This is a genomic window from Peribacillus frigoritolerans (assembly GCF_030676415.1).
Lineage (GTDB): Bacteria > Bacillota > Bacilli > Bacillales > DSM-1321 > Peribacillus > Peribacillus frigoritolerans_A.
The window spans coordinates 288,358-346,028 of the sequence record NZ_JAUUTW010000002.1 but is presented as its reverse complement, the minus strand read 5'-3'; the positions used below and the strand labels follow the sequence as shown (position 1 = coordinate 346,028).

The following is a 57,671-nucleotide window of genomic DNA, read 5'->3' as shown; positions in this document are numbered from 1 at the left end:
CGCTGAATGAAGAGCCGCTGTTTCCAGGAATTTATCAAAGGAAATATTGGACTCCTTACCTGCGATATCCGAAAGGGAACGAATGATGACAAACGGTGTTTTGAATTGGAAAGCTACCTGAGCAATGGCAGCAGCTTCCATTTCCACCGCGTATAAATCAGAGAACTTCCCTCTGACGAATTCAACCCTGTCAGGATCATTCATGAAAGAATCCCCCGTCACGATCAACCCTTTCGCCACTTGTATATCCTCGATTTCTTTTGCTGCTTCTTCTGCGATTGCGAAAAGCTTTTCATCCGGGATGAAAGCTGCTGGCAGCTGAGGGACTTGACCGTACTCATATCCAAAAATCGTCACATCGACATCATGGTGCCGTACTTCCGTGGATATGACCACATCCCCTACATTTAGTGCTGGATGATAACCGCCGGCTGAGCCAGTATTGATGACAGCATCCGGTTTGAATTTTTCTAACAGGATCGCAGTGGACATTGCCGCATTCACTTTACCGATTCCCGATTTAAGCAAAATGACCTCGACACCATTCAGTGTGCCTGTATTGAACTCGGAACCGGCAATGACCACCTGCTCCAAACCTTCCAATTTATCACGTAAAATCGTAACTTCTTCTTCCATTGCTCCGATTATGGCTACCTTCATTAGTAAAAACCTCTTCCTATAATTTTTCCGCCTCCATAACCCAGACAAATTGATTGCAGCGCTCGAAGTTCACTTTATATCCATTTGCTTCAAGCACTTTTTCCAAAAAAGGAATCGTAGTATAATATTCCGTTTGCAAATCGTTCGCCAAATTATGAAAGCCTGCCTGCCTTGCATCTTGAATCGCTCGTTCATGCGCTTCCCTTGATTGATACATCGTATCCGCAAACACTATTTTACCACCAGTATTCAGTAACTTTCCATAGTTGACTATCGCTTTTTCTTTTTCTTCATCGGTTAAATGATGGAATGCGTACGTACTCACGATCGAATCAACTTGTTCCGGCTTCGGAAAATCGATAAAATCGCCATCTGCAATCTCTGTTTTTCCGCGCAGCTTGCTTATCGCTATTTCCCTCATCGCAGGTGAAGGTTCTATTCCCGATACCTTTAGGCCTTTCTTCAAAAGCCTTTCCGTCAAATTCCCGGTACCTACTCCGAACTCCAGTACATGACCATGAGCCCGATCCGTGACGCTGTCCAATATGCTATCATAATGTTTAAAAACCTCTTGATACTCAATATCGTGTCCACCAACCGTATCATCATACGATTTCGACCATTCTTCAAATAAATCTATAAATTCTCTGCCCATTTTATATACCACCCTGATAAATTATTTTCTAAAGTATCGTTCACTGGAATCCGGGAGTATCACAACGATACTCGCGCCCACTGGAAACCTTGGCTGCCTCCTTCATGGCCGCTGCAAATGCCGCGCCGGAAGAATTGCTGGCAAACAGGCCTTCTTTAATCGTCAATTCCTTAACCATATGGAAAAGCATCACGATCGCTTATCGTATGGATCTTATCAAAATACGTTTCATCCATATAGACAGCTGGAAATCCCATCCATATCCTCTAGGTTTCCTCCCGGATTAAAGTATTCCAGTTAGACAAAGATACGGACTTCATTCATTCGGTAACCGGAAATGGATGATTTCAAATCATCGTCGTCTCCCTAATCATCTCATGGATGTTGGGAAAGACTGTCATATCAGGACACCTTTCCTAAGTTATCCTACCAGTTTAATAAGATTTATGCAATATAGAATAATCGTCGGAAAGGCTTCCGCTGTTCAATAAGATTCCTTGTACCTACGTCGACCTTTTAGCACGTGACCATAAGCGCAATTGGTGAGCTTTCCAATATCCTACATAATGTTTAATAACGTCTTCTCATTCATTCTTCAAATAAATCTATAAATTCTCTGCCCATTTTTAATCACCTATTATGATAAGATAATAAAACCTATAAGCATAATATGAAATAAACTCAGAAACAGTTCTTGTTTTTTAGGCAAATCCTTTTTCGGTTCAGATTCGGCCAAAATGGTGTTAAACTAACAGTATCTGAATGTTGGAGGGGAACAGTCATGAGTTTTCAACTCGACTTAAACTTATTCGAAGATAAAATAGAATTTTTCGAGGCAGAAAGCATTAAGAATCTTGAAGAAAAAATCCAATCACAAATTGAAATCAATAAAGCGATCATGCTTCAGGTGGAATCCGTGTCACACCAAATGTATGTAAGTGAGGAAGGCAGACGTTTTTATAGTGCAGTCGTCCACTTTAAAGCAAAAAAGTGATTACCATGAAAAAGCCCCGAAAGGTGGAATTCCTTTCGGGGCTTTTTCGTTTATACTTTGACTATTACCTTTTATCGTTTATCGTTTGTCTTCAGCTCTTCGACTTTTACAGGTTTCCAACCTGATCCGTCCACCCATTCAATATAAACGCGGAAGGTTTTAGGATTATCTCCTTCAGAAACGGTACCGATTGCCGTGTTGGACGAACCGCCGTTTTGCAGCCACCATAGCTTCATGCTGCCTTCATCGATTCCAGCTCCACTTGCAATGGCTTTACTCATTTCATTCCAATCGACCGAGCCCTTTTCGAAGCTTGTAGTGTGCTCCCCGGATTGCTCAGTTCCCACTGGTTTCCAGTCCTCACTCGTATATGCAGCCGCAACATTTCCATCGCCGCTACTTTCCACTTCCTCAAGTTCGGCATCTCCTGCTTTTTCTGGATCTGCACCATCTTCAGCCTTCTCTTCTGCATCTTCCTCTGTCGCTTTACTATCTTCTTCTTCTGTTGCTTTACTATCTTCTTCTGCTTCTTCTTCTGTTGCTTCACTATCTCCTACTGCGTCTTCCTTCTCTGAATCGGTTTCTTCCTCTTTCCCAGCAGGTTTGTCCACTACTTTCTCCTGATCTGTATCGGCGATTTGCTTTGGTTCAGTCGTGGCTTTTTTTGTTTCGGTGCCATCATCACTTAAGAAAATCGTGACTGCGACAATGACGATTAAAATGGAAACGATGGAGATTGCAATATTATATATTTTATTTACTTTTCTTTTTTGATCTCTCTGATTGAAACGTGAGCCCAAGGTCCATTCCTCCTTACCATTTCTTACTGACTCATTTTAACATGATTTAGCCAGAGATAGAAGGGAAGGGTTTCCTACACTTTTCGTCAATTCTCGCTATTGTCCTGGTCCTTGGAGTACAGGACTTTTACAATATCTGAAAAAAGAGGCGTCATACTGGAACTATTTTCCTCCGTTTCAAAACTTACGGTAACAAGAGCATATTGGGGATCTTTATATGGAAAGTAGCCTGCAAACCATTTATTGAGCTTCCCTTTTTCGATATTGGTCTGGGCTGTTCCAGACTTGCCAGCGACCTCAACAGGCAAATCTCTCAAGGACGCGCCCGTCCCTTTCTCTTCCGTCACGACCTTCCTAAGAAGATGCTGCATCTTCATCGTTGTATAAGGAGACAGTGTCTCGCCTCCAATACTTTGATTGGGAAAGTCGACTACGGTCGTACTATTGTTAAATTCGACCTTGGAAACGGCTTTGACCTGTTCCTTCTTGCCGCCGCGGGCAATCGTTGCCATCATATTCGCTATCGCGAGCGGTGTCGTTTGGACATCCTGCTGGCCAATTGCTGTTTTAGCAATCATTTTGGGATCTTTTTTTAAATCGTCATCATGCCAGACCTTCCCGGCTTGTTCATGATATAACTGAGTGACTTCGGTGTGATAGACGTCCCCTTGCCAGCCCGTTTCACCAACCAACCCTAACATTTTTGCATATTTGTCCAAAAAGTTCGGATCCTTCTCAGCTATTTCCTGTGACAATTCGGCAAATGTCCTGTTACAGCTTTGGGCAAAGCTATTTTCAAAATTAAGGATGCCCAGTTCCCGCTGTTTATCCGTTTTCCCGTCTATTGTCAAATTACAATTGAATGTCCGGGTGGGACTAGCCGCTTCATAATCGATGGCAGCTGCTGCCGTGACCGTTTTAAAGACGGAACCAGGCGTTTTTTGAGTCAGCATCAAATTGACGGCCCCTTCACCATTCGGATCTTTTACATTAAGCGCCGGCCGTGATACCATCGCAACGATTTCACTTTTTTCGATATCGATCAGTACGAGACCGCCTTTTTTTATCCCGCGTTCATCGACGAGCTTCTCCGCTTTCTCCTGAATTTCTTTATCGATCGTCGTCACGACCTTCACCGGGTAAAGCGGATTGGCAGGTTCCACATATTTAACATCGACACCGAACATCGGGCCCCCACTGGCGTCCACGTGAAAAACGAGCTTCGATTCCCCAGCGGAAAGCAAGAACTCATCGAAGGTCCTTTGCAATCCCGTATTGCCTATTTTCGTTTCAGGAGATAAATTCATGTCCGGATAACGTTTTTTCTTTTCCGCATCAGATATATTCGTCGTTCCGATCAATTGCGCTGCAGGGGTTTGATCATGATATAATTTCTCGTTCACGGCAAAGACCCCGGGAATCTTCAATTCATTGATTGCCTTCGATTGGCTGGACGTCAACTCTATCGGTTCATCCCCGCCAAAGACGAATGGTTCATCCGCTTGTTCTATCGCCCGTTTTAACTCCGCTTCCGATTTGCCTATTATCGAGGCCACTTCATCTATAGGCCATGTCATTTTCTTCAAAAATGGAAATAGGACGAGCGTTGGGATTTCTTCATGGGCAAGCGGTTCCCCCTTTCTGTCATAAAACTTTCCGCGTCCATCATCAATCTTTACTATCTGTGAACGCTGATTCACGCTTGCTTCTAACAGGTTCACATCATGCTTTGAAAAAGATTCTGTCGATACAAGTTGGATGTAGGCAAGCCTGCCTATGAGCATCAGCATGAAAGTGGTCAAAAAAAGTGCCAGCAACCTCATTCGTTTCTTTTTCATAAAATACACCTCGTAACCATTGTTGACGGGGTGCGAATTTTTAAACAATTATGAAAAAATTTAACGCGGGCATTTTTTCGATAAAAAAGAGGATGCCCTGATGGACACCCTCATTTGCATTTAATTAGTCGATGGATACAATCTTGACGCTCATTTCGCCGCCAGGTGTCATGATCGATACCTTGTCGCCGACCCTTTTCCCTATCAGGCTTTTCGCGATCGGGGAATCATTGGAGATTTTCCCATCGAATGGGTCCGCCTCAACGCTTCCTACGATGGAATATGTTTCTTCGTCACCATTTGGAAGTTCCACGAATGTTACCGACTTTCCAAGTGAAACTGTATCTGTATTCGTATCATTGCCTTCAATGATTTTTGCATTACGGATCATGTTTTCGATTGTTGTAATACGACCTTCAACGAAAGCCTGCTCTTCTTTTGCGGAATCGTACTCTGAGTTCTCGGAAAGGTCCCCAAAACTGCGGGCGATTTTGATTCTTTCCACCACTTCTTTACGTTTAACCGTTTTTAACTGTTCCAGTTCCTGTTCAAGCTTTAACTTACCTTCTTTAGTCATTGGATATTCTTTTTCAATTGCCAAAACCCTTCACTCCTTCAAATTCTTTACAGCAAGCATTCGCTGTGACAAGTTTATGTACGATATAGTGCTTAACCCTGAAATCGAGTCAAAATATATAATTGCGCGACTTAAAAAGTACGCGCTTCGATACTAAGAAACAATCCGTTCCTTAGTATATAAACCGACTGCGGTGAGCAGCCGGTTCGTTCTGTATCAAGAATAGAGTATTGCGTTTTCCAACATTTGTCCAGTCTTTCCCAACAAATAAATGGGATTATTTAAATAAACGGAGGAAAATGGCACCTATCATTATTTATGCTATGTTATTACAAAAAAGACTTTTGTTCAAGGATTGTTTGAATTTTTGTCACCATAAGGTCAATCGCCACATGGTTCTGACCGCCTTCTGGAATGATGATGTCGGCATAACGCTTCGTCGGTTCTATGAACTGGTTATGCATCGGACGGACTACACTGATGTATTGTTCGATGACGGAATCTATGGAACGGCCGCGTTCTTTAATATCACGGGTCATCCGACGAAGGATCCGCAAGTCTGCGTCCGTATCAACATATAGCTTCATATCCATCAGGTCTCGGAGGCGCTCATCCTCCAGCACAAGAATCCCTTCAAGGATGATGACATCCTGGGGCTCAACTGTGATGACTTCTTCTGAACGCGTATGGATTGAATAATCATAAACGGGTTTTTCTATCGTTTCATAGCGCAGCAATGCGTTAATGTGATCGATTAGCAAATCATTATCAAATGCAAGCGGATGATCATAGTTCGTTTTCAAGCGCTCTTCAAAAGGCAGATGACTTTGATCTTTATAGTAATAATCTTGTTCGATCATCAAGATGGAATGTCCTTGAAAGAATTCAAAAATGGAACGGGTAACACTTGTTTTACCTGATCCCGAACCTCCGGTAACTCCGATGACCACTGGTTTCTTTCTTGTCATGTCAATTCTCCTTCCGCATCATATTGTTCACATAAACTCTATTATCTACTTGAATGCGGACAATTTGAAGCGGATGGCGGGCTGCCTCCAGCTCCTTACCTGACTCATCCCAGATCGTACCGATTTTTTGAGTGAAGTTTTCGATTTCCGGTCCAAAAAACTCCACTTCATCTCCAGGCTTGAAGAAGTTGCGTTGCTGCATGGTAACGATTTTAGTTTCCTCGTCGTAATCAAGCACCAACCCAGCGAAGTCGAAGCGAGTCTTTACGGTATGATTCCCGAACATTTGCTGTTTATACCCAGGAATTTCCCCTTCCATGAACGATGATGCCGTCTCACGGTTCGCACACTTATCAAGCTCTTCCAGCCATTCTTGTTTAATCTTGAAATTGTCCGGATCGGCACAATACGCATCAATCACTTTACGATAGACGCTGACAACTGTAGCGATATAGTGAATGGACTTCATTCTTCCTTCGACTTTCAAGCTGTCTATGCCAATTTCAATCATGCCCGGCAGTGATTCAATCAGCTTCAAGTCCTTTGGACTCATTGCGAATGGAGCATCTTCTTTATCGAATAAAGCCTTTTCCCCGTCTTGATCCAGCTCATATAAATCATAATCCCAACGGCAAGACTGGCAGCAGCCGCCGCGGTTCGAATCACGCGCCGTCATATGGTTCGAAAGGGTGCAGCGTCCAGAATAGGCAATGCACATGGCCCCGTGAACGAAAGCCTCGATTTCGATGTCGACCTTCTCTTTCATTTCACGGATTTCATCAGCACTCGTCTCACGTGCCAAAACAACACGCTCCAAGCCTTCCTCTTTCCAATACTGAACAGCCTTCCAGTTCGATAGCGATTGCTGCGTGCTTAAATGGATCTCAACGTTCGGAGCGACCCTTTTACAGGTTTCGATGATTAATGGATCGGCGACGATGATACCATGAACCCCAGCCTCCTGAAGACCTTCCAGGTATTCATCCAGACCATCGATATTTTCATTATGTGCGAAGATATTCGTGGTTACATATACTTTAGCACCATACTTTTTAGCGAATTCGACGCCTTCCTTCATTTCCTCAAACGTGAAGTTGCCGGCATTGGAACGAAGACCATATTCCTGACCGCCAATGAACACGGCATCCGCGCCGTAATGAACGGCAATTTTTAATTTTTCCAGATTGCCGGCCGGAGCCAGCAATTCCGGTTTTTTTACAATGACTCTCTTTCCATCAACGATCTTGGAAATTTTATCAGCAATAGCATTCAAGGCTATTCCTCCTCTTTCTCTTACCCTTTTCTTTAATAAACCGATTCTTTAAAGAAGAACCCGGTATCCAACTCACGGTTATCCGGCTGAACCGCTTTGACTTTTTCAAAAAGTTCCGATTTCATATCATCATAGCGGTCAGGGTCTTCAGCACATACGTCAATCGCTTCCCGATATAACTTTGTCATTTCCATGATATATTCCGGTGTTTGTAATAATCCTTCGATTTTCAGTGAATCAATTTCCGCTTCAATCAATTCCTGAAGTTCATCAATCATGCACATATCATTCGGACTCATGATATGTGTACCATTTTCATCTTCATAAATCGGGTATTTATTTTCACGTTCCTTATCATGCAAGAACATATTTCTATGTTCCTTACGATTTTCCACTTCCAATGCCTTGCCTTGGTATTCAAAGTAATTACCTAGGAGAGTACGCTTCGATTGGAACATGCATGTCATGCCGTGCACTTGCACTTCAATCTCCACTTCGGCATTTTCCTTCATTTCCACTATCTCGTCCAGACTTATCTCACGGGCAGCTACGGCACGGACAGCACCGCGTTTCCCCCAATAATTACATGTGTACCAGTTCGTTACCGTCATCTCTGTATTCCAGTGCAGGGGCATATCAGGTGCCACGTCACGGACAGCCATTAAGACTGCGGGATCACCGAATATGATCCGGTCGGCACCAGCCTGCTTAAGGAAAGTGACATACCCTTCAAGCTCGTCCACTTTTTCATTATGAAAAATGGCGTTCATGGATACGTACACTTTCTTTCCGGCGGCATGTGCAAGCTCAATCGCCTTCTCTACATCTTCACGTTTGAACTCCCCTGCCAGCCTAAGCGCATAACGTTGTTCGCCAATGACGAAGGCGTCAGCGCCAGCATCGATGAGTTCTGTTATATGATCGACACTTGTCGGAGTCACGAGTAATTCAGGCTTTTTCATTTTTGTCACCTCTATGTTTACTAATGGCCACACCATCACCAATCGGCAAAATTACCGTATCGAAATTGGGATGGTCATGTAACCAGATGTTAAAGTCTCTGATTTTTTTGATGAGAGCTCGCTTTCTTCTCGTCATTTCCATTTCTTCAATGTTTTCGGCAACCAGGCCTTTGAATAAAACATTATCCGTAATGATGATGCCAGCACCAGCAAGGAATGGTTCGAACAGTTCAAAGAATCGCTTGTACTGCCCTTTAGCTGCATCAACGAAGATAATATCAAACGGACCATGTTCCATCACTTTCGGCCCCGCTTCAAGGGCATCCCCTTCAATGAGGGTGATCCTTTCCGACAGTCCCGCCTTCTTGAAGTTAGCCCTTGCCTGCTCAATACGGGCTTCATTCCGTTCAAGTGTGACGATTCGAGCTTCCGGAAGGGTCTCAGCCATCCTTATCGCCGAATAGCCAATCGCCGAACCCACTTCCAATATCGCCTTTGGCTGATGAAGCCTTAAAATCTGAAGCAGCACCTCAATGCCTTCGGGCTCCATGATCGGCACATTATTTTCCATCGCAAAATCTTCCAACTCCTTAAGCAAACCCGTACGCTCCGGAATTAAGGAATGAAGATATTGTTCTATTTTTCCGTTCAAAACGTTTCCTCCAATAATAAGGAAAACAAAAGCGCTTGGTCAGTAACATGAAAAAATTGATTGGACAATCTCTTCACAAGGAGCTGAAACAAGTATGCTTGACGATCTACATTTCCTTATCTTTCAAAATAAAACCCGGCATTCGCCGAGTTACGTCACCGATAAGAATCGGATCAAAAATTCACTTGTACTATTCTATCATAAAAACAAGGGGAAAGTAATATCTCTCCCCTCTCAGTCTCATTGCATTTATTTATTTATTTATTTATTGGAAATATGCTCTGCCTTTTTGTTATTGTGGTCATCCAAGGTCTTGGAGTAAAGGACTTCCCCTTCAGGTGTTGCCAAAAAGTACAGATAATCCGTTTTCTCAGGTTTCAGTACCGCATCGATCGATGTCGTTCCGGCATTGGCAATCGGCCCTGGCGGCAGCCCCTTGTTCTTATACGTATTATAAGGGGATTTCACCTCAAGGTCTTTATAATACACCCTGCTCTTATGTGAACCCTTCGCATACAAAACGGTCGGATCCGTTTGAAGCGGCATTTCTTCCTCAATACGATTGTAAAAGACGGAAGCTATCTTTCCGCGATCGACTTGTGCCGTCGCCTCTTCCTCGACAAGCGAAGCGAAGGTCAGCATCTGGTGTACGGAATAATCGTTCTTGTCCATCTGGCTCTCGTAAGCCTGCAATGTCTCTTCCGTTTTCTTCAGCATCTCGATGACGATCGATTCCAGGGTCGGCTTTTCCTCATAAAAGTCATAAGTAGCTGGGAAAAGGTACCCTTCAAGCGGATATAAAACCTTTTCGTTTTCAATTTCCGAGGTCAAGAGCTGCGGAAATTGCTCTTGCATGGAATTTACGAACTTCTTATCATTCAATTTCTTAAAGACCTTTTTCGGATCTTCACCCGTCTTCACTGCGATGATATCGGCAATTTGGATAAGCTGCTTTCCTTCAGGAATCGTTATCTTCATGGCAGCTTCCTTCATGAGTTTTCCAGTTTTGATGCTTGTGACGATATCTTCAATTGGCATGGAAGGTGATAATTTATACTCCCCTGCCTGAAAACCGGATTCATTGCGGAATTTAATATAATATTTGAATACGCGTGCGTCCTTGATTATTCCCTGCTCTTCAAGCAGTGTTGAAATTCCGTTAACGGAAGAGCCGATTGGGATTTTCACTTTCTTGATGGTGTCATCATCCGGATCGACTGGTTTCATGGCTGAGTTGATATATAAAAAGCCCACAAGACCAACTATCCCAATTAGTAAAATAAGCGAAGCTATCGTAATCATGATGATTTTACGAACCAGCTTGGCTTCTCCTTGCTGTTCTAACAATTTCATTCGGATATGTTCCTTTTTAGATAAATTTTTATCTTTTTCATCCATTTTCATTCCCCCTGCAAACTCACACCAACCACAGTTTGGTTTCTAGATGATGCTTTCTCTAATTAATCTTTGCTTCGAACATTATACTAAAATCAACAAATAATTACATGTTTTTTGCAAAACTACATTCATCAATACTCTATTTATGGCAAAAACGCACTACTTTTGTCAATATAAATAGGAAAATAGTGATACTTATCTCTTCAGCTTAAAAAATGCACCAAAATTTATTTCCTGCATGTGTTAGGCATTTGAGGAAATGACAGGAATATTCATGTAGGAATGGTATTATTAATTTAGGATGAAGAAAGGTGTGAAGGAGTTGGATCATTCTTATTTTGTAGGTTGGGGGACATTGGCACTCATAAACGCCGGACTTGCTCAAGGTAAAAATAGAACGGCGTTGAATTGGTTCTTGCTATCATTATTTTTGGGTCCGCTCGCTACTTTTATGCTTTTATTCGCGGAGAAAAGATAAGGGGTTACTGGTACATAAATGAAAAAACCGACCTTTATGTCTACAGTTTTTAAGGGTTTGTACAATTAGAACGTTGATTTCCACTCCAGGCACTCGCTTTCCGCGGGCGGTCTCGGGAGCCTCCTCGGCTTCCGCCTGCGGGGTCTCCTTTGACACGCTTTTCCCGCAGGAGTCTCGAACACCCGCTCCCATTCAACTTAGTTTTAAAATTTTAGTTTGAGCCTCTTTTCAAAAAAAAAAAACCGACCTTTAAGGGCCGGTTTTTTTCCAATCTTATTCTTCTTCTGCTTCTTCTTGGTCAAGGAATGTATTTAACATTTCTTCGACAAGATCCCATTCTTCTTCTGTTTCGATCGGTGTAAGTTCACCATCTTTATTATCTTCGCTTGGTACGAATGATGAAGCGTGGATTTCAATTTCTTCCTCATCATCTTCTGCAGACATCGGATAGTAAAGTACATAAGATTTGTTGAATTTATCTGAGTCGAATGTGAAAAGGATTTCGCAAAGCTGCTCGTTTCCGTTTTCATCTACTACTGTAATGTTGTTTTCGCCGTGTTCCATTTGTATTCACCTCATATTGAATTTGTTTGTCTGTCCAAGAATCCTTGCAGAATCATGACAGCTGCCATTTTATCAATGACTTTCTTGCGTTTGCTTCGGCTCACGTCCGCCTCAAGAAGGACACGTTCAGCCGCCATAGTTGTCAACCGTTCATCCCAGAGAAACACCGGCAGCTTGAATTTGTTTTCTAATCGTTTAGCGAAATCTTGGCTGATCTCGCCTCGCGGTCCAACAGTCCCATTCATGTTTTTAGGTAAACCGAGGACAATTTTAGAAACATCATGCTCTTTTATGATTTCATTGAGGCGTTTAAAGCCGAAGTCATTTCCAGCTTCGTTAATTTTGATCGTTTCCAATCCTTGTGCAGTCCAACCCATCGCGTCACTCAGGGCAACGCCGATGGTTTTTGAACCTAAATCAAGTCCCATTGTGCGCATTAGTATTCCTCTCGATGGTTCTTAAGATACGACTTAACCAATTCTTCGATGATTTCATCGCGTTCAAGCTTACGAATAATGTTTCGAGCATCCATATGGCGCGGGATGTAGGCCGGGTCACCAGATAATAGATAACCGACAATCTGGTTTATGGGGTTATAACCTTTTTCCTGAAGTGCAACATACACTTGAGACAATACTTCTTGTACATCTCTTTCGAATGGTTCTTCGGGAAAATTAAATTTCATCGTTTTATCAAAGGAACTCATTAACATGCACCTCTCCTCAGCGTCCAGAATCCACTATTACCTACATTGTACAACACTTTCCATTGATTATGAAATCGATAAGACCCATTCTTCAACAAAATTAAGTGCTGCATCCAATTTTTCAGGGTCTTTTCCGCCGGCTTGGGCCATATCTGGACGTCCGCCACCGCCACCACCGCAACGGGAAGCCACTTCTTTGACCAATTTACCGGCATGGAAACCGCGGTCGATGTAATCCTTAGTCACCCCGGCAATCAAATTGACTTTATCACCTTGGGCCGAGCCTAATACGATAATGACAGAATCGAGCTTCTGTTTCAAATCATCCGCCATGGCACGCAGATTATTCATGTCGGTAGCTTGAACCTTTGCCACCAATACTTGAACACCATTTACGTCTTTTACGTTAGAAACAAGGCTGCTTGCTTCAATATTACTTAATTTTGCAGTCAGGCTTTCATTCTCACGATGAAGATCCTTCACTTCAGCTAAAACCGTTTCAATTCTTGAAGGTACGTCTTTCAAGTTCGTTTTCAATTTAGCAGCCGCGTCTTTCAAGACACCGATTTGATCAGTCATCAATTTGTATGCCCCGGCACCCGTTACCGCTTCTATACGGCGAGTCCCTGCACCGATGCCGCTTTCGGAAACGATTTTGAACAAGCCGATTACTGCTGTATTCGGGACGTGGACACCGCCGCAAAGTTCAAGACTGTAATCGCCTATTTGAACGACACGGACAATCTTGCCGTATTTTTCGCCGAACAAGGCCATTGCGCCCATAGCTTTGGCTTCTTCGATGTTTTTATAGTCCGTATTCACTTGTAAGCTTTGCCAAATCTTTTCATTTACAATCGTTTCGATCTGCTCAATTTCTTCCGCCGTTATCTGGCCAAAATGAGAGAAATCGAAACGAAGGCGCTCAGCCTGTACGAGTGAACCAGCTTGGTTGACATGTGTACCAAGCACATCTTTCAACGCCTGATGCAGAAGATGCGTCGCTGTATGGTTTTTCGTGATATGGATCCGATTTTCTTGATTTACTGCAGCAACGATATTGGACTCTGATGTTAAAGTGCCGGCAGTAATGGTTACACGGTGCAGATTTTGACCATTGGGAGCTTTTTGGACATCATGGACATCAACCTTCACGGATTCACTGGCCATCGTTCCTATATCGGCTATTTGTCCGCCGCTTTCCGCGTAGAAAGGAGTCTTGTTCAGAATCACTTGAACTTCTTCACCTTCTTGTGCCTCCGTTACAAGCTCGCCATTTTTTATGATGGCTGCAACCTTGGCTTCGACAGCCACTTGATCATAGCCGACAAATTCACTTTCCACTTTAATATCGCCCAATACCCCGCCTTGGATTTGCATGGAATCAACATCTTGACGCGCTGAACGGGCACGTTCACGCTGTGCATCCATCTCTTTTTCAAATCCAGCTTGATCGACCGTCATGCCTTCTTCTTCTGCATATTCTTCCGTTAACTCAATCGGGAAACCATATGTGTCATATAAACGGAATGCATCACTGCCCGGAATGGTCGTACCGCCTTTTTCCTTTTCCTTTTTAATGACTTCAGAAAGGATGGACAGCCCATCATTTAGAGTTTCATGGAAGCGTTCCTCTTCATTTTTGATTACTTTTGCAATGAACTCTTTATTCTTGAGGACTTCAGGGTAGAAGTCTTTCATGATTTCACCGACGACCGTCACAAGCTCGAACATGAATGGTCGATTGATGTTGATTTGCTTAGCATACCGAACCGCCCTGCGGAGTAAACGGCGCAATACATAACCGCGGCCTTCGTTGGATGGAAGAGCCCCGTCACCTACTGCAAAGGCTACCGTACGAATATGGTCGGCAATGACCTTGAATGCAACATCTTTTTCTGAATCAACACCATACTTCACATCGGAAATCTCTTCGACTGCCCGGATGATTGGCATGAATAGATCTGTATCATAGTTCGTCGCCACATCTTGAACGACGGAAGCCATACGTTCAAGGCCCATGCCTGTATCGATATTTTTCTTTGGAAGCGGTGTGTAAGAACCGTCAGGATTATGGTTGAATTGAGAAAACACAAGATTCCAGACTTCCAGATGACGTTCATTTTCCCCGCCGGGATATAGTTCCGGATCATTCGGATCATCGCCATATGCTGGTCCGCGGTCATAGAAAATCTCTGTATTCGGACCGCTTGGACCCTCACCGATATCCCAGAAGTTTTCTTCCAGGCGAATGATCCTTTCAGCAGGAACACCGATTTTCTTATTCCAGAGTTCGAATGCTTCATCATCTTCAGGATGGATCGTCACAGCCAATTTCTCTTTATCGAATCCAATCCATTTTTCATCCGTCAAAAATTCCCATGCCCATGTAATGGCTTCTTCTTTGAAATATTCACCAATGGAGAAGTTTCCGAGCATTTCGAAAAACGTATGATGACGTGCCGTTTTCCCCACGTTTTCAATATCGTTTGTACGGATGGCCTTTTGAGCATTTGTAATCCTTGGATTTTCAGGAATCACACGTCCATCAAAATATTTCTTTAAAGTCGCCACCCCGGAATTGATCCAAAGCAATGATGGATCTTCATGAGGAACCAATGACGCACTTGGTTCGATGTTATGGCCTTTTTCACTAAAAAAGTCTAAATACATTTGGCGGATTTGAGCACCAGTTAAATACTTCATATATATATCCTCCTTTTAAAAATTATGTAATTTTGAGCACACAAAAAAACCCCCATCCCAAAAACAGGGACGAGAGTTGACTCGCGGTACCACCCTGATTACGGACGCAGGAATTCATCCCAGGTCCATCACCTTCATAAAAGCCTTAACGCGGCATGACGGCAGGTATTAGCTGCTCTCAGGACTAGCTTTCTGCTGCTCTTCACCTGGCAGTCCCTTTCAGCCTGGGGGACCCCTCTCTTTTAGATGGACTTCAGCATACTTCATCCTTCAACGAATTATCTTATGTAATGGATTATATTCACAAGACTTTTATTTGTCAATAAGGGGCGGCTTCTTTCTAAAGTGAACGCGGGCATGAAGTACAAAAACTTTCAACACAGCCAAGATGGGAATCGAAAGGACCATGCCCACGATACCGCCTATTTCACCACCGGCCAATAATGCGAGCATGATGAACAGCGGATGCATATGGAGGCTTTTGCCGACTATTAGCGGCGACAGGATATTCCCCTCAAGAAATTGAAGTACAAGCACGATGCCCGCGATGATCAACACCATTTTAACTGACATTGTCGCGGCGATGACCACGGCAGGAATGGCCCCAATAACCGGTCCGAAATACGGAATGACATTCGTTATTCCGATTATCGCCCCCAATAGAAGCGGATATTTCATTCCGACTATCCAGAAGAGCAGTGAGGAAATCAAACCGATCACGACACAGACGATGATTTGACCGCGGATATAGCCGCCAAGCGACGCATCCACATCACGAACGAATGCCCGTCCCTGCTTGCGCCATTTTTTCGGGGTCATATACCATGCCATTTTTTTTAAAACAGTGAAATCTTTCAGGATATAAAAAGCAATGAATGGAATCAGCGCAATCAGGACGATGAAATCAATCATCTTCATTGCATACTCCATCGCCTTTTCAGGTATACGCTTCAGCCACCCTTCGAAAAGGGTGACACCCTCTTCGAACCTTTCATGAATTCCGAATGGCCATGCCGCCGTTTGATGATTGAGTTTATCAATCCGGCCCCGGTACTGTTCAACCAGTTCCGGCACGCTTTCCGACAGCTCGCGAACCTGGCTGACGATCATTGGGATACCTTTATAAACAGCAAAGCCGATTCCTCCGAAAAATAACAAATAGATGATCGTAATCGAAAGCCAGCGACGCATCCCCTTCTCATTTAAATATTCCACTACAGGGTGCAGCAAGTAACTGATGAACGCGCCAATCAAAAAAGGCAACAGTACCGTCACACATACAGTAACGGCAGGTCCCCACATGGGCTTAAGTTTCATAAAAATATAGATAACGAAAAATAAGAGCAACAAAAAACCCAGGCGATAAAACCACTTTAGACGAATACTCACAATAAACACCTCCCGCTCATTTATTCTTCGAAAGGCGGAAGGTTTTCATACATAAAAAAGAGTGCCCTCATTATCAGGACACCCATTCCTGCTATAATAATGACTTTAATCTTTTGCGTATTTTCTTCATGTTCCGTTTAAACATCTTCGAGTTCATCAAGTCCGAACCCATATTCATTAGAGTATTGCGTGAACGTCTAGCCATTGCAAACACCTCTTCCATTAATTACATACTGAAGCGGCGGTCATTTTCCTCAAACAAATCGTCCAATGAGCTTAAACTTCCATCTTCCTCGACCTGGTGCGTATTAATGAGCCCTTCGGATAGAGTCATTTCAATAAAGCAATTCCAACAATAATATTGATTTACGCCAATCTTCCCAACATCTTTACTGCGGCAATTCGGACATTTAATTTCCAAAATGGACACCTCACTGTTCATAAACTGAAACAATGATGGTATCCTTCCCTAATGCAGGCGGCTGTTTTGATTCTATCACTGTCGACTCCGAGAAAAACCCATCCGTTGTTTCATACGCTATAATCGTGCCCATTTTCTCCTTGAAATATACATCCTGCAGTAAACCAAGCTCTTCGCCCATTTCTGAAAAAAGCATGCGTCCCAATAATTCGTCCTTCGAAAGGCAAATGGAATCCGCAGGCACTTTCCTTAAGGTTGAATCCTGTTGCATGATGACGATCCCATCTGGACCGAATGAAGAAATATCGTCAAGTTTCAAATGAAAAGCTCTTTTGAACAATGCTTGTTGATGAACGACCAACCCTGTTACCTGACCCATTTCAGAAATTGATAAATCGTGGACCGTGCCGATTCTTTCTCCTTTGATTGTAAAAACCGGCATCCCTTTCAATAATGAAAACGTCCGCAAGGTCATCCCGCCTTTCCGAACATTTTTATTATCTCTTTCTGTTGAAAATAGATGTGCTGAAAGGTTTTCCATTGTTGCTCGATCTTCTGGAAATACAGGGACCAGGCATAAAAAAAAGACCGGTTTCCCGGTCAGATTCACCTGCTTTACCATCCCCTGCTGGCTCCTCCGCCACCGGAACTTCCTCCGCCGCCGCCTCGTGGACCGCCGCTGCCGCCTCCACGGCCACCGCCGCCTCCGCGACTGATGAATAGTAAAAGGATATTGATTAGCGTTTGAAGGAAAAATCCTTTAAAGAACTTGGCATCGAGGATGAATACGATGATGACTGTGATGATAATGAGGAAAATCTGTAAACCTGATGGCTGAAAGTTTTCTGCCTCGGGCTGAACGGAGAGATCTTGATAAAACTCGTCACCTAGGTTGTATTCTTTCGTGACATCGTTATATACGGCCTTATAGGTTTCCGTCAGGGCAACATCATATTTACCCTCTTTCAGCGCGGGGATAGCCACATTGTCCAAAATCTGTCCAGATTTTATATCGGTAATGGCCCCTTCCAAACCGTACCCCACTTCAATACGGATTTTCTGTTCTTCCATGGCCAGCACAATGAGGACTCCATTGTTCAGCTCGGCATCCCCAAGCTTGAATGATCTCAATGCCTCGACCGAGTACTCTTCGATCTCGGAACCTTCCATCGAATCGACCGTCAAAACGGAAATTTGTGCTTTTGTGGCATCATCCAATCGTTTCCCAAGTTCGATGAGTTCGGATTTTTCCTGATCATCCAGGACTCCCGCGAAGTCCTGAACATATATATCCCCAACTGGTTCAGGAATGTTAGGTTGTGCTGCGGCCACGTTTGCTAAACTGAACGTGAGAATGAAGAATAGCGCAAACACAGCGAGTTTTTTCATTATTTATCGCTCCCGAAATCAACCTTTGGCGTTTCTTTTTCTTGATCGGTCACTTCAAAATATGGTTTGGCATCGAACCCGAACGCTCCTGCCATCATATTCTTCGGAAAGCGTTTAATCATTTTATTATAGTTGGTAACTTCATCATTATAGTCTTTTCGTGCTACCGTCAGCCGATTTTCCGTTCCTTCCAAACTATCCATGAGACCCTTGAAGTTCTCATTGGCCTTTAAATCCGGATAGTTCTCGACAACCACCAAAAGACGGCTCAAGGCCCCACTCAATTCTTGATCGGCGTCAATCGCATCTTCAGTCGAATTGGCACCAGCCAGCTTCGAGCGTGCATCACTTACCGCTTTAATGGCTTCCGTTTCATGCGAAGCATAACCCTTCACCGTTTCGACAAGATTCGGAATCAAATCCGCTCTTCGTTTTAATTGGTTATCCACCTGTGACCATTTATTGTCGACGTCTTCATTGGCACTTACAAGGCCATTGTACGAAGATGCCCCATAAATGACCAGTAAAACGACAACGACTATTCCTATTATCCAACCTTTTTTCATCAAATCCCCCCTACTCTTTCACATATAAGTTATATTCTATATTAGTTCCACCAAAACTATGAATTCTAAACAAAATTCATCAGAAAGAACAGCTACATAAAATCATAAGGAGTGACATTCTCCATCCCGATCATCGGGTCAGCTTGCATGAGAATATCAAGATAACTTGATTGTTGAGATACCTCTTCCTTTTCCACCGGCATTTCTTCTTCACTCAAAATCTCCCGCAGCTTTTCACGCAAAGTCGTTTTGCGGCGCATCTCATCATTACGCTCAATCCCTAAACGGAATGCATCTTCTTCACCACAAAGGATCAAGAAATTTTTACTGCGGGTAATCGCCGTATACAATAAATTACGGCGGAGCATCCGATAATAACTTTTCACTACAGGTAAAATGACAATGGGGAATTCGCTTCCCTGCGACTTATGGATAGAGCAGCAATATGCATGTGTAATCTGGTTCAAGTCCTGTTTCGTGTAAGTGACTTCAATGCCTTCGAATGATATGATCACTTTATCGACATGATCGGTATTTTCTTTAGCGAACAATATGGACACGATTTCACCCATATCGCCATTAAAGACACCCTCCTCTGGCTGGTTCACCAGCTGAAGCACCTTATCTCCCGTTCTGTATATCACGTCTCCGAATTTTATTTCCCGCCGCTTTTCATTCGCATTGCTATTGAACACTTCCTGAAGCATTTTATTCAGTGCATCAATCCCGGCAGGCCCTCTATACATGGGAGCCAGCACCTGTATATCCTTGGCCGTGAAGCCTTTCGTCCTGGCATTGGCAACCACTTTCTCGATTACTTGGGCGATTTGGCCGGTTTGGCAGCGAATGAACGATCGATCTTCCTGCTGTTTCGTGACATCATCCGGAAGTCTGCCTTTTTTGATTTCATGGGCCAATTCAATGATCGATGAGCCATCAGCTTGACGATAAATATGTTCCAGACTGACAGTCGGTACACAATTCGATGCAAGCAAATCCTTTAAAACCTGCCCAGGGCCAACAGATGGCAGCTGATCTTCATCACCAACCAATATCACTTGGACATTTTCCGGCAGAGCTTTAAACAATTGATGTGCCAGCCACGTATCCACCATCGAAACCTCATCGATGATTACGATACGGCCATCCAGCTGATTATCCTCATCATGGGAAAAGCCTTCACTCCCGTTCCACCCCAGCAAACGGTGGATCGTGACAGCTGGGAGCCCAGTCGATTCGGCCATGCGTTTCGCTGCACGGCCAGTAGGAGCCGCAAGTACGAATGGAAACGGATCGCTTCCTTCTTTTTTATAATCGTTCATGTCCATGGATACACCATGCAGCTCTGCATATAGCTCAACGATGCCTTTGATGACTGTCGTCTTACCGGTACCCGGTCCGCCCGTCAAAATTAACATCGGTGATTGCAGGGCTGTCTGGATCGCTTCCTTTTGGGCCGGGGCATAGGAAACATCCAGCCGCTCTTCCAGCTCCCCAAGTGCCAGCAAGAACTCCGATTCCGGGAACTGGTCCTCATACTCGGTTTGAGCAAGCAGCCGCTTGATGTTCATGACGATTCCCTTTTCCGAATAGAATAGCGAAGGCGGATAAATTCGTCGATCCTCGACAACTATTTTCCTCTCTTGCGTCAATTCGATTATTTCCGAGGAAATGTTCGTGAACTCAATGCGGTCCCGTTTATTTTCCTCCAGCAGCCGCTTGACCGCTTCCAATAACTGCTCAGCTTCTATGTAGATATTCCCGTCCTGGAGGCATTGTGATTCAAGCGTATACAAGCACGCAGCCTTGATTCGGTCGGGATGGCTGCCGGAAATGCCCAGCTGATGCCCAAGCTCATCCGCCCGTCCAAAACCAATCCCTTCAATATCCTCTACGAGCTTATACGGATTTCCCTGAACCATCGTGATCGTATCCTGTTTATACATTTGATAGATCTTCATCGACAGCTGCGGACCGAAGCCATATTGATTCAGGGCGATCATCACCTGCTCCAGACCTTGATGCTCGACTAATGTATCATAGAGGCCCTTTGCCTTTTCCCCGGATAGCTTCGGAATATCATCAAGTAGCGAAGGCTGAGCCAGAATTTTTGAAATGGCCTTTTCACCCAGTGTCTCCACAATGCTTTCGGCTGTTTTTTTCCCAATGCCCTTGAAAAGGTCACCTGATAAATAACTGACGATGCCTTCCTTGGATTGAGGCAGGTCCTTGCGAAAATGCTCTACATGAAATTGAAGGCCAAAACGCGGATGTTCCTTCATGGCCCCATAAAAAATATAGATCTCATCCTCATGCATCCTTGGAAAATAACCTGTTACGACCGCTTCCTTCTCTTCATAATTCAGATTCGTTTCATGCACACGGATTCTTACAACCGAGTACATATTTTCTTCATTATGAAAGATCGTCACTAAATGACTTCCTTTCATGAACATTTTCTCTTCTGAAAACAAATCCAACGAATCTTGCTGGCTCAACGCTTCTCCCCACCTTTCCATGCATATGCTTTTTATTTACTCAGCATTCATTTCTTCCAACAGTTTCTTACCGTGCGCAGCAAGCATATGGTCAGGCTGTGCTTCCAATGCCTTATCAAAATAAACCATCGCAGCTTTCGCATCCTCACGATACCCTGCAAACGCAACGCCTAAATTATAATAAGCATCCGCATGGCCCGGATCCTGTTCCACAACTAAATTCAGTTGATTGATCAATTCATCATATAATTCCGCATTAGCTAGACAAAGCGCATATTGGAATCTCGCATCAACGTCCTCAGGGCTCAGCTCCACCGTTCTCTGTAAATAAGGCATCGCCAATTTCGGCTGATCTAACGCCATCAATGTCAATCCAAGCATGAAGTAAGCATCGCTGTTATCCAGTCCCAAACGGATTGCCTTTTCAAACATATCCTTCGCTTCGACTAATTTAGAATCGGATTCATAATATAAGTTTCCTAATGAATAGTAAGCCGCTGCTGCATTTTCATCCAGCTCAATCGCCTTTTTGTAAAACTTGACCGCTTTATCCGTTTCACCCACGGCAGTCAATACATTCCCAAAGTTTATGTAAGCAACAGGCTCATTCGGATTTTCCTCGATCGCCTCATTAAAAACTTTCGCCGCTTCTTCGTATTTCCCTTGCTGCATAAATTCAATTCCTTGTTGATTCTTATCCATATCCATTCACACTCCATTTTTATATTAAAAAGTATAGCATAAGCCAGTGGTCGAATTCAGGCGGTACACCCGCAATCCAAAAGAAGTCCCCAACCGCAAACACAGCTGGGGACATGCTTATTTTACCCTACGTAAGTCAGTTTTTCACCTTTTTTAAATACTTCATCAATCGTACCGCCGCCAAGGCACACTTCACCATCATAGAATACGACTGCTTGTCCAGGTGTGATCGCGCGGACTGGCTCGTCAAAGATGACTTCGACATCACCATTGTCCAAGACCTTCACCTTCACACCGCTATCATCTTGACGGTACCTGAACTTTGCCGTACAAGTAAATTCACCCGCAGGTATATGTTCCGCTACCCAGCTGACATTCACTGCACGAAGGGAATTGGAATACAGCACCTCATTATCAAAGCCTTGACACACATATAGAACATTGCGTTTCAAGTCTTTTCCTGCAACAAACCAAGGTTCGCCGCTGCCACCAATCCCTAGACCGTGACGCTGACCGATGGTGTAATACATCAATCCGTCATGCTTGCCCATGACCTTGCCATCCATCGTGACCATATCACCGGGCTGAGCTGGAAGGTAGTTGCTTAAAAACTCTTTGAAATTGCGTTCACCGATAAAACAGATCCCTGTAGAATCTTTTTTCGTTGCCGTGGCAAGACCCGCTTCTTTCGCAATTTCACGGACTTCCTTCTTATCAATGTGTCCAAGCGGAAACATGACTTTTTCCAACTGTTCTTGTGTAAGCTGGTTCAAGAAGTACGTTTGATCTTTATTATTATCGACACCGCGAAGCATTTTGTATTCGCCATCCCGGTATTCAACCTGTGCGTAATGACCTGTAGCCACATAATCGGCACCAAGGCTTACGGCATGTTCAAGAAAAGCCTTGAACTTGATTTCCTTATTGCACATTACATCCGGATTCGGGGTACGGCCCGCTTTATACTCATCCAAGAAATAAGTGAAAACTTTATCCCAATACTGCTTTTCGAAATTGACCGCATAATAAGGGATGCCGATTTGATTACAAACGGCAATGACATCATTGTAATCTTCCGTTGCCGTACAGACTCCGTTTTCATCTGTATCATCCCAGTTCTTCATGAAAATCCCGACCACATCATAGCCTTGATTCTTCAATAGCAGGGCTGACACAGAAGAATCCACGCCTCCTGACATACCCACGACAACGCGGGTGTCCTGTGGTGCTTTTCTCATTCTGTCACCTCATTTATTTAAAGCAGGAATTATCTTCCCACTAATCTATTAACGATTTTAACGGTGGTTTCGGCCGCCTGCCTTACTTCCTCTTCCGTGTTGTTCAGACCGAAGCTGAAACGAATCGAATTCTTCGTCCGCTCCGAATCTTTCCCGAACATCGCCACAAGCACATGCGACGGATCGATTGACCCAGCAGTACAAGCGGATCCGCTCGATACAGCAACACCTGCCAAGTCCATATTAACGAGCATCGATTCCACATTCGTACCCGGAAAACTGACATTCAGTAAATGCGGCAGCGACTGTTCCATAGATCCGTTAATTTCATATTGTACATCCGCCTCATCAAAGACGGCAAGCAATACGTCTTTAAATCGCTTGTATTGCTCCTTTTTCTTTTCCATCGTGCTTTGTGCAATTAAAACGGCTTCTGAAAAACCGGCAATTGCCGGCACGCTCTCCGTACCAGCACGGCGCTTGCGTTCTTGTTCCCCGCCATATAAATGCGGATTCAGCTTCAAGCCTTCACGAATATAAAGAAAACCGATTCCTTTGGGACCGTTGATTTTATGCGCGGTTACACTCAGCAAATCCACACCCAACTCACGGACGTCGATAGAGATCAAACCATATGCCTGAACCGCATCCGTATGGAAAATGGCTTGATGCCCCTTGAGCAGCTGTCCAATTTCAGCAATCGGCTGGATCGTTCCAACCTCATTATTGCCGAACATGACCGAAACCAAAATCGTATCGTCCCGCAATGCCGCCTTTAAATCGGCAATTGAAATAAGCCCCGCTTCATTCACAGGTAAATATGTGACCTCAAAGCCAGACTTCTCAAGGAATTGGCATGTATGCAAAACCGCATGATGCTCAATCTCCGTAGTAATGATGTGCTTCCCTTTTTCTTTATAAGCATTCGCAACACCAATGATCGCCGTATTATCAGCCTCGGTTCCGCCGCTCGTGAAAATGATTTCATTCCGCCCCGCACCGATGCTCGATGCAATACTCGAACGCGCCTCATCCAAAACATGGCGCGCCTCCCGCCCGAAAGCATGAATGCTCGACGGATTTCCGAAGTCTTGGCTCATGACTGTCATCATCCTATCGATCACATTCGGATGCATCGGTGAAGTCGCAGCATGATCTAAATATATTCTGTCCACTTTTTTGTCGCCTCCATTAAAAAACGCAAGCGCCTACATAATAGGCGCATTGCTAATCACTTAAATATAGTACATATAAGAATCGATTTCACCCGTATCCTTGTAGCTAGCCAAATCCATAAGCGTCGTATTATCCAATACATCCTTCACAGCATCGCGAATCCGGATCCATAGCTGACGTTTCACCGGCTCCTCATCCTCAATTCCCTCAACAGGGGTAATCGGCCCTTCCAATACACGAATGACGTCACCCGAAGTAATCTCCTGAGGATCTTTAGACAGGACATACCCGCCATACGCACCGCGGACACTCTTCACCAACCCAGCATTACGAAGCGGCGCAATCAACTGCTCCAAATAATGCTCCGACAGATTATGCGTCTGGGCAATCGACTTCAAACTCTTCGGGCCTTCTCCATAATGTTTAGCAAGCTCGATCATGATCGTTAAACCATAACGGCCTTTAGTAGATATCTTCATACATATACACCTCAAATTATTTATCCGTTTCTAAATTCTTTTGAAATTATAGCATATTCCCGCTGGAAATGCATTCACCCGCCCTCCATTTGTCAAATTATCCTAATTGGAGAGGTAGGAAAAAGGAGAGAAAAGAATGGAATGTTACCAATCGGATGGCGGATTATTATCGAGTGTGGGACAGGATTTTGGGTTAGGACGGATTATTTGCTTATACGAGCGGATTATTATGGGGATAGGTCGGATTTTTGCCCTGGTAGGTCGATTCATCAACCTCACAGCACAAATTAAATCACCAAGCGGACTACCATCATACGAATTCGCCCTTTTTACTGCATAATCAGCGCATTTCCCCCATCAGTTGTGATACCTTATATAAAAAGGAGAGGTGCGCAATGAATATAAAACCGCTTGCTTTCCGGATGCGGCCTCGATCGATTGATGAGATCATCGGGCAGGAGCATCTGGTCGGTGAAGGAAAAATTATCGCAAGGATGGTGAAAGCCAAACAGCTTTCTTCCATGATCCTGTATGGTCCGCCGGGAATTGGCAAGACATCGATTGCAAGTGCGATTGCCGGAAGCACGAAGTTTGCTTTCCGGACGCTGAACGCGGTGACCAATAATAAAAAGGATATGGAAATCGTGGCAGCCGAGGCTAAGATGTCCGGGAAAGTGATTCTGCTGCTTGATGAAGTTCATCGGCTCGATAAGGCCAAGCAGGATTTCCTATTGCCTTATCTTGAAAACGGGATGATCACCTTGATCGGTGCAACGACCAGCAATCCCTATCATGCAATCAATCCGGCCATCCGTAGCCGATGCCAGATTTTCGAGCTCAAATCATTGGAAACCAATGATATAACCAAAGCTCTGGAACGGGCACTCCATGATGAAGAGCGGGGACTTGGTGCGTATAAAACCGATGTCAGCTTGGATGCCCTTACCCATTTCGCGACTGCTTCGAACGGAGATGTCCGCAGTGCCCTTAACGCTCTTGAGCTCGCCGTCATTTCCACCGAACCCGAGGAATCCGGAACGATTCATATAGATCTGCAAATTGCCGAGGAATGCATGCAGAAAAAAAGCTTCTCACATGACAAGGATGGAGATGCCCATTATGATGTTCTGTCGGCGTTCCAAAAATCAATTCGCGGCAGTGATGTGCATGCAGCCCTTCATTATTTAGGGCGCTTGGTCGAAGCCGGCGATCTTGTCAGCATTGCCCGCCGCATGGTGGTCATTGCCTACGAAGACATAGGTCTTGCCAATCCGCAGGCTGGTCCCAGGGCCCTCAATGCAGTCGAAGCCGCGGAACGACTCGGTTTTCCTGAAGCCCGCATCCCACTAGCCAACTCAGTGATCGAGTTATGCCTATCCCCTAAATCGAACACGGCCATTGTCGCCATTGATGCAGCTCTGTCCGACATTCGCAGCGGCCATAGTGGAGATGTACCGGATCATCTTAAGGATGCCCATTACAAAGGGGCCACCGATCTCGGACGCGGCATCGGCTACCTTTATCCGCATGACTACGAGAATGGCTGGGTGAAGCAGCAATACTTACCGGACAAACTGCGCAGCAAAAAATATTACAAACCGAAAAAGAGCGGGAAATTTGAACAAGCCCTTGCCTCGGTCTATGAAAATATCGAGAAAAAGAAATAACTCCGGATCACTTCAGACCCGGAGTTTCTTTATTGTGGAAAATGAAAAATTCTAACATGCCCTTCTGTTGACGAAAATCGACTCCCCTTGAGCATTCACCATCACAATGATGCCATCTTTCACCGTACTGATCATCTGCGGATACATGCACGACCAATTTATTGGTTTGGATACGGGAAAAGTGTACAGCTACATTCCATTTCGGCACATTAGAGATTTCTCCTTTCCGAACATATTTTCACAACTTACTTCTATTAAAATCCCAACTATATGAATCTTTTCAGAGAGTTCTAGTTCAATATACTGACCAATATATATAGAAATCATTTGCAACCTAAATCCCACCAGTGAGCCATTGTGTCCATCATCCACAGGCAGTATGTACAACTGTCAGTCAAACGCTCCGGCTAGGCCTTTCTTAATTAGGCTTAGGCTAAATTCCTTTGAAGCGCCTTGCTTGGCCAATTTTCCCCGGAAATCAGTCCGCAATTTGTAAGGGTTTCATCAAGGGCAGAAACAACATTTCACTATAAGATTCTAGCCTGATAACTTTTACAGCATTTAATTTAGATTATGGCAGATTGCCATCCGCGTACTTTTAGCCGCAGAAAAATTAGTCTCCTCGTATCCAGTAAGAGGATATGTCAATACGAGGGCTAGGAGCATGTCCATTTTCATAAGAAGGCACAACAACTTTTTAGTTGCTGTACCTGTATAGTCAATCTTCGTTATAGATACCCTTCGATGCTTTAATCATATTATCCAGCCACATTTTCTTAAATACATTCACACGCCGAGGACTGCCATTCCCTTCACCCTCAGTTGAATTTTCAGTTTCTTCTGCGGCCTCGGAAAGAATTTCATTTGAATTCCCTTCATCTGAAGAGCTTTCCGTTGAGCTACTTTCATCTGATGAGCTTTCTGTTGAGCTACTTTCATCTGATGAGCTTTCCGTTGAGCTGCTTTCATCTGATGAGCTTTCCGTTGAGCTGCTTTCGGTTGATGAGCTTTCCGTTGAACTACTTTCGTACGGTGAACTTTCAGTTGAATATTCCATTTATTCTTTAGCCTCCAATATTTATTTATTCTTTAGGGATATCCGTACTGCATATATATGCGCCTTCTTTCTATTAGGGACTTTGCTTATCACCCATTTTAAAGTAAAACCCTCATTCATTTGGGAATTTTCAGTGAATCCATTTTACCTGGTCAAATTCATTAGATTCAAAGGGTTTTCTCCTTGCAAACAAAAAAATAACCTTTTCCGAAACTACTTTATTATTTTTCCTTCTTATTAGCCATGATGTCCTTTTAGCCAACTGACCACCGATTTCCCGCTACTTTCGCGAAGGTCCTCGACATTTTCGTTAGAGATGATCTCGCCATTCTTAATCAGAATAACTTCATCAAGGATGTTCTGGATTTCCTCGATTTCATGAGTCGCCATGATAACCATTTGCCTTTCAAAATCGATATATGACAGCAAGCCCTCCGTACAATCGACTCCCGGACCATAACATCCAACCCTGAAAATGGTTCATCCAATAACACGACCGGTGCCTCCCGAGAAAGGGTAGCACTAATTTTAAGCCCCTAACAACCCATAAATCTTCCCGACTTCAAACGTGAGTGAAACACCATGAAGGGCAGCATACTTGCTGTAAGATCATGATTACCAATGTACACATATAAAAAAGACCTGAAACTTCCAATATTCGGATGATCAAAAAGAATAAACACTAGGCCAAATTACACAAACAATAACCAAAGAAGTGTGGATTTTCCGATCAGCCACTCCTTTAGCATTAAACCCTTTAAATGAAGAATTGTTCTAGTTAAATTACACCAAAATATGCCAAAGGTATTATAAAATAACAAAATATACTATTCTTTTATATTGAAATTCAATATAATAGACGAAGTGGTTACAAAAAGAGGAAGGAAGTAAAATATGAGACATGAAAAAAAGAAGAAAAAGAAACGGACATGGCTGAAGGTAGTCGGGATAATTGTCCTACTTTTTATATTAGCTGGGGGAGCCTTTGCCTACTCCGTATGGAATTCACTGACAAAAACCGTTGACACGATGCATACACCAATAGACCGTACCACCGATAAACGCACGAAAGACCTTGCACTATCAGATCAGGAGCCATTCTCGATGCTCATGCTCGGTGTCGATGAACGTGATGGCGACAAAGGCCGTTCAGATACCATGATCGTCTTGACAGTCAACCCACAAAAGAAATCGGTCAAAATGCTGAGCATTCCGCGTGATACACGGACTGAGATCGTCGGTCATGGTACACAGGATAAAATCAACCATGCATTTGCCTTCGGCGGCGCAAAAATGTCCATGGATACAATTGAAAACTTCCTTGATATCCCAATCGACTATTATATGAAGATCAATATGGAAGGCTTTAAGGATATCGTTGACGCAGTCGGCGGCGTAACCGTTCAAAACGATTTGGACTTCACATCTGATGGCATTCATTTTGCAAAAGGTACGCATACGCTTAACGGAAAAGAAGCCCTTGCCTATTCAAGAATGAGACATGATGATCCGAGTGGTGATTTCGGCCGTCAATCCAGACAACGTGCCATCATCGAAGCAGTCATCAAGGAAGGCGCAAGCCTTTCCTCTCTGACGAAATACAATGAAGTCTTCGATGCACTCGGTAATAATATCCAGACGAATTTGACGTTTGATGACATGATGGACATCCAAAAGAACTACAGGGACGCAAGCAAAAGCATAACCCAAGCAACCATTCCAGGAAATGGAACGAAAATCGACGGAGTCTACTATAATATTGTGTCGGATGAAGAAAAAGAAAAGGTACAATCCGAATTAAAAGAACATTTATCCAACAAATAAGAAAAAATGAAAGAGCTGTCCGGACCCGCATCCTGACAGCTTTTCCATTTTTTCCGTCCAATATTCTGACAAAAAACGAACACCAATTGTAGAGATTTGTTGGAATTTTTGTTGTTTATTAGGCATAAAAAGACGGTATAATCTAATATGAGCTGACAAATCCATTCTCCCCTTGCCACTTTCATCACTTGACACTATTATTCTTTGGACCCGGAATTCCACAACCAACATTCATCAACTATAATAAATAAACCTAAACAAAAGGAGTGGATTTAAATGAAAATCAAAGCAGGCAGCTGGGCTATGCTAAGCACACAGGACAAAATGTTTATTTTGAAAGCCATCAGTGATCGTTCAAGAATGAAATATGTTTCATGAGAAGTAAATCTATTCGGCATTACATGAGAGCATGCCTCTCCCTTTTCAATAAAACGAACTTGAGCCTGAAAAAGGAGAGGAATCTATTCAAACCGATAATCCCATAACAAACGCCATTCGCCTTTTTCTCTTACGACATAGCAATTTTGTTCCAAAGTGAACACCCCAAAGCGAGAATTGAAGACCTGTGTAACTGGAATTTCATAGGCCGTTTTATGCTGCCTCCCAACCTTATCCAGACTCCAGTTCTTCACTTTCTTAGAACGGCCTACATCATACTGAAAGGTTTCCACTTCCATATGCCGTAAAAATACATGTGACCGATTTTGCACATAATCTGCCTGATTCGGAAACCGCTGCTTCATTTCAGAACTTAACAAATCCCAGGACTTCCCGAACTCCGCTTCACTTTCATACTCATAGAAATCTTCAACCACGCTTTTTGATCCGCTCGGAAAAAGAAAAATGATACACGGTCCTGCAGCTAAAACCATGAGAATAGCCGTGAATACTCCGATGGGAATCTTACTTTGTCTCCTCACCCTCATCACCCTCACAGGTTATCATTCCATTATGTATATAATGAAGAACCATAAAAAAGAAGCATGTTGTAAGACATGCTCCTAAAGTATAGGTATCGGAAATGATTTTTTAGATTCATTTGGCGCCTTCACCACCAATACAAGAAAAGAAAATGATCATCGCCCATGAAACGAGCAGAATAAGGGCGAAGTATCTGCGGATCATATACTATCAGGTTGTTCAATGATCCCGCTTAACTTCTCCTTAATATCCTCAACAAGTTCATTTACAGTAACATCCTGTCCATACTCACCCTTGGCGAAAGTGTCTTTTAAAATATCAAAAAAATCCATTCGAAATTCCCACTCCAATATATAATTGAGCCACCATTTCATACTGTTGTCCTATTCCTTTCTTCAAAAATAAGGAATATAGCTCATTTATTCGATAATCACATATTAAGCGGGAATTGGCAAGCAGAAACTACATTAACAGCTAAAAATTCACCCAATTTTAACATTTCTGAAATATTCTTTAGAAATGAACACTAGTAAGATTTAAGTACATACGTGAGGATAAAAAACAAAAAAAGGACCAATTCCTCAGCCCCTTTGATACCCTATGTTATGATCGCCCCATAAAATAAGTCATTAATGAAATTAAAACTAATGTAATGGTAATATAAGTTCCAATAAAAATTTTCTTGCTTCTTTGTTTCTTTTCATAAACTTCCTCGAACGTAGTGAATTTATTTTTTGTCATCAAATAATCTCCTTCTATTTTGATGGAAGCTATCTGACATCGCCTGTTGCGAAGTCCTTTGCTTGATCTCTATAATGTAGTATCGGTACACGACTAAAAACAATTAAGCATTATTAACTATTTTTTTATAGGTTATATTTCTCAAAACTGCAGAAGGTTACGACTAAAGCATTAGGTACATTAACTAAACTCTATGATCATCATGATTAATCCTGCCTAGGTATCATTTTAGCATTCTAAATATTAAGCGCTTACTTTATAAAATTCATGATTATTTTTATCCAACCAAAAAATGACAACCATAACGGTACACTTAATAAAGTTCCCCATATTAATCCCTTTATAAAAGCCTTAAGTCCATCCATAATAAAAATCCCTCTCAATTAGGGTTGCCTTTTTATTATTGTTCCCATGTTCTTTATTCTAGATACCTTTTACGGTCTTTTTCCGATAATGAAAATAAAAAAAAGAAGACTGTGTAACAGCCTTCCCTAACGTAATATTTATCCCCTGATTTGCTTTTTCCCGTTCATTTTACTTTTATGAACTCCCGCACTTCTTCAATAGATAACCCTACACTTTTAGCCTCTAAAATTAGATAAACCCATTCTTCCCGTTCATTGTTAGCTTCCATGATGAATCCCACCCAACTTGTGATAACACAGCCGTCTTAGCATTTAGCCTTAGACCTGTAATTTTGCGTCCCTACTTTTCAATAGGTTTGCCTTTCTCAAGATTATTTCACATTAATTATTAACCAAGATTAATAAATCGCTTGAATCCATGTTTCCATGGTACTAATCATGCCCTCAAAGAATTTACCCTTAATTAAATCTATATTAACGTTAATTATACTTAAAAACGTAAAAATAGCTCTTAATACTATTCGTTTTTTTCTGTCATTTTTCAACATCATTCATCAAAAAGTGACATTACAAATGAAAAACACTGGTATAATGCGCTTTCTTTACAACTCTTTTATTAAAAATAGATTTATAATAGCTATAATAAGCTTGAATTTGATATTCCACAAAAATAATATTTCGAAATAAGTGGGCTAAGTGATTCAGTTTTAATTTATTTCCCCTAAGAAAAAAAGCCAGCATGACAACCATAATATGGCTGTAACCTGACTGTTCGTGAACTCTAGTAACTATTTAATTCAAAATATTCCATTATATCCAAAAGTCTTTTATACCAAGATATTCACTCAATAATGCAAAGCAATTATCCTTACCTGTTACATAGAACTGTCTTATGGCTGCAATTTGTTTAATCCCATATCCATTTACCGATTAGTAAATAAGAAGGATAGAAATTCACCTTTTGCCAAAAATAACAAAAAGGATATCAACGGGAGGAAGAGAAAAATGGATTCAGAAATGCAGGAGAAATGCGGGGTATTTGGAGTGTTTAATCACCCCAAAGCAGCCGAATTAACTTATTACGGACTTCATGCACTTCAACACCGTGGTCAGGAGAGTGCAGGAATTGTGGCTAGTGATGGGAAATCATTCAGGAATCACAGGGGAATGGGCTTAGTTACCCAAGTATTTTCACGGGACATCCTTGATGGACTAAGCGGAAATATGGCCGTTGGACATGTACGATATTCAACTTCTGGTGAAAGTTTACTGCAAAACGCACAACCGCTCGTTTTTAAATATAGCGAGGGGGACCTGGCTGTTGCTCATAATGGCAACCTCGTAAATGCAAGGATAGAACGGGATGTGTTACAACAGCAGGGAAGCATATTTCAAACAACGACCGATACTGAAATTATCGCTCACTTAATAGCTCGTTCAAGCAAAAAGCATTTCGCAGAAAGCGCACCTGATATGCTTAAACGTATCGACGGTTCATTTGCCTTGATTATAATGACTGAAAAACAAATGCTCATTGCCCTGGATCGTCATGGGTTACGTCCGCTTAGCCTCGGAAAAATTGGTGAATCAATCATCGCCTCCTCAGAAACATGCGCTTTAAATGCGGTTGATGCTAAGTTCTGGCGTGATGTTGAACCGGGTGAATGGCTTCTTATAGATGAAAATGGCATTCAAACTGGAAGATTTGCAGAAAAAGGTAAGGTTTCCCTTTGTTCCTTTGAGTTTGTCTATTTTGCCCGTCCAGATAGCGTTATTCAAGGAAGAAGTGTCTTAACAATCCGGAAGGAATTAGGTAAAATTCTGTCAAAAGAACATCCGACACAAGCTGATGTTGTCGTTGCAGTTCCCGAATCAAGCGTCCCAGCCGCCATTGGTTTTTCTCAACAATCAGGAATTCCATATGAAATGGGGATTATTAAAAACCCTTATGCTGGTCGGTCATTTATTGAGCCCACTCAAGAATTGCGCGACTTAGCTGTTCGACTGAAATTAAGCGCTGTGCAAGAAATTTTGGAAGGAAAAAGGGTGGTATTAGTCGATGATTCGATTGTTAGGGGAACCACAAGCAAGCGCATTGTCCAATTGATTCGGCAAGCAGGGGCCAAGGAAGTCCATGTAAGAATTAGTTCACCCATGGTTAAAAACCCTTGTTTTTATGGAGTGGACATGCCAACTAAGGAAGAACTATTTGCCAACAAACACGAACACGAACGAGCTATGGGACAGGTGATCGGGGCAGATTCCTTAGCCTTTTTAAGCACCGATGGGTTATTAGAGGCAGTAGATGTGGATCTTGTAGAAACTAGCAGTCGCTGTATAGCCTGTTTTAGTGGTGCATACCCAACTAATATTTGAAGTGATACAGCTTAAGTAGGCAGGCACCACACAATAACAACTGTCTTTGTGTGATGCCTGCCATTTCCCTACTATTAAACCTTGGATTTTGTCACTGTTTTCTACTTGCTCGCGCAAGTACAAGACCCTGTCTTTCTGCTCCTGACAGTCGAAGTCCTCGATCTCCAATGTAACTTTTTATTCCGAGTCTTTAATTTCTTATCTTATAAAATTCATTATAATTTTGATCCAACCGAAAAATGACAACCACAACGGAAAGCTTAAAAACGTTCCCCACAATAGTCCCCTACAAAATTACTAGGTTTATTTATATAAAATATCACTCATTTATATGATTTTTTATTATTGTGAACTTGTTCCTGTTTTAACACACCAATTAATTCCATTTAAACAAAAGGAATAGAAACAGTTTGTAGTTGATTAGAAAACAGTTCATAAAAAAGAAGGCTGATTAACAGCCTTCCCCATGTGTACATATTCTTATATTTTCCATTGATATGATGACTTTTCTAGTTCTGTTCTCTCACTTTAACCTTCTTCGATGTTGGTTAAAAACCTTGATGAAAATACTACGATCATCTGATTTAAAAAACTTAACTCCAACTAATTTTAAGGGTGTCCATATTTCTCTCATTTGGTATAAAGGCATTTTAAAAAAAATTCACCCTTTCTTAAATTAACCCAGTCAATAGAGCAACCGCTCTCTAGATATGAGTCATTACTTTTAAATAGTTACTCTTTATTTAATTCATATAATAATACCCATTATTCGATTGATTAATCATCATAATAGAAATTCATTTTTTTGTGTCTACTCAATGTTATAAAGTAAGGTCGGCAAGTCGGATTGAATTAGAGAATCACATACTTGATTCCATTTGGATGCCTAGTAAATTGCTAAACATCCCTCTTTTTTCACTCGCTAGTTGGTTATATTCACCGACTTGAATAATTTCTCCCTGATCCATAACCAATACTTGATCCGCATTACGAATCGTCGATAACCGATGAGCAATAACTATGATGGTCATGGTCCCTTTTAATCTTTCGATGGCGGCTTGTATCTTCGCTTCATTTTCCGTATCTAATGCACTTGTTGCCTCATCTAAGACAAGGATGGCCGGTTTGCGTAAAATGGCTCGAGCCAGTACAAGTCGCTGTCTTTCTCCTCCTGACAGTCGAACTCCCCGGTCACCAATGAGTGTATCAAGACCTTGTGGAAGCCTACTGACAAAATCAGCAGCAGCAGCGAACTCCAAAGACTCCCATATGGATTCATTACTTGCCTCAGGGTCAATAATCATCAAATTTTCCCGTATAGTTGCATTAAATAGAAAGGGATCCTGCGGTATATAACTAATCGATTTCCTTAGTGATAATAAGTGATCACTAGTAAGTTGGATATCATCTATTCTGACCTCACCCCGATCAGGTTGATTTAATCCCATTAATAGATCAATTAAAGTACTTTTTCCTGCCCCTGATCGGCCTACTATAGCCGTCATACGGTTAGATGGTATGTGTACATTTATATTTTTAAGGGCATAGGTACTTTCATTAGGATTATATCTAAAATAAACATGACGACAATCTAGCCCTTTTTTTATTTCGATTGACTTTATATTTTTATAATCGGATTCATATAACTCTCTTGCTTCCCTACATTCATTTTGTAAATCTAACAATGCTTTAAAAGATGGAAGAGTAGATCCTAATTGTTCTAAATTAGATTGGATACTTGTAAACCTTGGCCATAATCTTGAAAAAATAACCATGATCAGCATTAATTGTGCTGGCTGGGCCATGAACATTTTTATTGAAAAAAACATAAAAATGGCAATTAAGACTGAAGATACAATTTTGAAGGTCATCTGAGAAGTTGAATTTACTTTTGTAATTTCAACCATATTTCGCTCCATTTTTTTACTTAAAGAGAAAAACCAATTTAAATGAGTTATCTCTAATGAATTACTTTTAATATCCTTAATACCGTTAAAATGATCAGTAATACCCGCTAAGTATGTTTGTGTCAGATGTAGGGTTTCTTTCCCTAAAGACTGTGACTTTTTAACAAATTTCCTAGAGAAGAAGATGAGGATTATTCCAAAAAACAATATAAAACTAGTCATTTTAATCGACAAATAAAACGCAAATATTATTTGGATGATTGTAAATGTAATAGAGGATAATAACTGGAAAAATAAGTGGGTACCAGCGCTTACACGAAAAATTTCATTTGCCATCAAATTTATGATATCGGATTTTCTTTTTTTTAAATAAAACTCCCAATTTGCTTGAAGTAGACTCTTATAAGTTTCTTCTCTTAAATGACTAATAAATCCTTGTTGGATTTTCACACCTAAGATTGTTTGATTCCGCTTAAAATAGCTTTGTCCGACCATTATTAGAACGTAAATTCCTAATATGAGGAACAGGCTAATCGTTTCAGGAATACCAAGGAATACTTCATTAATCCAACTTAAAAAAGGAACTTCCTCTGCATCTGCATTCAAAATCCCCGTTATTCCAATTAATGGGATTAACAGAAAAATTCCCACACCTTCTAATAAACTGATTATAATCATACAAAAAAGGTTGATGTATAGAATTTTTCCCGAAAAATTTTGTATTTGTTTTATAAAGTACAGGAGTTGCTTCAAATTTTATTCCTCCCATCACACGATAAAATATCTTAGTTTTTCCACATGCAATAATATCGTTAGTTAGTTGAGTAATGGGAGAGTCACTTCATAAGAAATAGAACTTTATGTATTAAGAAAATCACTTTTAACTGATTTTTAATATACGAGGAAAATCCATATTTGGATTAATTCAAAAAAACTTGTATTATGGATAATTCCGTCATTTTCCAGACAAATTCATTGAACATACTAACTCGACATACACACTAAATGCCCCAAAAAAGATCTTCTTCCCATAATATAGTACAAATTTTAATAGAACTATTCTATTTCATTCTAATCTTGAGGTTTATATAGGTTTATTGATGCTTATTCTTTTGGCGAATTTAGCAACAACCGTAAACCTTTCCTTCCCTTCAGCACCCGATATATAAAATGAACCACTTCGTAACCAAGCATGTGCGATGAGCAGTCCATTCTCATCTTTGGCTGTACCTAAATAAAGAGTGCTTTCAATATTTCTTTTTTCCAGCATTTTCATGCTAGCAATTGCTTTTACAAGACATTGGCTTTCCCAAAATGTATAGCTGCTCATAATATGAATGGCTTTAGATATACTGGCTAATACTTCTCTATTAAAAAAATCAGGGTTTAAAGATGTCTCCTCCATTTGATCTCCTAATAATGGTGCCACCTTTGAAAATGGCATTCTTTTCAGAAAGCGGGCCTTTCCCAAATAAATAAATGCTTCAATAAGAAGCAACTTAGTTTCCATATTTAGTTTTGTAAAAGATCTAACTTTTCTTAAAACGTTCATACTTCCCTCCTACTACTTGAAAATTATGAATTTCTATTATCTACAATTTTCATTAATCCCTCATCATTCAATTGCGTTAAGAAGTCAGTAACTTGGTCTACACACACTTCATTATCAACATCATACTGAGTCAATAACTCAGTAACCAATTGATCAAAAGTAATAGGTTCTTTCATCAAATCCCAAATTGACCCTCCTAATTCTCCTAAATTATAGTATTTTCCCTTTTCAATATTTAACATCACTTTTTCCCCATCCATATCGCTTACAATATTACCTTGCCCCTGAACTATAAGCGAATCTTCTAGCAACTTCTGTGTACTAATCATCAAATTTCACCCTTTTCATTTAATTTATCTATTATTGTTGATACCATATTATTTGCTGTGAATTTTGTAATGGGTCGCCGTAATTGAAACATATTAATATGTTTGATAATATGCGAGGAATAATAAAAATGCCATTCCATCAACCCCATCCTTTCGATTAGGGAACTGCGAAATGTTTGATTTAGTAAAGTACGAAATTGACCTAGACCTGTAATTGGCTTAAGCTCAATTGTTTTACAATCCTCTTTTGAAAGTTCAAAAACACCGGCCAAGGGAAGAGACTTATTATAATATTGAGAATGTAATGGAACAGAATATTTGGTTTCTCTTTCAAACAATGGACAATAATGAGCGGTCTCCATTCCAAAGTTATTCAAACTGTCCTCCCATAACTTTTGTTGAGGATAAGAAGGTTCTACCATCGGTATGTTTCCATCAGAAAGAGATATAGCTATTACATCATCACTTAAAAGTTGATATCCCTTTCTAATAAAAGCTGATGCTAGAGTTGATTTCCCCACACCTGATTGCCCAACAAAAGCATAGGCCTTTCCATCAATAGCTACTGAACTTCCATGTAAAGGAAGTTTCCTCCTTTGGATTAAGAGGGCTCCCATACAAGTCCCAAGTATATACAGTCTAATTTTATCTATATCAAATCCGTTTATGGGAGAGACGATAATACTTTTTCCTTCTTGTATACAGAATGTTGCTAGATTAGGTATTTGAAACATGACAATATTTCCTGAAACAATAATTTTTCGTTGCCCTTCATTAAAATTATTCCATTCACTAGACAAGTTCCCCATTTTTATTTCAATTTCTACGCTTCCTTCATCACCAACCCCCGTTAGTTCTGGAAGATATATTTCACTTATAATCTTTAAACCAAAAGCTTTATAAAAATACTTTTTTTCTGTATTTATGAGCATGATTCCCACTCCAACATATGAAAATATTTTTTAAAAAAACCCTCATACTTTTAATATAAGGGCAGAAAACTACGAACAAACATCGATTATTAACTATAATGAACCACTTCATCAATATCTGGTTGTACTGCATCAGGTGTCTTAATTCCTGGTCCTGCCATAGTCATATTTACATTAAGTACTTCTAATTCTGGTTTTACCCATACCTTTTTCATTTGCTCACCCCCCTTCAATTACACCTACTTTTTTCATAAATCTATAAAGAATTAAACTACGCATTAAAATTCTAAACTCAAAATCAAAAGCATATTCAGCGTTTGGTTCTCCCTTAATTTTTGCAATTGCATCATTAATTATTTGCATATTTAATAGTTCTGCCATATGGGGATCTTCACTAAGTTGATGTAGCTCATTTATAAATTCATTCCATTGAGATGCCATCCTATGAACTCCATCAGCCCCCTGTACACCTCGGGTCCGGAGGTTTAATCTAACTTTATCCGGTAAATATCCTTTTGTAGACCTTCTAACTAACGCCCGATCCAAGCCATTTCGAACATATTGTTCTTCTGGGACCGATAAGCAGAATCGTATAACACGTAAATCATTTGTTGGATCACGATCCCATACTGAGTAACGTAATGATAACTTTGATCCATAGGTACCAGTGATATTCCAATAATATGAATTTTGAAACTGATTTTCCCTGACTTCATATGCACTTGGTATCTTAGTTCCTGTTAAGTCAATCCCATGTTCCTCAAGCTTATTAAAGACGTCTGTTCGTTTTGCAAACTCCGGGTTAATTAACATAGGGAATTGGTCTTGATCACTTAATTGGTTCTTTCTATCAGTAAAAGGAAATGCTTTTTTTCGAACTGCTTTTAAGATCCGTGTTTTTGTTACTCCAATATTCTTACTATATTGGTTTAATTCTTTATAGAGACGAAACCAATTCACTTTTTTTAAAAGAGTGACGTAATGATCTAGAAGTGGTCCCCAAGATATCGTCCAATTCCCTCTTTGACCATTTAATAATATCCCGATTCCTTGTTGGTGAGCTGCTTCATATATACCACTTAACCAGTATGTATTTTCAAAAAACTTGTAAGGCATTTCCAACGTTTCCAGCCAATCATCAATTTCTGAATAAGGATTTTTATTTTCAAAACTCATGTAAGAATCATTAATATTTCCTACGTGTTGTACAGTAGATTGTATAAACGGCCTTTCGTCTGCCATTCTACTTTTATGAGTCCAATCTATAAAGCCTTCAACCGGAACGTAGCTAAATGTATGTAACGGTTTATTTCCTTTACGTAATTCAGTTGCAGCAAAGCTTGCCACTGTACCTGAATCTAACCCTCCACTTAAATGCGACCCAACTTTATGATGGGTACGCAACCTGGCTGATACAGCTTCCTGTAATACATTTCGAAATGCTTCTTCATATTCTCGATCTGTTTTTAGATGTTTTTTCTCAACATCGGCTAAATGACTGTATCTATGAAGAGAAACGCTTCCATCCACTACACTAATTGAATGAGAAGGGGGAACTTGTCGTATATATTTATAAACGGTGGTATTAGAATCCACACTCTCAAACATCCCAGGTATAGCCAAATACTCAGCCAACCATTGTTCATTTAGCTTTTTTTCCACAAACGGCAAGTTAAGAAGTGGCTTAATAACGGTACTAAAAGCAAATTTCTCTGTGTTTTGATAATAATAAAGTGTCCTACTACCAGAAAAATCTCTTGCGCCAAAAAGCTTCATTTTCTTCAGATCCCAAATCATAAAGGCAAAGTCACCAATTAAATACTTAGGTGAGTCTTCACCCCACTTTAGATAACTTAGTAAAATAAGCTGACTATCTGTTACACTATTTCTATCAACTTTACTAACATCTAGTTTGTCGAATAATTCATCACGATTATCAATAATGGCATCAGCTGTAATTGCACACTGCCTCTCAGAATTGTAAAAGGGGAGCTGTTCACCTACAGATTCAGGAGTAATCCATTGAGCGTGACACCCGAGAAAAATCTTTTCTGAATGCCAGGTCTGAATAGAGTCGGAAGGATATTTATTTAATGCAGTCATTAAAATATGACCATGATGGAAATTTACCGGCTCTTCATTTATTTGACAAATACCAATGATAGCGCTCATGATTTCCTCCTGATAATTATGTATGTATATTAAATTTATAGAGTAGTATTATATTCTTCTCATTCTAGATTCCTATTAATTTTCAGGGAGTGTAAGAAAAGTAAAAGTACCGGATGTTGTTTACGATCATTATTTGAATTATTTATTGATAGTTTAATCTAGTTGCTACTTACCTAGTCCCTATTTTGTCCTGATTTTCCAGCACATCACTATAGACTTGTAATACGGTTCATATTATTTCGAATTTCATTGAGTGAAACATATTACTTTATCTTCCTACGATGTTGATTAAATACTTTGATGAAAATACTTCTATCATCTGACCAAAAAAACCTAACCCCAACTAATTTAAAGGGTGTCCATATCTCACTCATTTTAAATAAAGGCATTTAAAATTCATCCTTTCTTCATCCACTATGACAACGACCTCAACGCGTATCTATGGGTCTTGAATAATAAGTATTTTATTTATTTTTTTACAGAAATCCCCTTATAGTCAATGTTAATTAAATCCAGTTTTGAATTCATTTAAATAATAACTCAAAAAATTCAGATATTACTTTAGCTTTTTTATTGCTTGTGGATTGAAAAATCTCATGATGAGGGTTTCTCTTAGCGTATAACTAAAACACTTTGCTTATACTTTTTTACGAACAACTTGTTCTTTATAAAGAATTCAGCATGCTAAAATTACCATTTATTTATACCTATGTCAATAATTTTTATTCCCAATATACATATCTAGAATAACTAGCCAGGTATTAATCAATCTTTCAATTCGTTAATTATAATTTTCTTTCCAGTTATGAAGATAGAAAAATAAGCATCCACTCTTTACTTAAAAATGAATGCTTTAGTGAAATTAATAGGTATTTTCATTATATGTAATATAAACCTACACTTTTTAACAAAATATATATTTATGAGGGTTTCCCTGTCTTTCTCCAGACTACTAAAAACGGGCGTAAAGGAAAATATAAAAAATGAAGAGGTTTAGGCACTCGCAATGTCATCAAATCCGCAGAACTGGGATAAAACAAAATCAAAAATAAGAAGAATTTTTGTAGAATTGTCTTTAATGATTTGGAATAATCCTTATAGTAATTGCTTGATGTAATGGTTGCTAATGATTCAGTTCCTTTGATGAAGTCTATTGCCTTCTTTGCTATTTTTTTAGAATCATTTCCTTCTTTTAACTTTTCCCAAGACTCATTCATGTGAGTTTTTAATAGCTCCGAAGTTAAAATTAGAGCTTGCCCAACTAATTTACGATTTTGGTATTTACTAATAAGAAGGTTGATATCATCCAATTTTAATCCTTTTCTTAACATTTGGTCAATATCTAACAACCATCGTAGGCGAAACCACCCATGACGAGCACCGTGTGAAATAAGATATAATAATAAATCCTCTTTTCCTAATAAATAAACAGGATAACTTGTGAGAGTACTTACCCTTTTCCGTTCCCATAATTCATTAAATTTTGGTTCCTTCAGTGGAAGAGGTTGTAACCTCCAATGTATTTCAAGCTGGATGTTCTTTTGAGGATGGAAATAAACTACGTGGTGACTCCTCCATTTCCACTCGTTCAAAACATTTGGAACTACCTCTTTCTCGTAACCAATAGAAAGAAGGAGTTCTTCTGCTCTTTTTAAATCTGATATTGGAATTAGAATATCTAAATCCTTGGAAGTTCGCAGGGAAATATCCCCATAAATATCGGCAGCAATTACCGGGCCTTTCAAATAAAGAAGGCGAATTTGATTTTCAGTAAACAATTCACTAACTTTTTCCATCTCTCCACTTAAGTGAAGCATTTGAAGTGTATTTTTTTTGAATTCTTTGTATAAGGTTTGAATAACATGCGGAGGTATCCGATTATTATCAGCCTTTTTCAGTTTAGAATAAATTAAGGGATAAACTCGATGATGCCAAGCCAATTGGAGAAATATCCCCCAGTCAATGTCTAAATATGATTCATTTTTTACTGAACCTATACTATAGTAGTCTTCCGTATTCAAAATCTCTAGTAATAACCTTAATTCATTGGATAGACTAGACAAATCAAGACTGTAATTATTATCCATATTTTTCTCCTTCTATGTGTCTTTTCCTAGTACTTAAAATGTTGAATTAAAGATTTCTTAAGATTTAACAAGGAAGGAATCAGTAGGTACGTAAATTTTCCTATTATAAATTAAGAAGTCATTTTTTAATCTTTTACATATAACGTCTACCCTTAATCTGTCTCCACAATGTTCATTTTTTTGAAGCAGTGTGCATAAATCCTAGATGAATTTTTTTCACATTTATTGTTTAAAAGCTAACATTTGTTTGGGAACTATGTAAGAAGCTATTTTTAATAAATAAAATTACATGATTTCAATTCATAACTCTAAGCCCTGAGAGTCTAAGTGTAAAATGACAGGAATAGAGCACCTCCCTACTACCTGTATAATGAGAGTTACGAAACACACATTAAACAAAAAGGAAATTGGCTCTATGCTATTATACGACAAGAATGCCTGTTTGACATGCAGTTTTATATGACTTGGGACCTACCTATCGAGATAATTGATTTATCTAGCATATATTCATTCGATGTCGTGATAAAAAAACTGGCTATTACGCTCCACGAACCCTGAATTTTGTTTATTCATTGGTTATCTAGATAACGGAATTCCCACTATCAAAAGTTGGAGCTCCTGCCGTTTTAATACAAATTTGTTTTTTAAGGTAAATTATAATTTCTTGTTTCAGATGAGATTCCTTCGGTAAAATCTTTATATCTATACAAATTAACTAATGGAGGAGAATCTCTTAAATTCTCTTGCACTATTTCTAGATAAATAATTATTATTCTATATCGCCATCATCGGTGCTCAAATACCCAATATCAACGGTTGATATTCAAAAAAAAAAGAATCATCCCATCACTAAATAAAGTTGGAGTGTTTGAGACGATGCAGAAGACTTGAAAATTTTTTTAATTAGAGAATTACATCAAAAAGGGTGGACAAAAACAAATATTGCAGAAGAAACGGGATTTGATCGAAACAGTTAGTAAATACACAAATAAAGGCCAAGTACCACAATCATAGAAAACTAAGGTTAGGGAGAGTAAATTATAAGCTTTAAAGCTTATACCTTCAAAGCAGTCAAGAGGAAACTTTTTTGAAGAAATTCAGGTCATGGGTTACGAGGGGAAAACGAATGTTCATATTAAACTAGAGCAATATGAAGGATTGCAGAAAATAGATAAAGCACATAAACATAAGAATCTCCTTGTTTTGGTAGCCAAAGATTTCATACATGCCCCTGCTCTATTGTAGAAAACCATTCTCTGCTTCCTATGCAGTTTTGGAGGAAGGTAATTCTAAATGAAAAACCAACTAGAAGAGCAAATACATGAAGCTAGACAGAAGTAACTTGTATCAACTAGAATAAAGAATGCCAAGCTTCCTTACAGGAAGACGATTTATGATTTTAACTATATGTTTCAACCGAGTAAATGTGAGCAGCGTGTTAAGTAAACCTTGACACTTGTCGGCATCTCGCAAATGGTGAAAATAGGATTACATTAGGTCCGCCAGGAGTTGGAAAAACTCATTTGTCCATATCCTTCGCAATAGAAGCTCTTACCTAAGGATATAAAGCCTTATTCTTAACAGCTGATGAAGTCGAATCAGAATCCCGAATACGGCTAATATATTCTTTCAGGTAGTATCAAAAAGATATGAAAATTAGGCGATGATCATAACGTCTACTAAATCATATATGGAGTGGGGAAAAATAAGCCGGTATTGACAGATTTACAATTTTTTACATTCTTGAACTGAACCACTACTAAAACAATATACATTTGAACATTCAATTTGACCAACTCTTTAGTCTTCATCCTTCCTGCCCAAATGTTTTCTCAAGGATACACAGTCGATTTTGGCGAACCTTAAAAACACTCCAATTCTTACACTCTCTGTCTGTTTATGTTCATTGAGACAGTTATTTTGCAATAATTAAGATTGCATTCAGCGGATTTAAGTGAATACAAAGCGAACCAATCGTTTTATCCTCATTTTTAAAGAACCTGGCTTATTCATTAAGCGTAGAGGCTGCTAGTAATCCTATCAATTCAATTTGGCGCTGGAATAACGCCCATGCTTTTTATCTCATTCGTAAGGAGGTGGCCCTAACGTTTGTTGAACTGTTGTGTTTGGTACTGATTACCGCGAATAAAGAAAAGACAAAGGATATGAGAGTATTATCTGGGACCGGAGGTAAGGAAATCCTATCGCTCTTTTAGAGAGTCCCACTGTAAAAACGGTATAGTGAAATGTAATTGGCAATCACCGCAGCATCAAATGACAATAATTTATTCACTATCGTAATAAATATACGCAAGCGATTTATCGCTTTACACATATCTGCTGCGAGCGTATTTTCTTTCGAAAGGGTGTAAATTCTCTCTCTTTCGTATGTCAATAACCTTCCACGTTCACCCCTCATGTAAAGCGGTGTCACTTACAAATATACTTCCGAAACCTATATTTTTTAGTGTCACAAACAGCTGGAAGGAGTGGCCGCAACATACTGTTTTTTATTTAATACACTAAAGTGGAAGGAAAATAAATATACCCGCTAAGCCAATTAAAGCTCAGAGGGTTTATTTGAAATACAAAGGATTATACAAAACAAACTAATACCGACAATCGCTCCAGCACACTGTCCATAAGTACATCTTTTATATGAGTCTCTTAACCAAAAAGGAAAGTGAGCATTCCTTCTACCCTTCAATCAACGTGACAACCAAAGTGCCATCCAGGAAATAATTGTACTCACGTATACAATTCCTTTTAATCTTTATTATTTTTCTCAAAACGCCACGAATCCCGGCACATAGATATAACATCACGTTTAGCTATCCAGCCAAGTTCTCGTTTTGCTTTTGAAGCATCTGCATAGCATGAAGCGATATCACCTGGGCGACGATCTACAATTTCATAAGGAACTTCAATATCATTCGCTTCCTCGAAGGCTTTTACTAACTCTATTACACTGGTACCCTGACCAGTCCCCAAGTTATATATATGTACACCATCAGTAATTTTGTCTAATGCAGCAACGTGACCTTCAGCTAGATCCATTACATGAATATAATCACGAACTCCAGTTCCGTCCACCGTTGGGTAGTCATTTCCAAAAACTCTAAGCTTCCTCAACTTTCCTTTTGCTACCTTAGAAATGTAAGGCATCAGGTTGTTTGGGATTCCATTAGGCGCTTCACCAATTAAACCACTCTCATGGGCTCCCACTGGATTGAAATATCTAAGAATTGATATTGAGAAAGAAGGATTAGCCTTTGCTATATCCGTTAGAATCCGCTCACTCATAGCTTTTGTTTCACCATAAGGATTCGTCGTTGGTAAAAGGTTCAACGTTTCTACAAATGGAACTGTGTTATCTCCGTACACTGTTGCAGAAGAGCTAAAGACAAAACTACTCACATTATATTTCAGACAAGCATTGGCAAGAACCAGTGTACTGACGATATTGTTGTAATAATAAGCTAGTGGCTTTTCAACTGACTCTCCCACCGCCTTAAGACCAGCAAAATGAATAACACCCTCTATATCATGATTAGCAAAGATGTTGTCCACTGCTTCTTCATTAGTAACATCTATCTGATAGAAGATAATTTCTCTATTTGTTATTTGTTTTACTTTATCTAAAGTTTCTGCATTACTGTTGGAAAGATTATCAACAATAATCACTGTATGCCCTGCTTCAAGTAGGGCAACACAAGTGTGTGAACCTATATATCCGGCACCACCGGTTACTAGTATGTTCATATAGCATGATCCACCTTGCTCCATTGATTAATATATATTGACCTGTCACCGTTTAACGAACTTCATAAAACGTTTTTTCTCTTTAATAGTTTAAATATTAATTTATTTATCAAATTATAAAGGTATCTGAATTCATCAGTTTTATGAAATAATATAACAAATATCCCATTGGGAATAACTATACAGATAAATGCTTGAATAATAAAGTTAACTATAGTTACATCTCTAAAATTGTTAACACCGTATAATGTAATCAAACATACTATAATCGTAACAATTGTGTACAAAGCATATTTTCTAAAAAAGGGGACCACCGAGGATTTAAAACCATATTTATAAAGAACATAAGGTTCAACCCAAAAACTAGTTGCAAGAGTACTTATAGTTGTACCTATAAACACGCCCAGCATTCCTAATTGTTTAACTAAAATTAATGAAACAACAAGATTAATAATACATTCAAATATAGGCTTATGTCTGTCATACCAATATATGCCCAGTGCATCTCGGAAGGTAAGAACCCCCTTCCTCATACCAGTTAAAAAGAAGTTTAAAATAATTACTAACACTATACTCGTATTTATAACAAAGTCTTCTCCAATCCATAATTTTATAAATGGATTAAGTAGTACCACTAAACATATGGATATAAAACTATAGATCCAAAAATTCATAAAAAATACAATATTAAATATAGATATTTTTTTTTCATCTGTCTCGGTAACTCCTAAATTACCAACACTAGCGGTAATTGAACTAAATATTTGTGATGTTACTATATTTAATGCATTAATAATAAGTTGGTAATTTGAGTATAAACCGACTCCAACCAGACCTACAAATTTCGATATAATAAGGCTATCTGTGGAAGTTACAACTACTCCACCTAATTTATGAGAAGTCAAAGCTCTTATGTTTCTAGTAATTTGACTTATTGTTAGCTTATCAACCTTTTGAACATTCTTTTCTTGCAAATAAGGATAAAGCTTATCAGCTTTTTTAGAAACAACAATATTTTCTGCAAATGTAGCAATTATCTGACAAACAAGAAAAAGAATAAAATTATGAGTTAAATATAATACTATAATTTGTATAATATTTAAAAGAATAAAGAAAGAATATCTATATATTGTTGCAATATATTGTTTTTGGTTTGAAATGATTAATGAACGTTTATATGAATAAAAATAAGAAATTGCAGCATTTATAACAAAAAGCAAAAAAATCAAATGGATGTGAGGGATATTGGGAAGCGTTTTGATAAAAACTTCTATAAATGGAGTAAAACTAATTCCCATTATTAAGATTAATATTCCAATACAAATATACGCTTTTTTATATAGTTTCATCAACGACTTTACTTTTTCAGTATCATTTTCGGCAAGCGGTTTGTATAAACTAAAAGTAATAGCTGGACCTATACCAAGTTCCACCAAAGAAAGTATACTTAATATATTTACAAATAAACCATTAAGACCTAAATATTCAGTACCTAATTCTTGAATAAAGACTATTCTAGCTATAAAACTAATTAACAATCCAAGAATTTGTCCTACCATAGCAAAAGATATATTTATTATTGAACTTCTTATACGCATTTTCTGTTTCCTTTTTGATATATTAGTATTTCTACTTAAAACTATATAATTCTTATATATGCATTACACTGAATGAATATTTGTAAGAATTTACTGTGTCAAATATCGACTTTCCTTAGAAATGAATGGTTTTTTATATTCCCAAAAATATAATATAACAGGGGTGAAATAATAAATAATTTCAATTCAATCTTTTGGCTAAGTGACCTACCTTTATTAAACTTCACCAACTTCATGACTATATTTTTCATTTCGGGATAGTTGTTCTCTATATCATGGGTAATAATTTTTATTGCCTTTCTTGGATTAATCCTTTTACTCTTTACTAGTTGTCTCATACACAATCTAAAAGTACCAATATAATTTTTAATTATACTTTCATTTCTAATTACTCTAGATAATTCTAACAACTTTTGGTTTCTTATTTCCGCAAAATATATGCATACTCTTTCTAAGGCAGCTACAGAATCAAACCTTTTTATATTATAAGAATTAGTAATTGAACCTTGTCTTTGAACATAATATGATAAGACTTTGTTTATAACTAATACGTTATTCGCCTTTGCTAATGCCTTATATACAAATTCAATATCCTCTCCAGCAACGCATCCGTTTGTATACATTATATCGTTTGTTTTTATTAAATCCTTTTGAAAAACTATACTCCCTATCCATATACTTGTTTTCTTTCCAATAATTATTCCAGAGAGCACCTCTACTCCCTTACTTGTAAAATCACTATCTTTTAAGTATTGATATCTGTTTACTATTTCCTTTTTTTCAGTAACTATATCATACCCCCAATATATGATATCTGGAGATTCCAATTGTAATTTTTGATATAGTACATGTACAAGATCATGTGAAATGTAATCATCAGCATCTAAAAACAGAATATATTCACCCATGGCTTCAGAAATCCCAATATTTCTGGCTGAACTCACTCCACCATTTTCCTTAGTTATTATTCTAAAATTACTTAACTCGCTACCATCAATAATTTCTTTAGCTAAGGATATAGAATCATCCGTTGATCCGTCATTGACTATAATAACTTCAAAATTCTTTTCTTGTTGATTTAACAAAGACTCTAGTGTTACTTTTATATGATTTCCAACATTATATACTGGTATTATAATACTTAACTTCATTCTCTTTAAACATCTCCTGATAAATAACATATCAAAAGCGGTGAGACCTAATTTCTAGCTACTAAATATTTGTAATTTTAGTAATATACTATAGTTATTTATCACCGATTTTGCTTTTGAAGATTAAAATACTTGAAGATTGAAACACCTATTCTATTCTAAAGTATTTTGTTTTTTGAATTGTGGAGATTAGGTTTATAGGCTTCTCCGTTACTATACAAGTATTGTACAAAAACTCCACAACAACCTTTAGATCTATTAATTGACTACAGAATGCAATGTAAACTATGGGATTGAAGACGATAGTGCATATTTATCCACAATAACATATCAAAAATAATTAAAAGTATTAGAAGTGCACCATCAAATTGAATCACAAATAGTGAAATGTGAATAGATTTTTTTGATAACTTCCTTCTTTTAATTTAAATGTTTCCTCACTCCTGTGCTTACTTTCAGATAAAATTTTTATATTTAACGCCATATATATGGAATTGTTTCGTGACCATTCTGAATTATTATATTATAAGTAAACAATATAATATAATATAATACTATAAGGCCCATATAAAATAGTTTAATATATTTATTAGTTTGAACCTTAATTATAAATGGGATAATTAAAATTTGGCTCATAGAAAAGTATATGGTTGCCCTTCCAATATAATTATTAAAGTATCCTAAAAATGATAATACAATTCCAATAAAGTAGAGTGTAATTAAATCATATATAAATTTATTGCGTAGTTTTATTGTTTTCAGATTCATTAAAATTATTATCATTATCGGCAAATTTATTATTAAATTATTAAAATCTGTTTTTCCTACATTTAATTGATAGGAACTATATTTTGAAAAAAATTCTATACTTGTAATGAAACCAAAAACAAAATCAAATAATACGATAATAAAAATAGTGACAATGGAAAATATTATTTTCTTTAGTAAATTCCAATTATTATTTCTACTACTAACTAATACCCAGTATATAGGTAGAAAAATTAACGCGGAATAGTGAAAACTAGCTGCGAACAAAGTTAATAATGCATACTTTAAAATTTTTTTTTCTTCTATATATTTAACTGCATAAAGTAATATTGAAGCGGCTAATATTTGCCTGGTTATGTTAAAACTAGAATTATACAGAGTAGACATAAATATAAAAATACCTATCCCTACATAAAGGCGGTCCCTATAAGAATATATTGCTTTAAATAGAAAAAAAAGTGTAAGAAAAGAGGATAATACAAATACATACTTATAATTGTCAAAAACCATTTTGACAATAAAATTCAGTATAATCCAACCAGGTTCATATGAGCCTTCCTTGATCGCGTCAAAAATATTACCATATCCTTCTAATTCATGAAATAGTGCTACATAATCAAAATAATCTGTACCAATTCCATATCTATTTGCGGATATTAAAAAAGGAAATAATAAAGCAGACCAAAATATAAAAAGACTAAACTTTTTATATATAGTTTTATTTATTAATTGTGAAAATTGCACAATAATACTAGTGCTAATTATTAAAAGATAATATAGAAAATATGACTGCAAGTTATCCATTTATAATTCTCCATATTTATATTTTTCAAATTTCTCCCCGTAGAATTTCTGTGGTTTTAATTATATACAATATACCTACTCCTTAAATTTCTTTTCATGATATTTCATAAGTATTTTTGTGGGTAATAACCCAACAAAAATCGGTCGATAAGCATGGATTGCATATTTAATTGGAATATTCAACTTTTTGCGCCATTGTTTTTTAAGTCTGTACTCGCACAATCTATATTTATATTTTCGTTTATTATATGAATCTCTTGCTTCAAAATAATCAAATAATACATCACTAAGATTAAATCCCTTGTAACCTTTTTCATACAATTTACACCACAAATCAAAATCTTCTGTTCTCTCAGTTTCAGTGCCTGTAGTATATCCCTCAACATCAAGAACAGCTTTTCTACGCATCATTACAGACGGGTGTGTAAAAGTCCTACCAAGATAAATATCTAGGGTTGTTCTTTCCCCTTCTTTTATGCTTCTTCCCCAAACACCATTTTGATCGTACAGATTTCTACTTGTACCAACTATTGCATAATCTAAATTGTTATTTAAAAAAGTAACTTGTTTTTCAAATCGACCTGGATGTGAAATATCATCATCATCCATTCTGGCTATATATTCTCCCCTTGCTTCATTCAAGCAGCTGTTAAGAGTTGGAGCAAGACCTAGATTTCTTGAATTCTTAAGGAGTTTTATTCTTTTATCTTCAGCAGCAAGATTTTCAATTAATTCAATACTATTATCAGTTGATCCATCATCACATATAATTAATTCAAAATCAAAAAATGTTTGGTTGAGTATTGATTTAATGGCAGTTTCTATTTTTTTTGAGCCATTATAAACACCCATAATTACAGATACTTTTGGCATTTTACTACTCCTTTTCTTTTTACGTTATTACTTTATTTACATTTTTAAATCAATTAATTATTGAGTATATTTCCTGCATTCTTTTCAAGACATTTCTAGTACTAAAACTTTCTATTATATCAATATTATGTTTGGCCATGGCAGCACTGTCTTCAGAAAACATTAAGATACTTTCAATATATTTAGCAAATCCACTAATATCATTAGGGCTTACTAAATATCCACCTTTTTTATTTTCGATTAAATCCCTATTGCCTCTAATATCTGAACAAATAATAGGTAAGCCAGAAGCCATTGCTTCCATGAGAGCAACGGATAAACCTTCTCTAAATGAAGGGAAAACAAAAACATCTGATATTTTACAAATTTCAGCAATGTCATTACGTATTCCAAGTAACTTTACTTGATTCTCCATATTTAATTCTTTGACCAAGTCACTCAAATATTTATTCAATGGTCCTTGCCCACATATCACATAATAAATATTTGGGTTATTTAACTTTGATATAGCTCTAATAATGGTTTCGTGATTCTTATTGGGGTTCAACTCTCCTACCGAAAGAACAACAAATGCATCCTCAGGTATACATATTTCGTTTCGTTTTGTTTTCCTATCTACTAAAGTTTCACTAAACCTTTGTACATTTAGTCCAACTCCTGGAATATACTCGACTCTTCCTGCATTAAAGGACTTCTTAGCACGCTTATAATCCTCTTTATTAATTGTAATAAGTACATCAGTATACCTAGCCAACCATTTTTCAATAGAATAATATAGTAGCCAATTTTTATAGGACGCTCCTTTATAAAAGTGAAAGCCATGAGCTGTATATATCACTTTAACATCCTTAAATGCTTTACAAGCAAGCCTAACACAAGCTGAAGCAACAGGTGTGTGAGTATGAATTAAATCATACTGTTCATCTTTGATAATTTTTTTTAGTTCCTTATACGCTAAATAGTTTTGTTTCTTCAAAGGGGAACGTTCAAATTTTAATCTATGGACTGTACACCCCATTTTAACTAATTCTGAATTTACTTCCTGAACAATATTAAAAGCCAAATCAACTTGATGTCCTTGGTCTACTAACATCTTTATGTGGGGAATTAAAAATGCATTTACAGTATTTGATATTGTTGTAACATACAATATTTTCATTTCTAGTTATCCAGTCTCCTATCTTGCACTACTTCCTCATAAACCTATATTAGTTAAAGAGGTTATATCCTTAATCACCACATTGACTACTTCATAAATGCAACCAATGACAATGTGTAATTACTTCTTATCAATTATTAAATTTAATTCACATAAACGATGTATCATATGATTTTCCTTAATATTACCTAAATAACTTTTATCACTATGAACACCATCTCTGTAAATCCTAGTTGTCTTTATAGGATAAATATTACTGATATAAAAATCCTTTTCTGGATTATCACCCACATAAATCATTTCATTAAATTCAACATTTAGTTTTTCTTTCATCAGTTCAAATGATTTCGGATGGGGCTTCCAGAACTCTCTTCCTAATTCATCAGTTACAATGATTTCATCGAAAAAATTAGTTGCTTTTATGACCTTTAATTTTTGTCTTTGTGCATTAGCATATCCATCGGTTATTACACCTATTTTAATATTTTTCTTCTTTAACTCTTTCAAACAAGGTAATACATCATCAAAAAATCTAATATCTGGTAAATGACCACGGTACTCTTCAACCATTTCCAATATGTCATTTTTTGTATAAGAAATCCCCATTTTATCAAGTATCCTGTTAAAAACATTTTGGGGGCTTTCGTTAAATAATTTGAATAGTAATTGATTCAATTCTTGTGCATCCTTATCATATCTATCACTCAATATTTTAGATATATATTGATAGCCACTTTCTATATATTTTTTTTCGGAAATCAAAGTATCATCTAAATCAAATACGACTGCTCTTATCATTTCAATAATTCCATATTCTCATCTAGACAAATACTGCTATCAAATCTTAAAAAAGTGAGATTTTCTTTATACTTCTCGTTATAAAGTAGTTTTTGTCCTAACAGTAACTTAAACAGATTCTCACAAGAATCTGCACCACTTTGAATGCTCATCGGGGCTCCTCCACCGAATCTTGGATTTATCTCAATGTACTCAATGCCTTTTTTTGTCTTCATAAGCTGTACAGTTATATGCCCAACTGGCTTTAATCTTTTCATTAATTTAGTAACATCATTGATGATCTCTCTATCTTTTACAATTTTCCCTTTAGAAATCTCACCACTTCGAGTAGACATCCTTAATCGAGGAACTATTGTGATAATATTGCTCTCAAAATCCAGAAATACATCAATCGTATATTCTTCACCTTCCATGAAGTCTTGAATTACAGGATTATCTACGATACCCTTATAAATCTTCAATTCATTTGAATTATTAACTTTATATATATCCTTACTCGAGCTTCCAGATTTCGGTTTAATGAATAAAGGAAACTGTATATCGCCATTTGTAAGTTCTTCATTTGTATACATTTTAGGAACTCCAAAACTATTCTCTTCCAAGAAATTTTGAGTATTAATTTTATCCCTACAAATTTTTATAACACTAGTATCTGAAATCAATACCTTAGCATTTGTTTGTTTTTCGATATTAGTTTTATTTTCAGCGAGTAATAATAAGTCTGTATCAATTGTTGGTACTATTAACGCAATGTTTTCTTTATTACATGCATCGATGATAGAACTAATATAATTGGGTTCATTGATTCTTGGTAATTTACAAGTTCTATCCGCAAAGTATAAAGCAGGGGCTGTATCTGAACAGTCTCCGGCTACAATATTACTCTCTACATTCAGCTTTTTTGCTGCTTTTTGAAAGTTCTGTATCAGTTCAACGCGTCTTCCCGCACTTAAAATTAAAATATTAATGTTTTTCATTTTTCGTTACTCACCTTACTTCCTTCAAAATACTCCATTGTTGCAGCAGTTTCTGAATTAATTCCTTCCCTGACAAAAACCTTTTTTATAGTAAGAAAAATAATCTTCCAATCTCCAGTGAAGCTTACATGATTTACATACTCTACATCGAGATTAAATTTATCTTCCCAACTAATAGCATTTCTACCATTAACCTGCGCCAAACCAGATAATCCAGGTCTAACTTCGTGACGCCGTTTTTGATGTTTATTATAGAGCGGCAGATACTGTACCAACAATGGTCTAGGTCCTACAATGGACATATCCCCCTTGATAATATTAAAAAGTTCCGGAAGTTCATCAAGCGATGTAGAACGTAAGAATCTCCCAAACTTTGTCAACCTAACATTATCAGGAAGTAGCTCTCCAAGTTCATCTCTTTCATCGGTCATGGTTCTAAATTTATACATCATAAAAACATCCTCATTAAGTCCTGGCCTTTTTTGTTTAAACAACACTGGACTACCCAGCTTTACTCTTACAAGCAAAGCAACAACCAGAAGGATAGGACTAAGGATTACAATAGCTAGCAAAGATAGTATGAAATCCATCGCTCTTTTTATAAATTTTCTATAAATACCACCCTTAGAAGGTTTCATCACCTTTCCCACAACCCTTTAATAATTTCAACAACTCTCTCCAAATCCTCATCGGTTAACTTTGTATCAGAAGGCAAGCAAATTCCATTCTCAAACAATTTCTCCGATACATCCGTTCCAACAAAGTCACACTTCCCAAAAAATGGCTGAAGATGCATTGGCTTCCAAACCGGTCTTGACTCTATATTTTCTTTTTCAAGAGCTTCCATAACATCTATCGGTCTAACATTACCATTCAAAGTCATAGAACTTAACCAATAATTCGGTTTATCCCACTCATTACTAGGCATGAACTCTACACCGTCAAGTTCACCAAGTTCTCTTTTATAAAATTCTAAGATATAGTTTTTTTTCTCTACTCTTTGATCTAAGACCTTTAGCTGCCCTCTGCCAATCCCAGCAACTACATTGCTCATCCGGTAATTAAATCCTAATTCGCTATGCTGATAGTGCCTTGCTTGGTCCCTACTCTGAGTCGCCCAAAATCTTGTCTTAGCAATACGCTCTTCATTATTAGAAACTAGCATCCCACCGCCTGAAGTAGTGATAATCTTATTCCCATTAAAAGAGAAAATCCCATAATCACCAAAGGTTCCAGTATGTCTTCCTTTATAATAAGTACCTAGGCTTTCAGCAGCATCTTCAATTACCGCTACCTTATGCTTATTGCATATCTCCATAATCTTATCCATATCTGCAGAAAGGCCATAAAGATGCACTACTATTACAGCTTTCACTTCAGGATATTTCTGAAAAGCCTCTTCCAAAGCTTTAGGACACATATTCCAAGTCTCATAATCACTATCTATAAAAACAGGAATAGCTTTTTGATAAATTACCGGGTTGATAGTTGCTGAGAATGTTAATGTAGGACAAAACACAATATCCCCTTCTTCAACTCCGGCAGCTTTAAGAGCTAAATGGATTGCGGCTGTACCTGAAGATAATGCTGCAGCAGCTTTACTTCCTACCTTAATTGCTAATTCTATTTCAAATTGATTCACGTTTTCCCCAAGAGGAGCAATCCAGTTTGTATCAAAAGCTTCCTTTATATATTCCATTTCATAACCTTCATCACTCATATGTGGTGATGAGAGGAATAATCTATCCTTCATTCTCTAAAACTTCCTTCCTACAATAAGTCACTTTATATGTAGATACTTTTCAACAAGTTCTTTCTCCATCTAGCCACTATTAAAATAGGGTTAAAGAGTATCCAAGGAAGATGGGTATAGAGATATCCCTTGATGTTTCACCTGTTAAATCTTCCTTGGGTAAAACTATATGAACCATATTTCCGAAAAACATGAATATTCCTATGCATTAATCTTTTCTAAGGAAATATCCTTAACCGTTTGTTCTAAAAACTCCACTAAATCATCCTTGATTTCTTCATTCTGCAGGGCAAACTCTATCGTCGTTTTCACAAAGCCTAACTTCTCCCCAACATCATATCGTTTTCCTTCAAAATCATAAGCAAAAACTTGCTGTATTTGGTTTAACTGTTGAATCGCATCCGTTAACTGAATTTCCCCGCCTGCACCAGCTTCCTGCTGATCAAGCATACTGAAGATTTCAGGAGTAAGGATATACCTTCCCATTATTGCCAAATTGGAAGGAGCTGTTCCTAAGGCTGGTTTTTCTACAAAGTTTTCAACTTGATATAGTCGTCCATCTTGAAAAGCGGGGTCTATTATTCCATAGCGATTGGTTTCTTCTTTAGGTACAGTTTGAACTCCGATAATTGAATTGTTTGTTTCCTCAAACTGATTAATTAACTGCTTTAAGCAAGGAGTTTCACTCTGGACAATATCATCACCTAAAAGTACGGCAAATGGCTCGTCCCCAATGAATTTACGTGCACACCATACTGCGTGACCTAATCCTTTTGGTTCCTTCTGTCTGATGTAATGGATATTCGCTAGATTTGAGGAATATTGTACCTTATTGAGCAACTCTACTTTTCCTTTTTCCAATAGATTTTGTTCGAGCTCTGGAGCGTAATCAAAATGATCCTCAATCGCACGTTTTCCTTTTCCAGTTACGATTATTATATCTTTTATTCCTGATGCAACAGCTTCCTCCACTATGTACTGAATCGTTGGTTTATCAACGATTGGGAGCATC

General features: G+C 38.6%; 56 protein-coding genes, 1 pseudogene and 1 riboswitch (2 of these 58 only partly in view). Of the genes and pseudogenes, 8 read left to right on the top strand and 49 right to left on the bottom strand.

The genetic code is table 11. The features are described 5' to 3' along the window. Positions 1-660: the 5' portion of a 5'-methylthioadenosine/S-adenosylhomocysteine nucleosidase gene (gene mtnN / locus Q8G36_RS03655; protein WP_305159016.1), read on the bottom strand. Its footprint begins 36 nt before the window's first position; the window shows 660 of its 696 coding nt (coding positions 1-660); its start codon is at positions 658-660; its stop codon lies off the left edge, out of view. Positions 661-676: 16 nt separating this feature from the next. Beyond that, positions 677-1,315 (bottom strand): class I SAM-dependent DNA methyltransferase, encoded by a 639-nt coding sequence (locus Q8G36_RS03650; RefSeq protein WP_305159015.1) that lies wholly within the window; start codon positions 1,313-1,315, stop codon positions 677-679. A gap of 104 nt (positions 1,316-1,419) precedes the next feature. Here Q8G36_RS03650 and Q8G36_RS29015 point away from each other — a divergent pair, with 104 nt between their 5' ends. Both Q8G36_RS29015 and Q8G36_RS03640 read left to right on the top strand, forming a co-directional pair. Continuing rightward, entirely contained in the window at positions 1,420-1,602 is a 183-nt protein-coding gene (locus Q8G36_RS29015; RefSeq protein WP_336622947.1) for a hypothetical protein, read from the top strand. Positions 1,603-2,096: 494 nt separating this feature from the next. Beyond that, positions 2,097-2,309 (top strand): DUF2536 family protein, encoded by a 213-nt coding sequence (locus tag Q8G36_RS03640; protein ID WP_048682770.1) that lies wholly within the window; start codon positions 2,097-2,099, stop codon positions 2,307-2,309. A 71-nt stretch (positions 2,310-2,380) separates the two neighbouring features. Here the strand turns inward: Q8G36_RS03640 and Q8G36_RS03635 are convergent, their stop codons facing one another. The 8 genes from Q8G36_RS03635 to mltG all read right to left on the bottom strand — a co-directional run bounded on the left by Q8G36_RS03635 (position 2,381) and on the right by mltG (position 10,777). Further along, entirely contained in the window at positions 2,381-3,109 is a 729-nt protein-coding gene (locus Q8G36_RS03635) for a YrrS family protein (protein ID WP_305159014.1), read from the bottom strand. Positions 3,110-3,195: 86 nt separating this feature from the next. After that, complete coding sequence (locus tag Q8G36_RS03630; RefSeq protein WP_305159013.1) at positions 3,196-4,947, bottom strand: peptidoglycan D,D-transpeptidase FtsI family protein; 1,752 nt, start codon at positions 4,945-4,947, stop codon at positions 3,196-3,198. A gap of 124 nt (positions 4,948-5,071) precedes the next feature. Further along, the gene (gene greA, locus Q8G36_RS03625) at positions 5,072-5,548 is read right to left on the bottom strand and encodes a transcription elongation factor GreA (RefSeq protein ID WP_305159012.1); all 477 of its coding nucleotides are present in this window, start codon (positions 5,546-5,548) and stop codon (positions 5,072-5,074) included. Between the two features lie 305 nt (positions 5,549-5,853). After that, positions 5,854-6,492, bottom strand: a complete 639-nt coding sequence (gene udk, locus Q8G36_RS03620; protein WP_034308619.1) for a uridine kinase — start codon at positions 6,490-6,492, stop codon at positions 5,854-5,856. 1 nt (position 6,493) lies between these two features. Continuing rightward, positions 6,494-7,765 carry a peptidase U32 family protein gene (locus Q8G36_RS03615; protein ID WP_144479406.1) on the bottom strand — a complete coding sequence of 424 codons (1,272 nt, stop codon included), beginning with the start codon at positions 7,763-7,765 and terminating at the stop codon, positions 6,494-6,496. 32 nt (positions 7,766-7,797) lie between these two features. Then, positions 7,798-8,727 carry a peptidase U32 family protein gene (locus Q8G36_RS03610; protein WP_305159011.1) on the bottom strand — a complete coding sequence of 310 codons (930 nt, stop codon included), beginning with the start codon at positions 8,725-8,727 and terminating at the stop codon, positions 7,798-7,800. Then, entirely contained in the window at positions 8,714-9,379 is a 666-nt protein-coding gene (locus tag Q8G36_RS03605) for an O-methyltransferase (RefSeq protein ID WP_081395487.1), read from the bottom strand. The genes Q8G36_RS03610 and Q8G36_RS03605 overlap by 14 nt, the downstream gene beginning before the upstream one ends. Before the next feature lie 261 nt (positions 9,380-9,640). Next, positions 9,641-10,777, bottom strand: coding sequence for an endolytic transglycosylase MltG (gene mltG, locus Q8G36_RS03600; RefSeq protein ID WP_305159010.1), 1,137 nt, complete (start codon positions 10,775-10,777; stop codon positions 9,641-9,643). Positions 10,778-11,090: 313 nt separating this feature from the next. Between mltG and Q8G36_RS03595 the strand changes: the two genes are divergently transcribed. Further along, positions 11,091-11,255, top strand: a complete 165-nt coding sequence (locus tag Q8G36_RS03595; protein WP_305159035.1) for a hypothetical protein — start codon at positions 11,091-11,093, stop codon at positions 11,253-11,255. 273 nt (positions 11,256-11,528) lie between these two features. Here the strand turns inward: Q8G36_RS03595 and Q8G36_RS03590 are convergent, their stop codons facing one another. The 14 genes from Q8G36_RS03590 to cymR form a co-directional block, all read right to left on the bottom strand. Next, positions 11,529-11,819, bottom strand: coding sequence for a DUF1292 domain-containing protein (locus Q8G36_RS03590; protein WP_063232962.1), 291 nt, complete (start codon positions 11,817-11,819; stop codon positions 11,529-11,531). Between the two features lie 11 nt (positions 11,820-11,830). Beyond that, the gene (ruvX, locus tag Q8G36_RS03585) at positions 11,831-12,256 is read right to left on the bottom strand and encodes a Holliday junction resolvase RuvX (RefSeq protein WP_034308633.1); all 426 of its coding nucleotides are present in this window, start codon (positions 12,254-12,256) and stop codon (positions 11,831-11,833) included. Next, positions 12,256-12,525 carry an IreB family regulatory phosphoprotein gene (locus tag Q8G36_RS03580; RefSeq protein ID WP_034311358.1) on the bottom strand — a complete coding sequence of 90 codons (270 nt, stop codon included), beginning with the start codon at positions 12,523-12,525 and terminating at the stop codon, positions 12,256-12,258. Before Q8G36_RS03580 ends, ruvX begins: the two co-directional genes overlap by 1 nt. Before the next feature lie 66 nt (positions 12,526-12,591). Then, positions 12,592-15,228 (bottom strand): alanine--tRNA ligase, encoded by a 2,637-nt coding sequence (alaS, locus tag Q8G36_RS03575; protein ID WP_305159009.1) that lies wholly within the window; start codon positions 15,226-15,228, stop codon positions 12,592-12,594. Between the two features lie 312 nt (positions 15,229-15,540). Further along, positions 15,541-16,617, bottom strand: a complete 1,077-nt coding sequence (locus Q8G36_RS03570; RefSeq protein WP_305159008.1) for an AI-2E family transporter — start codon at positions 16,615-16,617, stop codon at positions 15,541-15,543. A 226-nt stretch (positions 16,618-16,843) separates the two neighbouring features. Continuing rightward, positions 16,844-17,059 (bottom strand): hypothetical protein, encoded by a 216-nt coding sequence (locus tag Q8G36_RS03565; RefSeq protein WP_063233024.1) that lies wholly within the window; start codon positions 17,057-17,059, stop codon positions 16,844-16,846. Further along, complete coding sequence (locus Q8G36_RS03560) at positions 17,049-17,660, bottom strand: PRC-barrel domain-containing protein (protein WP_305159007.1); 612 nt, start codon at positions 17,658-17,660, stop codon at positions 17,049-17,051. The genes Q8G36_RS03565 and Q8G36_RS03560 overlap by 11 nt, the downstream gene beginning before the upstream one ends. Next, a complete protein-coding gene (locus Q8G36_RS03555) occupies positions 17,654-18,427 on the bottom strand; it encodes a TPM domain-containing protein (RefSeq protein WP_305159006.1) in 774 nt (257 codons plus the stop codon). The genes Q8G36_RS03560 and Q8G36_RS03555 overlap by 7 nt, the downstream gene beginning before the upstream one ends. Then, entirely contained in the window at positions 18,427-18,996 is a 570-nt protein-coding gene (locus Q8G36_RS03550) for a LemA family protein (RefSeq protein ID WP_370694013.1), read from the bottom strand. The genes Q8G36_RS03555 and Q8G36_RS03550 overlap by 1 nt, the downstream gene beginning before the upstream one ends. 89 nt (positions 18,997-19,085) lie before the next feature. Continuing rightward, on the bottom strand, positions 19,086-21,491 hold the full coding sequence (locus Q8G36_RS03545) for an ATP-dependent RecD-like DNA helicase (protein WP_305159005.1): 2,406 nt from the start codon (positions 21,489-21,491) through the stop codon (positions 19,086-19,088). 36 nt (positions 21,492-21,527) lie between these two features. Further along, on the bottom strand, positions 21,528-22,193 hold the full coding sequence (locus Q8G36_RS03540) for a tetratricopeptide repeat protein (protein ID WP_048681430.1): 666 nt from the start codon (positions 22,191-22,193) through the stop codon (positions 21,528-21,530). Between the two features lie 122 nt (positions 22,194-22,315). Next, positions 22,316-23,431, bottom strand: coding sequence for a tRNA 2-thiouridine(34) synthase MnmA (gene mnmA / locus Q8G36_RS03535; protein WP_305159004.1), 1,116 nt, complete (start codon positions 23,429-23,431; stop codon positions 22,316-22,318). 29 nt (positions 23,432-23,460) lie between these two features. Continuing rightward, the gene (locus Q8G36_RS03530; RefSeq protein ID WP_305159003.1) at positions 23,461-24,606 is read right to left on the bottom strand and encodes a cysteine desulfurase family protein; all 1,146 of its coding nucleotides are present in this window, start codon (positions 24,604-24,606) and stop codon (positions 23,461-23,463) included. Positions 24,607-24,666: 60 nt separating this feature from the next. Next, complete coding sequence (gene cymR, locus Q8G36_RS03525; RefSeq protein ID WP_034308657.1) at positions 24,667-25,086, bottom strand: cysteine metabolism transcriptional regulator CymR; 420 nt, start codon at positions 25,084-25,086, stop codon at positions 24,667-24,669. Positions 25,087-25,222: 136 nt separating this feature from the next. Between cymR and Q8G36_RS03520 the strand changes: the two genes are divergently transcribed. Together Q8G36_RS03520 and Q8G36_RS03515 are read left to right on the top strand one after the other, a co-directional pair. Further along, positions 25,223-25,426, top strand: coding sequence for a hypothetical protein (locus Q8G36_RS03520; RefSeq protein WP_305159002.1), 204 nt, complete (start codon positions 25,223-25,225; stop codon positions 25,424-25,426). Positions 25,427-25,481: 55 nt separating this feature from the next. Further along, positions 25,482-26,753 (top strand): replication-associated recombination protein A, encoded by a 1,272-nt coding sequence (locus Q8G36_RS03515; RefSeq protein ID WP_305159001.1) that lies wholly within the window; start codon positions 25,482-25,484, stop codon positions 26,751-26,753. A gap of 7 nt (positions 26,754-26,760) precedes the next feature. On the opposite strand, the gene Q8G36_RS03510 is transcribed toward Q8G36_RS03515, so the two are convergent. From Q8G36_RS03510 to Q8G36_RS03500, 3 genes and pseudogenes are all read right to left on the bottom strand, one after another. Beyond that, positions 26,761-26,961 carry a hypothetical protein gene (locus Q8G36_RS03510; RefSeq protein ID WP_305159000.1) on the bottom strand — a complete coding sequence of 67 codons (201 nt, stop codon included), beginning with the start codon at positions 26,959-26,961 and terminating at the stop codon, positions 26,761-26,763. Positions 26,962-27,471: 510 nt separating this feature from the next. Further along, the gene (locus Q8G36_RS03505; RefSeq protein WP_305158999.1) at positions 27,472-27,810 is read right to left on the bottom strand and encodes a hypothetical protein; all 339 of its coding nucleotides are present in this window, start codon (positions 27,808-27,810) and stop codon (positions 27,472-27,474) included. A gap of 237 nt (positions 27,811-28,047) precedes the next feature. Next, positions 28,048-28,343, bottom strand: a pseudogene (locus tag Q8G36_RS03500) (ABC transporter ATP-binding protein); the annotation flags it as partial. 361 nt (positions 28,344-28,704) lie between these two features. Here Q8G36_RS03500 and Q8G36_RS03495 point away from each other — a divergent pair. Next, positions 28,705-29,634, top strand: coding sequence for a LytR family transcriptional regulator (locus tag Q8G36_RS03495; RefSeq protein ID WP_305158998.1), 930 nt, complete (start codon positions 28,705-28,707; stop codon positions 29,632-29,634). Positions 29,635-30,095: 461 nt separating this feature from the next. Here Q8G36_RS03495 and Q8G36_RS03490 read toward each other — a convergent pair whose 3' ends face one another. The 3 genes from Q8G36_RS03490 to Q8G36_RS03480 form a co-directional block, all read right to left on the bottom strand. After that, positions 30,096-30,554, bottom strand: a complete 459-nt coding sequence (locus Q8G36_RS03490) for a hypothetical protein (RefSeq protein WP_305158997.1) — start codon at positions 30,552-30,554, stop codon at positions 30,096-30,098. Between the two features lie 201 nt (positions 30,555-30,755). Next, on the bottom strand, positions 30,756-30,887 hold the full coding sequence (locus Q8G36_RS03485; protein WP_305158996.1) for a hypothetical protein: 132 nt from the start codon (positions 30,885-30,887) through the stop codon (positions 30,756-30,758). A 938-nt stretch (positions 30,888-31,825) separates the two neighbouring features. Continuing rightward, positions 31,826-31,930, bottom strand: coding sequence for an anti-repressor SinI family protein (locus Q8G36_RS03480; protein ID WP_305158995.1), 105 nt, complete (start codon positions 31,928-31,930; stop codon positions 31,826-31,828). A gap of 18 nt (positions 31,931-31,948) precedes the next feature. Beyond that, positions 31,949-32,032: riboswitch (cyclic di-GMP riboswitch) on the bottom strand. 634 nt (positions 32,033-32,666) lie between these two features. Here Q8G36_RS03480 and purF point away from each other — a divergent pair. Then, on the top strand, positions 32,667-34,037 hold the full coding sequence (gene purF, locus Q8G36_RS03475) for an amidophosphoribosyltransferase (protein WP_305158994.1): 1,371 nt from the start codon (positions 32,667-32,669) through the stop codon (positions 34,035-34,037). A gap of 860 nt (positions 34,038-34,897) precedes the next feature. Here the strand turns inward: purF and Q8G36_RS03470 are convergent. The 7 genes from Q8G36_RS03470 to Q8G36_RS03440 form a co-directional block, all read right to left on the bottom strand. After that, on the bottom strand, positions 34,898-36,697 hold the full coding sequence (locus tag Q8G36_RS03470) for an ABC transporter ATP-binding protein (RefSeq protein ID WP_305158993.1): 1,800 nt from the start codon (positions 36,695-36,697) through the stop codon (positions 34,898-34,900). Positions 36,698-37,028: 331 nt separating this feature from the next. Next, the gene (locus Q8G36_RS03465) at positions 37,029-37,496 is read right to left on the bottom strand and encodes a lasso peptide biosynthesis B2 protein (RefSeq protein WP_305158992.1); all 468 of its coding nucleotides are present in this window, start codon (positions 37,494-37,496) and stop codon (positions 37,029-37,031) included. Positions 37,497-37,519: 23 nt separating this feature from the next. After that, positions 37,520-37,828, bottom strand: a complete 309-nt coding sequence (locus tag Q8G36_RS03460; RefSeq protein ID WP_305158991.1) for a lasso peptide biosynthesis PqqD family chaperone — start codon at positions 37,826-37,828, stop codon at positions 37,520-37,522. After that, entirely contained in the window at positions 37,825-38,757 is a 933-nt protein-coding gene (locus tag Q8G36_RS03455; RefSeq protein ID WP_305158990.1) for an aldolase, read from the bottom strand. The genes Q8G36_RS03460 and Q8G36_RS03455 overlap by 4 nt, the downstream gene beginning before the upstream one ends. An 89-nt stretch (positions 38,758-38,846) precedes the next feature. Continuing rightward, positions 38,847-38,972, bottom strand: a complete 126-nt coding sequence (locus tag Q8G36_RS03450) for a paeninodin family lasso peptide (RefSeq protein WP_187049793.1) — start codon at positions 38,970-38,972, stop codon at positions 38,847-38,849. A 4-nt stretch (positions 38,973-38,976) separates the two neighbouring features. Then, a complete protein-coding gene (locus Q8G36_RS03445) occupies positions 38,977-40,929 on the bottom strand; it encodes a lasso peptide isopeptide bond-forming cyclase (protein WP_305158989.1) in 1,953 nt (650 codons plus the stop codon). A gap of 920 nt (positions 40,930-41,849) precedes the next feature. Beyond that, positions 41,850-43,016: a nucleotidyltransferase domain-containing protein gene (locus Q8G36_RS03440; RefSeq protein WP_305158988.1), complete on the bottom strand. Its 1,167-nt coding sequence runs from the start codon at positions 43,014-43,016 to the stop codon at positions 41,850-41,852. 1,487 nt (positions 43,017-44,503) lie between these two features. Here Q8G36_RS03440 and Q8G36_RS03435 point away from each other — a divergent pair. Further along, the gene (locus Q8G36_RS03435; RefSeq protein WP_305159034.1) at positions 44,504-44,575 is read left to right on the top strand and encodes an ATP-binding protein; all 72 of its coding nucleotides are present in this window, start codon (positions 44,504-44,506) and stop codon (positions 44,573-44,575) included. A 653-nt stretch (positions 44,576-45,228) separates the two neighbouring features. Here the strand turns inward: Q8G36_RS03435 and Q8G36_RS03430 are convergent. From Q8G36_RS03430 to galU, 12 genes are all read right to left on the bottom strand, one after another. After that, positions 45,229-45,411: a hypothetical protein gene (locus Q8G36_RS03430; RefSeq protein ID WP_305158987.1), complete on the bottom strand. Its 183-nt coding sequence runs from the start codon at positions 45,409-45,411 to the stop codon at positions 45,229-45,231. Positions 45,412-45,782: 371 nt separating this feature from the next. Further along, on the bottom strand, positions 45,783-46,778 hold the full coding sequence (gene galE, locus Q8G36_RS03425; RefSeq protein WP_305158986.1) for a UDP-glucose 4-epimerase GalE: 996 nt from the start codon (positions 46,776-46,778) through the stop codon (positions 45,783-45,785). A 62-nt stretch (positions 46,779-46,840) separates the two neighbouring features. Then, entirely contained in the window at positions 46,841-48,376 is a 1,536-nt protein-coding gene (locus Q8G36_RS03420; protein WP_305158985.1) for a lipopolysaccharide biosynthesis protein, read from the bottom strand. A 98-nt stretch (positions 48,377-48,474) separates the two neighbouring features. Continuing rightward, on the bottom strand, positions 48,475-49,527 hold the full coding sequence (locus Q8G36_RS03415) for a glycosyltransferase family 2 protein (protein ID WP_305158984.1): 1,053 nt from the start codon (positions 49,525-49,527) through the stop codon (positions 48,475-48,477). 474 nt (positions 49,528-50,001) lie between these two features. Beyond that, a complete protein-coding gene (locus Q8G36_RS03410) occupies positions 50,002-51,099 on the bottom strand; it encodes an EpsG family protein (RefSeq protein ID WP_305158983.1) in 1,098 nt (365 codons plus the stop codon). Between the two features lie 75 nt (positions 51,100-51,174). Beyond that, a complete protein-coding gene (locus Q8G36_RS03405) occupies positions 51,175-51,972 on the bottom strand; it encodes a glycosyltransferase family 2 protein (protein WP_305158982.1) in 798 nt (265 codons plus the stop codon). Between the two features lie 49 nt (positions 51,973-52,021). Then, on the bottom strand, positions 52,022-53,131 hold the full coding sequence (locus tag Q8G36_RS03400; RefSeq protein WP_305158981.1) for a glycosyltransferase family 4 protein: 1,110 nt from the start codon (positions 53,129-53,131) through the stop codon (positions 52,022-52,024). A 120-nt stretch (positions 53,132-53,251) separates the two neighbouring features. Further along, positions 53,252-53,929 (bottom strand): HAD family hydrolase, encoded by a 678-nt coding sequence (locus Q8G36_RS03395; RefSeq protein WP_305158980.1) that lies wholly within the window; start codon positions 53,927-53,929, stop codon positions 53,252-53,254. Further along, positions 53,926-54,906 (bottom strand): ATP-grasp domain-containing protein, encoded by a 981-nt coding sequence (locus Q8G36_RS03390; RefSeq protein WP_305158979.1) that lies wholly within the window; start codon positions 54,904-54,906, stop codon positions 53,926-53,928. The genes Q8G36_RS03395 and Q8G36_RS03390 overlap by 4 nt, the downstream gene beginning before the upstream one ends. Beyond that, positions 54,903-55,544: a sugar transferase gene (locus Q8G36_RS03385; RefSeq protein ID WP_305159033.1), complete on the bottom strand. Its 642-nt coding sequence runs from the start codon at positions 55,542-55,544 to the stop codon at positions 54,903-54,905. The genes Q8G36_RS03390 and Q8G36_RS03385 overlap by 4 nt, the downstream gene beginning before the upstream one ends. Then, positions 55,544-56,659, bottom strand: coding sequence for a DegT/DnrJ/EryC1/StrS family aminotransferase (locus Q8G36_RS03380; RefSeq protein WP_305158978.1), 1,116 nt, complete (start codon positions 56,657-56,659; stop codon positions 55,544-55,546). The genes Q8G36_RS03385 and Q8G36_RS03380 overlap by 1 nt, the downstream gene beginning before the upstream one ends. Positions 56,660-56,860: 201 nt before the next feature. After that, on the bottom strand, positions 56,861-57,671 hold the 3' portion of the coding sequence (gene galU / locus Q8G36_RS03375) for a UTP--glucose-1-phosphate uridylyltransferase GalU (RefSeq protein WP_305158977.1). 83 nt of this gene lie beyond the right edge of the window; only the last 811 of its 894 coding nucleotides appear in the window; the start codon falls outside the window, past its right edge; it ends in the stop codon at positions 56,861-56,863.

Excerpts from the sequence above, each read along its gene's own strand:
- Q8G36_RS03650 (WP_305159015.1), bottom strand. The coding sequence starts at position 1,315 with ATGGGCAGAGAATTTATAGATTTATTTGAAGAATGGTCGAAATCGTAT.
- Q8G36_RS29015 (WP_336622947.1), top strand. The coding sequence starts at position 1,420 with ATGGCCGCTGCAAATGCCGCGCCGGAAGAATTGCTGGCAAACAGGCCT.
- Q8G36_RS03640 (WP_048682770.1), top strand. The coding sequence starts at position 2,097 with ATGAGTTTTCAACTCGACTTAAACTTATTCGAAGATAAAATAGAATTT.
- Q8G36_RS03630 (WP_305159013.1), bottom strand. The coding sequence starts at position 4,947 with ATGAAAAAGAAACGAATGAGGTTGCTGGCACTTTTTTTGACCACTTTC.
- udk (WP_034308619.1), bottom strand. The coding sequence starts at position 6,492 with ATGACAAGAAAGAAACCAGTGGTCATCGGAGTTACCGGAGGTTCGGGA.
- Q8G36_RS03610 (WP_305159011.1), bottom strand. The coding sequence starts at position 8,727 with ATGAAAAAGCCTGAATTACTCGTGACTCCGACAAGTGTCGATCATATA.
- mltG (WP_305159010.1), bottom strand. The coding sequence starts at position 10,777 with ATGGATGAAAAAGATAAAAATTTATCTAAAAAGGAACATATCCGAATG.
- Q8G36_RS03590 (WP_063232962.1), bottom strand. The coding sequence starts at position 11,819 with ATGGAACACGGCGAAAACAACATTACAGTAGTAGATGAAAACGGAAAC.
- ruvX (WP_034308633.1), bottom strand. The coding sequence starts at position 12,256 with ATGCGCACAATGGGACTTGATTTAGGTTCAAAAACCATCGGCGTTGCC.
- Q8G36_RS03580 (WP_034311358.1), bottom strand. The coding sequence starts at position 12,525 with ATGAGTTCCTTTGATAAAACGATGAAATTTAATTTTCCCGAAGAACCA.
- alaS (WP_305159009.1), bottom strand. The coding sequence starts at position 15,228 with ATGAAGTATTTAACTGGTGCTCAAATCCGCCAAATGTATTTAGACTTT.
- Q8G36_RS03565 (WP_063233024.1), bottom strand. The coding sequence starts at position 17,059 with ATGAACAGTGAGGTGTCCATTTTGGAAATTAAATGTCCGAATTGCCGC.
- Q8G36_RS03560 (WP_305159007.1), bottom strand. The coding sequence starts at position 17,660 with ATGGTAAAGCAGGTGAATCTGACCGGGAAACCGGTCTTTTTTTTATGC.
- Q8G36_RS03555 (WP_305159006.1), bottom strand. The coding sequence starts at position 18,427 with ATGAAAAAACTCGCTGTGTTTGCGCTATTCTTCATTCTCACGTTCAGT.
- Q8G36_RS03540 (WP_048681430.1), bottom strand. The coding sequence starts at position 22,193 with ATGGATAAGAATCAACAAGGAATTGAATTTATGCAGCAAGGGAAATAC.
- mnmA (WP_305159004.1), bottom strand. The coding sequence starts at position 23,431 with ATGAGAAAAGCACCACAGGACACCCGCGTTGTCGTGGGTATGTCAGGA.
- cymR (WP_034308657.1), bottom strand. The coding sequence starts at position 25,086 with ATGAAGATATCTACTAAAGGCCGTTATGGTTTAACGATCATGATCGAG.
- Q8G36_RS03520 (WP_305159002.1), top strand. The coding sequence starts at position 25,223 with ATGGAATGTTACCAATCGGATGGCGGATTATTATCGAGTGTGGGACAG.
- Q8G36_RS03515 (WP_305159001.1), top strand. The coding sequence starts at position 25,482 with ATGAATATAAAACCGCTTGCTTTCCGGATGCGGCCTCGATCGATTGAT.
- Q8G36_RS03505 (WP_305158999.1), bottom strand. The coding sequence starts at position 27,810 with ATGGAATATTCAACTGAAAGTTCACCGTACGAAAGTAGTTCAACGGAA.
- Q8G36_RS03495 (WP_305158998.1), top strand. The coding sequence starts at position 28,705 with ATGAGACATGAAAAAAAGAAGAAAAAGAAACGGACATGGCTGAAGGTA.
- Q8G36_RS03485 (WP_305158996.1), bottom strand. The coding sequence starts at position 30,887 with ATGGATTTTTTTGATATTTTAAAAGACACTTTCGCCAAGGGTGAGTAT.
- Q8G36_RS03480 (WP_305158995.1), bottom strand. The coding sequence starts at position 31,930 with ATGGAAGCTAACAATGAACGGGAAGAATGGGTTTATCTAATTTTAGAG.
- purF (WP_305158994.1), top strand. The coding sequence starts at position 32,667 with ATGGATTCAGAAATGCAGGAGAAATGCGGGGTATTTGGAGTGTTTAAT.
- Q8G36_RS03465 (WP_305158992.1), bottom strand. The coding sequence starts at position 37,496 with ATGAACGTTTTAAGAAAAGTTAGATCTTTTACAAAACTAAATATGGAA.
- Q8G36_RS03455 (WP_305158990.1), bottom strand. The coding sequence starts at position 38,757 with ATGCTCATAAATACAGAAAAAAAGTATTTTTATAAAGCTTTTGGTTTA.
- Q8G36_RS03450 (WP_187049793.1), bottom strand. The coding sequence starts at position 38,972 with ATGAAAAAGGTATGGGTAAAACCAGAATTAGAAGTACTTAATGTAAAT.
- Q8G36_RS03445 (WP_305158989.1), bottom strand. The coding sequence starts at position 40,929 with ATGAGCGCTATCATTGGTATTTGTCAAATAAATGAAGAGCCGGTAAAT.
- Q8G36_RS03440 (WP_305158988.1), bottom strand. The coding sequence starts at position 43,016 with ATGGATAATAATTACAGTCTTGATTTGTCTAGTCTATCCAATGAATTA.
- galE (WP_305158986.1), bottom strand. The coding sequence starts at position 46,778 with ATGAACATACTAGTAACCGGTGGTGCCGGATATATAGGTTCACACACT.
- Q8G36_RS03420 (WP_305158985.1), bottom strand. The coding sequence starts at position 48,376 with ATGCGTATAAGAAGTTCAATAATAAATATATCTTTTGCTATGGTAGGA.
- Q8G36_RS03415 (WP_305158984.1), bottom strand. The coding sequence starts at position 49,527 with ATGAAGTTAAGTATTATAATACCAGTATATAATGTTGGAAATCATATA.
- Q8G36_RS03410 (WP_305158983.1), bottom strand. The coding sequence starts at position 51,099 with ATGGATAACTTGCAGTCATATTTTCTATATTATCTTTTAATAATTAGC.
- Q8G36_RS03405 (WP_305158982.1), bottom strand. The coding sequence starts at position 51,972 with ATGCCAAAAGTATCTGTAATTATGGGTGTTTATAATGGCTCAAAAAAA.
- Q8G36_RS03400 (WP_305158981.1), bottom strand. The coding sequence starts at position 53,131 with ATGAAAATATTGTATGTTACAACAATATCAAATACTGTAAATGCATTT.
- Q8G36_RS03395 (WP_305158980.1), bottom strand. The coding sequence starts at position 53,929 with ATGATAAGAGCAGTCGTATTTGATTTAGATGATACTTTGATTTCCGAA.
- Q8G36_RS03390 (WP_305158979.1), bottom strand. The coding sequence starts at position 54,906 with ATGAAAAACATTAATATTTTAATTTTAAGTGCGGGAAGACGCGTTGAA.
- Q8G36_RS03385 (WP_305159033.1), bottom strand. The coding sequence starts at position 55,544 with ATGAAACCTTCTAAGGGTGGTATTTATAGAAAATTTATAAAAAGAGCG.
- Q8G36_RS03380 (WP_305158978.1), bottom strand. The coding sequence starts at position 56,659 with ATGAAGGATAGATTATTCCTCTCATCACCACATATGAGTGATGAAGGT.